Source organism: Mesorhizobium sp. CA12 (assembly GCF_020165255.1).
Taxonomy (GTDB): Bacteria; Pseudomonadota; Alphaproteobacteria; order Rhizobiales; family Rhizobiaceae; genus Mesorhizobium.
On sequence record NZ_JAIUHT010000018.1, the window covers coordinates 56,883 to 114,553 of the forward strand.

At 64.2% G+C, this 57,671-nt stretch carries 49 protein-coding genes (2 of these 49 cut by a window edge); 23 read left to right on the forward strand and 26 right to left on the reverse strand.

Annotation, left to right across the window (positions count from 1 at the left end; genetic code table 11):
- Window positions 1-2,663: the 5' portion of a PAS-domain containing protein gene (locus LB520_RS24535; RefSeq protein ID WP_176476946.1), read on the reverse strand. 823 nt of this gene lie to the left of the window's left edge; only the first 2,663 of its 3,486 coding nucleotides appear in the window; its start codon is at window positions 2,661-2,663; its stop codon lies beyond the left edge, outside the window.
- A gap of 237 nt (window positions 2,664-2,900) precedes the next feature.
- Between LB520_RS24535 and mscL the strand changes: the two genes are divergently transcribed.
- Window positions 2,901-3,323: a large conductance mechanosensitive channel protein MscL gene (gene mscL, locus LB520_RS24540; RefSeq protein WP_224627333.1), complete on the forward strand. Its 423-nt coding sequence runs from the start codon at window positions 2,901-2,903 to the stop codon at window positions 3,321-3,323.
- 111 nt (window positions 3,324-3,434) lie between these two features.
- Window positions 3,435-4,601, forward strand: coding sequence for a pyridoxal phosphate-dependent aminotransferase (locus LB520_RS24545; protein ID WP_224639678.1), 1,167 nt, complete (start codon window positions 3,435-3,437; stop codon window positions 4,599-4,601).
- A gap of 11 nt (window positions 4,602-4,612) precedes the next feature.
- On the opposite strand, the gene hemA is transcribed toward LB520_RS24545, so the two are convergent.
- Window positions 4,613-5,890, reverse strand: a complete 1,278-nt coding sequence (gene hemA / locus LB520_RS24550; protein WP_140844007.1) for a 5-aminolevulinate synthase — start codon at window positions 5,888-5,890, stop codon at window positions 4,613-4,615.
- Between the two features lie 278 nt (window positions 5,891-6,168).
- On the opposite strand from hemA, the gene galE reads away from it, so the two are divergent.
- The gene (galE, locus tag LB520_RS24555) at window positions 6,169-7,164 is read left to right on the forward strand and encodes a UDP-glucose 4-epimerase GalE (protein WP_095766183.1); all 996 of its coding nucleotides are present in this window, start codon (window positions 6,169-6,171) and stop codon (window positions 7,162-7,164) included.
- A gap of 103 nt (window positions 7,165-7,267) precedes the next feature.
- Window positions 7,268-8,524, forward strand: coding sequence for a D-amino acid dehydrogenase (locus LB520_RS24560; RefSeq protein ID WP_224627335.1), 1,257 nt, complete (start codon window positions 7,268-7,270; stop codon window positions 8,522-8,524).
- 197 nt (window positions 8,525-8,721) lie between these two features.
- Here LB520_RS24560 and LB520_RS24565 read toward each other — a convergent pair whose 3' ends face one another.
- The 7 genes from LB520_RS24565 to LB520_RS24595 form a co-directional block, all read right to left on the reverse strand.
- Window positions 8,722-10,074, reverse strand: a complete 1,353-nt coding sequence (locus LB520_RS24565) for an FGGY-family carbohydrate kinase (RefSeq protein ID WP_224627336.1) — start codon at window positions 10,072-10,074, stop codon at window positions 8,722-8,724.
- Window positions 10,071-10,385: an L-rhamnose mutarotase gene (gene rhaM / locus LB520_RS24570; protein WP_224627338.1), complete on the reverse strand. Its 315-nt coding sequence runs from the start codon at window positions 10,383-10,385 to the stop codon at window positions 10,071-10,073. Before rhaM ends, LB520_RS24565 begins: the two co-directional genes overlap by 4 nt.
- A complete protein-coding gene (locus LB520_RS24575) occupies window positions 10,385-11,386 on the reverse strand; it encodes an ABC transporter permease (protein WP_224627340.1) in 1,002 nt (333 codons plus the stop codon). Before LB520_RS24575 ends, rhaM begins: the two co-directional genes overlap by 1 nt.
- Window positions 11,383-12,360 carry an ABC transporter permease gene (locus LB520_RS24580; RefSeq protein WP_224627342.1) on the reverse strand — a complete coding sequence of 326 codons (978 nt, stop codon included), beginning with the start codon at window positions 12,358-12,360 and terminating at the stop codon, window positions 11,383-11,385. Before LB520_RS24580 ends, LB520_RS24575 begins: the two co-directional genes overlap by 4 nt.
- On the reverse strand, window positions 12,357-13,898 hold the full coding sequence (locus tag LB520_RS24585; protein WP_224639679.1) for a sugar ABC transporter ATP-binding protein: 1,542 nt from the start codon (window positions 13,896-13,898) through the stop codon (window positions 12,357-12,359). Before LB520_RS24585 ends, LB520_RS24580 begins: the two co-directional genes overlap by 4 nt.
- A gap of 181 nt (window positions 13,899-14,079) precedes the next feature.
- Window positions 14,080-15,075, reverse strand: coding sequence for a rhamnose ABC transporter substrate-binding protein (rhaS, locus tag LB520_RS24590; protein WP_042637283.1), 996 nt, complete (start codon window positions 15,073-15,075; stop codon window positions 14,080-14,082).
- Window positions 15,076-15,129: 54 nt separating this feature from the next.
- The gene (locus tag LB520_RS24595) at window positions 15,130-15,939 is read right to left on the reverse strand and encodes a DeoR/GlpR family DNA-binding transcription regulator (RefSeq protein WP_224627345.1); all 810 of its coding nucleotides are present in this window, start codon (window positions 15,937-15,939) and stop codon (window positions 15,130-15,132) included.
- A gap of 188 nt (window positions 15,940-16,127) precedes the next feature.
- On the opposite strand from LB520_RS24595, the gene LB520_RS24600 reads away from it, so the two are divergent.
- From LB520_RS24600 to ggt, 3 genes are all read left to right on the forward strand, one after another.
- The gene (locus tag LB520_RS24600) at window positions 16,128-18,230 is read left to right on the forward strand and encodes a bifunctional rhamnulose-1-phosphate aldolase/short-chain dehydrogenase (protein ID WP_224639680.1); all 2,103 of its coding nucleotides are present in this window, start codon (window positions 16,128-16,130) and stop codon (window positions 18,228-18,230) included.
- A gap of 52 nt (window positions 18,231-18,282) precedes the next feature.
- Window positions 18,283-19,617, forward strand: a complete 1,335-nt coding sequence (gene rhaI / locus LB520_RS24605; protein WP_224639681.1) for an L-rhamnose catabolism isomerase — start codon at window positions 18,283-18,285, stop codon at window positions 19,615-19,617.
- Window positions 19,618-19,944: 327 nt separating this feature from the next.
- Window positions 19,945-21,681 (forward strand): gamma-glutamyltransferase, encoded by a 1,737-nt coding sequence (gene ggt / locus LB520_RS24610; protein WP_224639682.1) that lies wholly within the window; start codon window positions 19,945-19,947, stop codon window positions 21,679-21,681.
- A 4-nt stretch (window positions 21,682-21,685) separates the two neighbouring features.
- Here ggt and LB520_RS24615 read toward each other — a convergent pair whose 3' ends face one another.
- From LB520_RS24615 to LB520_RS24625, 3 genes are all read right to left on the reverse strand, one after another.
- A complete protein-coding gene (locus tag LB520_RS24615) occupies window positions 21,686-22,033 on the reverse strand; it encodes a hypothetical protein (RefSeq protein ID WP_224512899.1) in 348 nt (115 codons plus the stop codon).
- A 213-nt stretch (window positions 22,034-22,246) separates the two neighbouring features.
- Window positions 22,247-23,602, reverse strand: coding sequence for a sigma-54-dependent transcriptional regulator (locus tag LB520_RS24620; RefSeq protein WP_224639683.1), 1,356 nt, complete (start codon window positions 23,600-23,602; stop codon window positions 22,247-22,249).
- Complete coding sequence (locus LB520_RS24625) at window positions 23,599-25,464, reverse strand: ATP-binding protein (RefSeq protein ID WP_224639684.1); 1,866 nt, start codon at window positions 25,462-25,464, stop codon at window positions 23,599-23,601. The genes LB520_RS24620 and LB520_RS24625 overlap by 4 nt, the downstream gene beginning before the upstream one ends.
- Before the next feature lie 238 nt (window positions 25,465-25,702).
- Between LB520_RS24625 and LB520_RS24630 the strand changes: the two genes are divergently transcribed.
- Window positions 25,703-27,037, forward strand: coding sequence for a dicarboxylate/amino acid:cation symporter (locus tag LB520_RS24630; RefSeq protein ID WP_140844031.1), 1,335 nt, complete (start codon window positions 25,703-25,705; stop codon window positions 27,035-27,037).
- A 132-nt stretch (window positions 27,038-27,169) separates the two neighbouring features.
- Window positions 27,170-27,751: a histidine phosphatase family protein gene (locus LB520_RS24635; protein ID WP_224639685.1), complete on the forward strand. Its 582-nt coding sequence runs from the start codon at window positions 27,170-27,172 to the stop codon at window positions 27,749-27,751.
- Window positions 27,752-28,012: 261 nt separating this feature from the next.
- Here the strand turns inward: LB520_RS24635 and LB520_RS24640 are convergent, their stop codons facing one another.
- The 3 genes from LB520_RS24640 to LB520_RS24650 form a co-directional block, all read right to left on the reverse strand.
- Window positions 28,013-28,759 (reverse strand): pseudouridine synthase, encoded by a 747-nt coding sequence (locus LB520_RS24640; RefSeq protein ID WP_411969943.1) that lies wholly within the window; start codon window positions 28,757-28,759, stop codon window positions 28,013-28,015.
- A gap of 93 nt (window positions 28,760-28,852) precedes the next feature.
- Window positions 28,853-29,422: a hypothetical protein gene (locus LB520_RS24645; protein WP_224627355.1), complete on the reverse strand. Its 570-nt coding sequence runs from the start codon at window positions 29,420-29,422 to the stop codon at window positions 28,853-28,855.
- 43 nt (window positions 29,423-29,465) lie between these two features.
- Complete coding sequence (locus LB520_RS24650; RefSeq protein WP_140844035.1) at window positions 29,466-29,906, reverse strand: hypothetical protein; 441 nt, start codon at window positions 29,904-29,906, stop codon at window positions 29,466-29,468.
- 353 nt (window positions 29,907-30,259) lie between these two features.
- On the opposite strand from LB520_RS24650, the gene LB520_RS24655 reads away from it, so the two are divergent.
- Window positions 30,260-31,279, forward strand: a complete 1,020-nt coding sequence (locus LB520_RS24655; RefSeq protein WP_224639687.1) for an NAD-dependent epimerase — start codon at window positions 30,260-30,262, stop codon at window positions 31,277-31,279.
- Between the two features lie 127 nt (window positions 31,280-31,406).
- Here LB520_RS24655 and LB520_RS24660 read toward each other — a convergent pair whose 3' ends face one another.
- Complete coding sequence (locus LB520_RS24660) at window positions 31,407-32,717, reverse strand: MFS transporter (protein WP_095765857.1); 1,311 nt, start codon at window positions 32,715-32,717, stop codon at window positions 31,407-31,409.
- A 223-nt stretch (window positions 32,718-32,940) separates the two neighbouring features.
- Here LB520_RS24660 and cyoA point away from each other — a divergent pair, with 223 nt between their 5' ends.
- Genes cyoA through LB520_RS24695 form a run of 7 tightly spaced genes read left to right on the forward strand, consistent with a single transcriptional unit; the run spans window position 32,941 to window position 39,809 of the window.
- Window positions 32,941-34,122 carry a ubiquinol oxidase subunit II gene (cyoA, locus tag LB520_RS24665; protein WP_224639688.1) on the forward strand — a complete coding sequence of 394 codons (1,182 nt, stop codon included), beginning with the start codon at window positions 32,941-32,943 and terminating at the stop codon, window positions 34,120-34,122.
- Window positions 34,123-34,132: 10 nt separating this feature from the next.
- Window positions 34,133-36,130, forward strand: a complete 1,998-nt coding sequence (gene cyoB / locus LB520_RS24670) for a cytochrome o ubiquinol oxidase subunit I (protein ID WP_224639689.1) — start codon at window positions 34,133-34,135, stop codon at window positions 36,128-36,130.
- Between the two features lie 9 nt (window positions 36,131-36,139).
- The gene (cyoC, locus tag LB520_RS24675) at window positions 36,140-36,766 is read left to right on the forward strand and encodes a cytochrome o ubiquinol oxidase subunit III (protein ID WP_095765854.1); all 627 of its coding nucleotides are present in this window, start codon (window positions 36,140-36,142) and stop codon (window positions 36,764-36,766) included.
- Window positions 36,763-37,137 carry a cytochrome o ubiquinol oxidase subunit IV gene (gene cyoD / locus LB520_RS24680; RefSeq protein ID WP_095765853.1) on the forward strand — a complete coding sequence of 125 codons (375 nt, stop codon included), beginning with the start codon at window positions 36,763-36,765 and terminating at the stop codon, window positions 37,135-37,137. Before cyoC ends, cyoD begins: the two co-directional genes overlap by 4 nt.
- The gene (locus LB520_RS24685) at window positions 37,134-37,940 is read left to right on the forward strand and encodes an SURF1 family protein (protein WP_411969941.1); all 807 of its coding nucleotides are present in this window, start codon (window positions 37,134-37,136) and stop codon (window positions 37,938-37,940) included. The genes cyoD and LB520_RS24685 overlap by 4 nt, the downstream gene beginning before the upstream one ends.
- Window positions 37,940-39,286 (forward strand): ATP-binding protein, encoded by a 1,347-nt coding sequence (locus LB520_RS24690; RefSeq protein WP_224639690.1) that lies wholly within the window; start codon window positions 37,940-37,942, stop codon window positions 39,284-39,286. The genes LB520_RS24685 and LB520_RS24690 overlap by 1 nt, the downstream gene beginning before the upstream one ends.
- Window positions 39,276-39,809, forward strand: a complete 534-nt coding sequence (locus tag LB520_RS24695; protein WP_210199992.1) for a response regulator transcription factor — start codon at window positions 39,276-39,278, stop codon at window positions 39,807-39,809. Before LB520_RS24690 ends, LB520_RS24695 begins: the two co-directional genes overlap by 11 nt.
- A gap of 15 nt (window positions 39,810-39,824) precedes the next feature.
- Here LB520_RS24695 and doeB read toward each other — a convergent pair whose 3' ends face one another.
- From doeB to LB520_RS24745, 10 genes are all read right to left on the reverse strand, one after another.
- Entirely contained in the window at window positions 39,825-40,829 is a 1,005-nt protein-coding gene (gene doeB, locus LB520_RS24700) for a N(2)-acetyl-L-2,4-diaminobutanoate deacetylase DoeB (protein WP_224639691.1), read from the reverse strand.
- Window positions 40,830-40,833: 4 nt separating this feature from the next.
- Window positions 40,834-42,012 (reverse strand): ectoine hydrolase DoeA, encoded by a 1,179-nt coding sequence (doeA, locus tag LB520_RS24705; RefSeq protein WP_224639692.1) that lies wholly within the window; start codon window positions 42,010-42,012, stop codon window positions 40,834-40,836.
- 36 nt (window positions 42,013-42,048) lie between these two features.
- The gene (locus LB520_RS24710) at window positions 42,049-43,041 is read right to left on the reverse strand and encodes a cyclodeaminase (RefSeq protein ID WP_224639693.1); all 993 of its coding nucleotides are present in this window, start codon (window positions 43,039-43,041) and stop codon (window positions 42,049-42,051) included.
- Window positions 43,038-44,036 (reverse strand): hydroxyectoine utilization dehydratase EutB, encoded by a 999-nt coding sequence (gene eutB / locus LB520_RS24715; protein WP_411969942.1) that lies wholly within the window; start codon window positions 44,034-44,036, stop codon window positions 43,038-43,040. Before eutB ends, LB520_RS24710 begins: the two co-directional genes overlap by 4 nt.
- A 5-nt stretch (window positions 44,037-44,041) precedes the next feature.
- Window positions 44,042-44,818 (reverse strand): ectoine utilization protein EutA, encoded by a 777-nt coding sequence (eutA, locus tag LB520_RS24720; protein WP_224639703.1) that lies wholly within the window; start codon window positions 44,816-44,818, stop codon window positions 44,042-44,044.
- A 5-nt stretch (window positions 44,819-44,823) separates the two neighbouring features.
- A complete protein-coding gene (gene ehuD / locus LB520_RS24725) occupies window positions 44,824-45,483 on the reverse strand; it encodes an ectoine/hydroxyectoine ABC transporter permease subunit EhuD (protein WP_095765847.1) in 660 nt (219 codons plus the stop codon).
- On the reverse strand, window positions 45,483-46,142 hold the full coding sequence (ehuC, locus tag LB520_RS24730; RefSeq protein ID WP_224639694.1) for an ectoine/hydroxyectoine ABC transporter permease subunit EhuC: 660 nt from the start codon (window positions 46,140-46,142) through the stop codon (window positions 45,483-45,485). Before ehuC ends, ehuD begins: the two co-directional genes overlap by 1 nt.
- Window positions 46,143-46,348: 206 nt before the next feature.
- Window positions 46,349-47,200 carry an ectoine/hydroxyectoine ABC transporter substrate-binding protein EhuB gene (gene ehuB / locus LB520_RS24735; protein WP_224639695.1) on the reverse strand — a complete coding sequence of 284 codons (852 nt, stop codon included), beginning with the start codon at window positions 47,198-47,200 and terminating at the stop codon, window positions 46,349-46,351.
- Between the two features lie 94 nt (window positions 47,201-47,294).
- Window positions 47,295-48,080 (reverse strand): ectoine/hydroxyectoine ABC transporter ATP-binding protein EhuA, encoded by a 786-nt coding sequence (ehuA, locus tag LB520_RS24740; RefSeq protein ID WP_140844064.1) that lies wholly within the window; start codon window positions 48,078-48,080, stop codon window positions 47,295-47,297.
- A gap of 136 nt (window positions 48,081-48,216) precedes the next feature.
- The gene (locus tag LB520_RS24745) at window positions 48,217-49,602 is read right to left on the reverse strand and encodes a PLP-dependent aminotransferase family protein (protein WP_224639696.1); all 1,386 of its coding nucleotides are present in this window, start codon (window positions 49,600-49,602) and stop codon (window positions 48,217-48,219) included.
- Window positions 49,603-49,684: 82 nt separating this feature from the next.
- Between LB520_RS24745 and LB520_RS24750 the strand changes: the two genes are divergently transcribed.
- The 6 genes from LB520_RS24750 to LB520_RS24775 all read left to right on the forward strand — a co-directional run.
- Window positions 49,685-50,170, forward strand: coding sequence for an Lrp/AsnC family transcriptional regulator (locus tag LB520_RS24750; protein WP_224639697.1), 486 nt, complete (start codon window positions 49,685-49,687; stop codon window positions 50,168-50,170).
- Between the two features lie 406 nt (window positions 50,171-50,576).
- Complete coding sequence (locus tag LB520_RS24755) at window positions 50,577-52,070, forward strand: NAD-dependent succinate-semialdehyde dehydrogenase (RefSeq protein WP_224639698.1); 1,494 nt, start codon at window positions 50,577-50,579, stop codon at window positions 52,068-52,070.
- 34 nt (window positions 52,071-52,104) lie between these two features.
- On the forward strand, window positions 52,105-53,484 hold the full coding sequence (locus tag LB520_RS24760) for an aspartate aminotransferase family protein (protein ID WP_224523520.1): 1,380 nt from the start codon (window positions 52,105-52,107) through the stop codon (window positions 53,482-53,484).
- A 22-nt stretch (window positions 53,485-53,506) separates the two neighbouring features.
- A complete protein-coding gene (locus LB520_RS24765; RefSeq protein ID WP_224639699.1) occupies window positions 53,507-54,607 on the forward strand; it encodes an alcohol dehydrogenase family protein in 1,101 nt (366 codons plus the stop codon).
- Window positions 54,608-54,969: 362 nt separating this feature from the next.
- The gene (locus LB520_RS24770; RefSeq protein WP_224639700.1) at window positions 54,970-57,519 is read left to right on the forward strand and encodes a caspase family protein; all 2,550 of its coding nucleotides are present in this window, start codon (window positions 54,970-54,972) and stop codon (window positions 57,517-57,519) included.
- A 19-nt stretch (window positions 57,520-57,538) separates the two neighbouring features.
- Window positions 57,539-57,671 carry part of the coding region annotated (locus LB520_RS24775) for a hypothetical protein (protein ID WP_224639701.1) on the forward strand (this coding region is incomplete at its 3' end). 137 nt of the annotated region lie beyond the right edge of the window, so 133 of the 270 annotated nt are shown.

Sequence of the window (57,671 nt, forward strand, 5' to 3'; positions counted from 1 at the left end):
GGGCGAAAATCGTTGCCGATCTGACCGAGCAGTCCGCCCAGGTTAAAAGCGGTATTGTCCGGCTTCATCGCACCGGCATCGAGCCGCGAGATGTCGAGCACCGCGCCGAGGATGGTCTCGACCGATTCCAGCGAGGATTCGATGTTCATCGCGGCCTTGCCGGCCGGTCCCTTGCCCGCCTTCTCGATCAGCGACGAGCAATAGAGGCGGGCGGCGTTGAGCGGCTGCAGGATGTCATGGCCGGCGGCGGCGAGGAAGCGCGTCTTGCCGAGGTTTGCCTCCTCGGCCAGCATCTGCGCCTGCGCCAGTTCCTCGTTGACGCGGGTGAGCTCGACGGTGCGGGTCTTGACCCGTTGCTCCAGCGATTCATTGGCCCGCTTCAGCGCCAGGTCCTGCTCGACGCGGCCGGAGATGTCGGCATAGGTGGCGACGATGCCGCCGTCGGGCATCGGGTTGGAGCGCAGCTCCAGGATGCGGCCGCTGGTCTTGAGCTCCATCTGCCACGGGCCAGCGAAACTGGTCAGCCGGTTGAGCATCGTCACGCGCTGGTCGGCGGGAATATCGCCGCGCTCGGCGAGATGATGGAGGATCCGGTCGAGCGAGACGCCGACCTGGCCCATCTCGTCCGGCAGGTCGAACAGCAGCCGGTATTGCCGGTTCCAGCAGATCAGTCGGAAATCGCGATCGAAGACAGTGATGCCTTGCTCCATCTGGTCGAGCGCGATCTGCAAAAGGTCGCGATTGTGCTGCAGCGCCTCGGTGGCGTCGTCGAGCAGCTTGAAGGCATCCTTTGAGTCGCGATCGTTGCGGCGAAAGAGCAGCGACAGGATCAGCCGCGCCGAGGACGAGCCGACGGCGCTCGCCAGCAATTGCTCAGAGAAGCGGATAACATCCATGCTGGCTTGTTCGGTGCCGTGCAGAGAGACTTTCGCGTCCCTCTCGAAGGATTGGAACGAGCGCTCCGTGCGCTCGACACCGAGATAACGTGAAATCGTATCCTTCAGGTCGTTGACGGTGACGGCGGTGCGGAAGCGGCGCAGGCTGGGCATCGGGCCTGCCTCGCGCGGCACGAAGATCGCCGCCTGGATGCGCTCCAGCGGCACGGACGCGCGGGAGAGGGAGCCGAGGACGAAAAACAGCGCATTGACCGAGAGGCTCCACAGCACGCCATGATTCAGCGGCTCGCCGACGGTGCCGAACAGCGCCTGCGGCCTCAGCGCCTCGAAGCCGAACAGCCCGTGGACGACGATATCGGTAGAGGGGGCGACGAGTGAAGGCAGGAGCAGCGTGTAACCCCAGACGGCGATGCCGGCGACCATGCCGAGGGCTGCGCCCCGGCCGTTGGCGCGGCGCCAGATCAGCCCGCCGACCAGCGCCGGCGCGAATTGGGCAATCGCGGCAAACGACATCAGCCCGATCGAGGACAGCCGCGCGCTATTGGTGCTCTCGCGATAATAGAGGAAGGCGATGAACAGCATTATGAAGATCGAGGCGCGGCGCACATTGAGGATCAGCGTCGACCAGTCCTCGTTCTCCGAAGAACTCGTCTTGAGCACGCGGCGCACGAACAGCGGGATGACGAGATCGTTGGAGATCATGATCGATAGCGCGACGCTCTCGACGATCACCATCGCGGTCGCCGCCGACAGTCCGCCGACGAAGGCGGCCATGGCCAGCACGTCATGGCCGCTGAACAGCGGCAGCGACAAGACATAGAGGTCGCTGCTGGTCTTGCCGCCGACCAGCGACAGGCCGGCAAAGGCGATCGGCAGCACGAAAAGGTTGATCGCCACGAGGTAGAGCGGGAACACCCAGGTCGCCGTGCGCAGTTCCGCCTCGCTGCGGTTCTCGACGATGGTGACGTAGAACTGCCGCGGCAGCATCAGCACGGCAAAGCCGCTCAGGCCGGTCAGCACCAGCCAGGTGGCGAGCGAGGTGCTGTAGCTCATCGCCTGGCGAACCTGGCTGTTTCCGGCAAGCCTGGCGAACATGTCGCCGGGCCCGCCGAAGATCAGGAACATCACCATCAGGCCGATGGCGAGAAAGGCGGCGAGCTTGACCACGGTCTCGACCGCCACCGCCAGAACCAGTCCGTCCTGATGTTCCGTGGCATCGGCATGGCGGGTGCCGAACAGCACCGCGAACAGCGCCAAAAGCATCGCCACCACCAGCGAGATATCGCTGACGAACGGATCGAAAGAGGGGGGCGAGCCCGTATAGTGCTCGACCATCAGGCTGACGGAACCCGAGATCGCCTTGAGCTGCAGCGCAATGTAGGGCACCGCGCCGATGGTCGCGATCAGCGTCGCGATCGCCGCGACGGTGAAGCTCTTGCCGTAGCGGGCTCCGAGGAAGTCCGCGATCGAGGTGATCTTCTCGCTTTTTGCCAGCCGGATCATGCGGTTGAGCAGCGGGAAGCCGAATACGAAGACCAGCACTGGACCGGTATAGATGCCGAGGAATTCGAGGCCGCGCTCGGAGGAAAGGCCGACCGAGCCGAAGAAAGTCCAGGAAGTGCAGTAGATGGCGAGGCTGAGCGCGTAGATGAAAGGCCGCGCCCGGCCGAGCCCGGCTGCCACCGAGCGCCGGTCGCCGACGCTGGCGATGGCGAAAAGCAGCGTCACATAGGCGATCGCGATGATGACGACGAACCAGCCTTGCACGGTCCGCACTTCCTCCCTGGCCGGTTTCCTCATCCGGTCGTTAAGACGCAACCACAGCTTGGAGCCCAAGTCCATCGCGGCTTTTGGCGCATATGCGGCTGACGAGGCAGGTAAGCACAAACCGGTGTCTTCGCCCTTTTTTCCGGTTTTTCAACCGGGGGTTTTTGTTATTGTGGCTTCGGATCGGTGCCGGAGAGCCGGGGCGGCTGCACGGCCGGTCATGGCAAGGAGGGCCGAATGCTGAAAGAATTCCAGGAATTCATTTCCAAGGGCAATGTGATGGACTTAGCCGTCGGCGTCATCATCGGCGCCGCCTTCGGCAAGATCGTCGACTCGCTCGTCAACGACATCATCATGCCGATCATCGGCGCGATTTTCGGCGGGCTGGACTTCAACAACTACTTCTTCGGGTTGTCATCGAACGTCCATTCGGCCACGCTGGCCGATGCCAAGAAAGAAGGCGCCGTCTTCGCCTATGGCAGCTTCATCACGGTCGTGCTGAATTTCCTGATTCTTGCCTTCATCATCTTCCTGATGGTCAAGGCGGTGAACAATCTGCGCAGGCGGCTGGAGCGCGAGAAGCCGGCTGCTGCCGCGGCACCGCCGCCCGCCGACGTACAGCTTCTGACTGAGATCCGCGACCTGCTGGCGAGAAGGTAACTCCTCAACGGGCGCCCTGGACCAAAACCCCGGCCGCTTGCGGCCGGGGTTTTCTGTTTGCGGCTGTCGTAAAAGAGGCTAGCAGTCGCGAAAAAACGGACGGATTCTTGCATGACCCTGATCGAGACCTTGCGCGCCGAAGCCCGCGCGGCGCCCGAAAGCGGCATCGTCGCTGTCGTCAATCATGGCCGCCTGCGCGAAGGCCTGATCCCGCTCTGGGCTGGCGAGGGCGATCTGCCCACGCCGGCCTTCATCAGCGATGCCGCCGCCAAGGGACTGGCCGATGGCGAGACGTTCTACACCTGGCAGAAGGGCATTCCCGAGCTCAGGCAGGCGCTCGCCCGCTACTACGCCAGGCATTTTGGCAAGACCTTCGCCGAGGAGGAGTTCATCGTCACCGGATCCGGCATGCACGCCATCCAACTGGCCATCGACGCGATCGCCGGCAGCGGCGACGAGGTGATCTACCTCTCGCCGGCTTGGCCGAATTTCGCCGCGGCCGCCGGCGTGGCGGGCGCCGTTCCGGTGCCGGTCACCCTCGACCAGTCCGGCAATGGCTGGTCCTGCGATGTCGAAAAGATCGCCTCCGCGATCACGCCGCTCACGAAGCTGTTGTTCATCAACACGCCGTCCAACCCGACCGGCTGGACCGCCGACAGGCAGACGCTGCAGGCAATCCTCGATCTCGCCCGCCAAAAGGGCCTGTGGATCATTGCCGACGAGATCTATTCGCTGTTCCACTACGGCCATGGCCGCGCGCCGTCCTTCCTCGACGTCGCCACGGCCGACGACCATATCCTGTTCGTTAACAGTTTCTCCAAGAACTGGGCGATGACGGGTTGGCGTGTCGGCTGGATCAAGACCCATCCAGCCTTGCAGCAGGTGTTCGAAAACCTGATCCAGTACTCGACCTCGGGCGTCGCCCAGTTCATGCAGCGCGGCGCGGTTGCTGCCCTCGACGAGGGCGACGGCTTCATCACCGAACAAGTGGAGCGTGCACGCGCCGCTCGCGATCTCGTCTGCGACATACTCGGCGCGACCGGCAAGGCGCGTTTCACCGTGCCGCAGGGCGCGTTCTATCTGTTCTTCAGGGTCGACGGCATCAGCGATTCCCGAACCGCCGCCTTCGACATCGTCGATAACGCCAATGTCGGCCTGGCGCCTGGCACCGCCTTCGGCCCCGGCGGCGAAGCCTTCCTCAGACTATGCTTCCACCGCCGCCTCGATCAGCTCGAGGAAGCGGCGCATCGCCTGGCGAGGTGGATGAAGACGGTGTGAGAGAGGCGGCTTCAGCCGCCCGACTTCGGCACCAGCAGCGGAATGATCCGGTCGCTCTTGGCGACGGCGGGACGGCCGGAGCTGGCATAGGGAATGCCCAGCGCATCCCAGGTCTCGACCAGCGCGTCCTGCAGCTCGGCGATCAGCGCGTCCGAATGGAATGGCGTCGGCGTGATGCGCAGCCGCTCGGTGCCGCGCGGCACCGTCGGATAGTTGATCGGCTGGATGTAGACGCCGTGCACGCCAAGCAGCCGGTCGCTGGCCATCTTGCAAAGCTCGGGGTCGCCGACCAGCACCGGCACGATATGCGTGGCCGATTCCATCACCGGCAGCCCGGCCGCGGCAAGCACCTGCTTGGTTCTGGCCGCCTGGCGCTGCTGCGCGTCGCGCTCGGTCTGCGAGCGCTTGAGATGCCGGATCGAGGTGGTGGCGGCGGCGGCGATCGCCGGCGGCAGCGCGGTGGTGAAGATGAAGCCCGGCGCATAGGAGCGCACCGCATCGATGACGGCGCTGGTGCCGGCGATGTAGCCGCCAAGCGTGCCGAAGGCCTTGGCCAAAGTGCCCTCGATGATGTCGATGCGGTCGGCCAAGCCTTCGCGTTCGGTGATGCCACCGCCGCGCGGTCCGTACATGCCTACGGCATGGACCTCGTCGATATAGGTCATGGCGTTGTAGCGTTCGGCGAGCTCGACGATCTCTCTGATCGGCGCGATGTCGCCGTCCATCGAATAGACGCTTTCGAAGACGATCAGCTTGGCGCGCTCGCGCCCCGCGGCCTGCAAGAGGCTCTCCAGATGCGCGACGTCATTGTGGCGGAAGATCTTCTTCTCCGCGCCCGAGCGCCGCACGCCTTCGATCATCGAGGCATGGTTGAGCTCGTCCGAGATGATCAGGCAGTTGGGCAGGAGCCTGGCGATGGTCGAGATCGAGGCCTCGTTGGAGACGAAGCCGGAGGTGAAGACCAGCGCTGCCTCCTTGTCATGCAGATCGGCGAGCTCCTGCTCGAGCTCGACCAGGGGGTTGGAGGTGCCGGAAATGTTGCGGGTGCCGCCGGCGCCCGAGCCCATCTTGGCGGCCGCGTTCTGGAAGGCGGCAATCACGTCCTCGTTCTGGCCCATGCCGAGATAGTCGTTGGAGCACCATACAGTGATTTCCTGGGCGCGGCCGTTGGAACGCCAGATGGCGCGCGGGAACTTGCCCACGATGCGCTCCAGGTCGGCGAAAACGCGATAGCGACGCTCGGCGTGGAGCTGGTCGATCGCATCCTCGAAGAACCGCTGATAGTTCATGTCGACTTCCCAATTTTGGGCCGGATCATAATCACTGCCCCATGCCGCGTCCACCGCGCCCAACCGGTCAAAATGCCACGCCCGTGCCCTGTTCCTAACGATGCCGGATCGTGGCCTATTCCCTGCTGTTTGAAGCAACTTGGTTTCAGTACGATGCCTCGGGCGCGACGAACTGTTACGGACTTAACACATAGGGAGGCTAGTGGGCTTGCGGCGGGTTTTCCAGCGCGGTGGCTGTTGAGACAGTTTCCGATAAATCTTGATCAGCGAGGTAGATGATGACGGTTTTGGTGACAGGGGGTGCCGGTTATATCGGCAGCCACATGGTCTGGGAACTGCTGGACGCCGGCGAGAGCGTCGTGGTGCTCGACCGGCTTTCCACCGGTTTCGAATGGGCGGTCGCCCCGGAAGCAAGGCTCACCGTCGGCGATGTCGCCGATCGTGATCTGGTCGGCCGGATCATCCGCGACAACAAGGTCGACGCCATCATCCACTTCGCCGGCTCGATCGTGGTGCCGGAATCGGTCGCCGACCCACTTGGCTATTACGAAAACAACACCTGCAAGACCCGCACGCTGATCGAAACGGCCGTGCGCGAGGGCGTGCCGCATTTCATCTTCTCCTCCACCGCCGCCGTCTATGGCGGCGCCGGGCTGGAGCCGGTGCGCGAGGATGCCCGCCTTGCGCCGGAATCGCCTTACGGCCTTTCCAAGCTGATGAGCGAATGGATGCTGCGCGATGCAGCGTTGGCGCACGACATCCGCTATACGGCGCTACGCTATTTCAATGTCGCCGGCGCCGATCCGAAGGGCCGGACCGGACAATCGACGCCCGGCGCCACGCATCTCATCAAGGTCGCCTGCGAGACCGCGCTCGGCAAGCGGCCCTTCATGCAGGTCTTCGGCACCGATTATGCGACGCCGGACGGCACCTGCATGCGCGACTACATCCATGTCAGCGATCTCGCTGCCGCGCACCGGTTGGCGCTGCAGCGGCTGCGTGATGGCGGCGGCAGTCTCGTCGCCAATTGCGGCTACAGCCACGGCTATTCGGTGCTGGAGGTGATCGACAGCGTGCGCCGCGCCTTCGGCCATGACTTCGACGTGCGCATGGGGGACCGCCGGCCGGGCGACGCCGCAGCCGTGGTCGCCAATTCCGAGCTTGCCCGCAAGGAATTCGGCTGGACGCCGCAGCGCGACGATCTCGACCTGATCGTCAACGACGCGCTGGCCTGGGAACGGATCCTGACGACCAAGAACTCCGTTCGAAACTGATCTGTTGGGCCAAGGGCTCGCGGGGCGCCTATAGACGCGGTATTGAGCCTCATGCAGCGGCGGCGCGCGGGCCCGCCGCTGCGATGATGCTTGAGGGAACGGCATGAAGGTCTTGGTTCTCGGCGCCGGCGTGGTTGGCACGGCGGCCGCCTATTATCTGGCAAGGGACGGTCACGAGGTGACGGTGATCGAGCGCCATGAAGCGGTGGCGCGCGGCACTAGCCAGTCGAATGCCGGCCTGGTCTCGCCGGGCGACGCCACCGCCTGGGCTTCGCCCGCGGCGCTGAAGACCTTCCTGCGCGCGCTCTGGAACCACGATCTCGGCATCAAGGTCAGGCTGCGCCTCGATCCCTATTTCTATGCCTGGAGCCTGCGCTTCCTGCGCGAATGCACGGTGACCCGGCTGCGCGCCAACACCGACGTCAAGTTGAGGCTCGCGCTCCATTCTCGCGAGTGCATCAATCAATTGTCGGAGGAAACCGGCATCCATTATGACGAGCGCAAGAAGGGCATTCTCTACTTCTTTCGCTCGCAAAAGAGCCTGGACACCGGCACCGACCATTACCGCTATCTGGGCGAGCACGGCCTGCCGATCGAGATCGTCGACCGCGAGCGTCTGGTCGAGCTGGAGCCTGGTCTTGCCGGCGTGAAGGAAAAGATCGCCGGCGGCATCTATTCGCCGATCGACCAGACCGGCGATTCCAAGCAGTTCACCGACCGGCTCGCCGCCTATGCCGCCGAGAAGCTCGGCGTGAAATTCCTGTTCGGCACGACGGTTGAGGACCTCGACATCGAGGGAGATCGGGTGCGCGCGGTGATGACCTCGGCAGGACCGGTCACCGGCGATGCCGTCGTCATCTCTATGGGACCGGAAAGCGGCCTGCTCGGCCGCCGCTACGGTATCGACCTGCCGGTCTACCCGGTGAAGGGTTACACCGCGACCATCCCGCTCGAGGACGAGAGCAAGGGGCCGACCATGGGCGGCGCCGACGAGGACCGCCTGATCGGCTATTCCAGGCTCGGCAATCGCCTGCGCATGTCCTCTACGGCCGAGTTCACCGGCTTCGACCGTAGCTTCAAGCCGGGCGATTTCCGGACCATCCTCGAAACCGGCAAGGATCTTTTTCCCGGCGCCTTCGACGAGAAGAAGGCCGTGCTCTGGGCCGGCCTGCGGCCGATGATGCCGAATTCGGTGCCGGTCATCGGCCGGGCGAAATACCGCAATCTCTACCTCGACACCGGCCATGGCCATGTCGGCTGGACCATGGCCTGCGGCTCGGGGCAGTTCGTGGCCGATGTCGTCGCCGGCAGAAAGCCGCAGATCGATCCGCGGGGACTGCTTTACGGGATGGCGCGCTGAAGGCTTTAATTGCCGAGATCGGCGCTGCCCCTCATCCGCCTGCCGGCATCTTCTCCCCGTTGAACGGGGAGAAGAGAGCTGTGGCCATGCCGACACGCATTTCCGCGGCGTTGAAAATTGGCGAAATCGCCGGTGACGGCCCCGTCACTTACGGGGAGAAATGCCCGGCTGGGCAATGAGGGGGCGGCGCCAACCTGTCAAGTAGAGCGGCGCCAAGCCCGAGCATATCCGCCCCAGGACTGATCGGTCGGTGGTTCTGTGCGCTCACCCTTGCTCATCGCGATGACGCGATCTGAGGCTAACAAGGCGGCGCCGATGCTGGTCCCGGTCGAGGTCTCTGACGCAATGACCGGTCGCTTGGTAGCTGCCGCCAGCATTCTGATGAAAAGCAGGTTCCGGGCGAAGGGCCCTTCGACAATCGTCGGCCCGTCGCCACCGATGAGACCAAGGCAGGTCGCGGTCGTCAGCGCCAGATAGAACCAGATGGCGGCGAAGCGCTGGCCGGCGCTCAAGTCCTCGGCATTGACCCACTGTGCGCCGCGATGCGGAAACGGTCCCGAACCCTGCTGAGTGGCAGGCAGGAGCAGCACCCGTCGCGCCAGAACGGCGGCAACATCGTCTTCGCTCCATTCCTGGCTTTGGCCGTCGGTCAGAAGCGAGAACTCGCGCCCACCCATGAAGCGCGCCGAAGGCACCGGATCGCCGAGCGCGTTGACATTGACCAGGGTGTCGCGCGCCGGGTCGAGCTCGACCCTCCTGCCGCCCACCGCCATCGACACCACCCATGTGCCGGTCGAGACGACGGAGAAGGGCGGTGTGTCGGATAAAAGGTGCGGCAGCAGCGAGGCGTTGGAATCGTGCAGCCCGCAGAACACGAGCGTCTGCGGGTCGAGCCCTGTCCGCCGCGCCAGCTCCGGCAGGATCGGGCCAAGCCGATCCTTTGCCGGTCGCACCGGCGCCATCAGCCGGCGCCAGTCCATCCGGTCGACCAGCGACGAGTAATCGGACGTCCAGGGGTTCCAGAGATCGGTGTGACAGCCGAGCGAGCTCACCTCATTGGCGGCGACGCCGGTCAGCCGCAGCGCCCAGTATTGCGGATACATCAGCATCGCGGTGGCCTTGGTGAATTCCGCCGGGAAACGCTTCTGCTGCCAGAAGAACTGCGCGCCGAGATTGAGGCCGATGGGCAACCGCGGCGTGCCGGTTTCGCCGAAAGGCGGGCGCACGGCGTCATAGTCGGCCGCAAGCTGACCGGGACCGTCGAATTCGTAATCGAGCACAGGCAGCACCAGTTCGCCTGAGCGGTCGACCAGCGCGCCGGTGGCGCCATGCGTGGTGATCGAGATCGCATCGATCTGCCGTTCGCGGTTGAGATCGGCGAGGCTGTTCAGGATGAACGTCCACAGCGCCTCGACATCGTGATGCGGATAGGGCGCCTGCCGCACCGGCGCGTTGGCGAAGCGGCGCAGCGCAATCTCGCTCAGTGTCGCGAGATCGACCAGCGCCACCTTGGCGTTGGTCTTGCCAATATCGATGACGGCGACGATCATGCCATATGGAACACGGTTTCCAGCGGCGCCGCCACCGGCTCGTTGTCGGGTTTGGTCTCCATGACATCGGCCATATACGCCCACCAGCGCTGCATCACAGGGTGCTTCGGAAGATCGGCCATGCCGTGGTCATCGCGGCGCCACAGCACCCCGAACAGGATGTTGGTCTCCTCGTCGAGATAGATCGAATAATCGGAGACGCCGGCCTCTCTCAGCAGCGCGACCAGCTCGGGCCAGATCTCGTCATGGCGGCGCTTGTACTCGGCCTTCATGCCGGGATTGAGCTTCATCTTGAAGGCGTACTTCTCCATCAGGCGAAGCGCCCCTCGCGCAGCCGCCGCCAGACGATCGGCAGCGCGATGACGATGATCAGCAACAGGCCGATGAAGATCGACATGACGATGCCGGGCACGTTGAGCAGTCCGAGGCCGAACGTCACCAGCCCCATGATGAAGGCGGCGAGCACGACGCCCAGGATGCTGCCGGCGCCGCCGAGGATCGAGACGCCGCCGAGCACCACCATGGTGATCGCCTCAAGCTCATAGCCCTGCGCGATCGACGGCCGCGTCGAGCCAAGCCGCGAGGTGATCAACACCGAGGCTATGCCCGACATCAGCCCGGTCAGGCAAAACAGGATGAATTTGATGCGGTCGACGCGCACGCCGGAAAACTGGCAGGCGACCGGGTTGTTGCCGATGGCGAAGACGCGGCGGCCGAAGCTCGTGCGGTGCAGCACGAACCAGTAGATCAGCGCCGCGACGAGGAACAGCGCCAGCTCGAACGAGAAGACCCCCCAGACATAGCCCTGGCCGAAGAAGGCGAAGCTCTCCGGATAGCCCTTGTAGGCCTGGTCGCCGAGGATGATGAAGGCGATGCCGCGGAACAGGCTCATCGTGCCGATGGTGACGACGATGGAAGGCAGGCCGAGCCGGGTGACAAGCAGCCCGTTGCAGGCGCCGCAGCCGAGTCCCACGACGACGCCGATTGCCATCAGCACCGGCGTGCCGGCGCCGGCCTGCAGGGCCATGCCCATCATCGTCGAGGCTAAAGCCACGATCGCCGCGACCGACAGGTCGATCTCGCCCGAGATGATCAGCAGCGCCATGGCTAAAGCGATCAGGCCCTTTTCGGTGAAGTTGAAGGTCAGGTCCGACAGCGACCATGGATCGAGGAAGTAGGGCGAAGCAAAACTGTTCACCGCGAAGATCAAGACCGCGATGACGACGAGCAGCGCCTCCCAGGAGAAGATCGCCGAGGACAGCGGCTTGTCGAGCCGGTCGGGGATATGGCGCGGGGCAGGGGTGTCGGTCATGCCGCTTCCGCCTTTCTCAGGATGATGCGGCCCTGCCGGCGCTCGCCGCGCGCGTTGAGCACCACGGCCAGGATGATGGCGCTGCCCGAGATCGCCATCTGCCAGAAGGGCGAGATGTTTATGACCGGCAGCGCGTTGGAAATGATGCCGAGGAACAGCGCGCCCAGCACCGCGCCGCCGACCGAGCCGATGCCGCCGGCGATCGAGATGCCGCCGATCACGCAGGCGGCGATGATGTTGAGCTCATAGCCGTTGGCGACCTCGACTGAGGCGATGACGTAGCGCGAGATCCACAGATAGCCTGCAAGCCCGCCGATCATGCCGGAAATGCAAAAGACGATGAATTTTGTGCGGCCGACATCGATGCCGGCATAGACCGAGGCGGTCGGATTGACGCCGATGGCGTAGATCGAGCGGCCGATCTGCGTGCGCGTCATCACCAGGAAGAACAGCGCGATGACCAAAAGCGCGATCCAGGACAGAACCGGCAGGCCGAGGAAGGCGGCGCGCTGGAAATTGATGAAGTCCGAGCTCATCTGGTCGGCATTGACCCAGGCGCCGCCCGAGACGACGAAGGTGGCGCCTCGATAGATGGTGAGCGTGCCAAGCGTCACCACGATCGAAGGGATGTTCAGCCGCCAGACCAGGAAGCCGTTGATGGCGCCAAGCACCAGGCCGACGGCAAGAGCGATCACGATCAGCACCGGGATCGGGATCGCCGGATGCGCGGCGTTGAGCATCGCCACCACCATGCCGGTGAAGCAGAGGTTGGACGCCATCGAGAGATCGATCGAGCGCGTCAGGATCACCACCATCTGACCCAGCGCCAGGATCATCAGGATCGAGGTGTCGTTGAAGACCTGACGCAGATTGGCGGGGTTGGCGAAGCCGGGGAAGCGCGTCGAGATCAGCCCGATCAGCACGACGATTCCGGCGAGCAGCCAGATCTCGCGATATTTGAGGAAGCTCTTCATGCCGCGATCCCCGCCGCCGTTCGAACCAGCATCTCGGCGTCCAGCCCTTTGTTGTCATAGGTGGCCGCGATACGACCCTCGCGCATGACCACGACGCGGTCGGACATGCCGAGGATTTCGGGCAGTTCCGACGAGACCATGATCACTGACAGGCCTTCCGCGACCAGCTCGGCCATGAAGCCGTGCACGGCGGCCTTGGAGCCGATGTCGATGCCCTTGGTCGGCTCGTCGAGGATGATCACCTTCGGCGTCGTCGCCAGCCATTTGGCGATGACCACCTTCTGCTGGTTGCCGCCGGAAAGCGTGCCGACATCCTGGCTGAGCGATGAGGCGCGCAGATCAAGCCGCTCGGTGTAGGAGCGGGCGAGCGAAAATTCTTCCACGAGCCTCAGCACGCCGGATTTCGAGGTGTGCTTCAGCGACGGCAGCGACACGTTCTGGAAGATCGGCAGGCCGATCACCACGCCCTGCTTGCCGCGTTCTTCCGGCACGTAGACGATGCCGGCCTCGATCGAATCCGCCGCCGATTTCGGGGCGATCGTCTTGCCGTCGAGTGAGATGGTACCTCGGCTGGTGCGGGTGATGCCGGCGATCGCCTGCATCACCTCGCTGCGCCCGGCGCCGACCAGCCCGTAGAAGCCGAGGATCTCGCCCTTGCGCAATTCGAAGCCGATGTCGTCGAACTCGGTCGGATGCGACAGGCCGGAGATGGAAAGCACCGGCGCGCCGATCTTCGGCTCGCGCTGCGGAAAGATATGGTCGACGTTGCGGCCGACCATCATGCGCACGATCTCGTTCTGGCCGGTATCCTTGAGCAGGCCTTCGCCGATCATCTCGCCGTCGCGGAAGACGGTGTAGCGGTCGGCGATGCGATAGATCTCGTCGAACTTGTGGCTGATGAAGAGCACCGCCTTGCCTTCGCTCTTCAGGAATTCGATCAGCAGGAAAAGTTCCTCGATCTCCTTCATCGAAAGGGCAGCGGTCGGTTCGTCCATGATGACGATGCGCGCGTCGATCGACATGGCGCGGGCAACCGCAACCAGATGCTTGTTGGCGATGCCGAGATCCTTCAGCCGCGTGTCGGCATCGATGTGGCCGGCGCGCATCGTCTCCAGCACCTCGCGGGCGTTCTTGCGCATGGTGCGCCAATCGATGGTGCCGAAGCGGGTGCGCGGCGCGTGGCCGAGGAAGATGTTTTCGGCGACCGACAGATCGTCGAACAGCACCGTCTCCTGATGGATGGCGGTGATGCCGTGGCCGAAAGCGGCATGCGCGCTGGGCAGCGTCGCGGCCTGGCCGTCGATGCTGATCTCACCTGAATCGGGCTGGTAGATGCCGGTCATGATCTTGACCAGCGTCGACTTGCCGGCGCCGTTCTCGCCGATCAGCGCCGTCACCTGTCCGGGATAGAGCGACAGGCTGACATTGTGCAGCGCGCGCACGCCCGGAAAACTTTTCGAGATGCCGGAGAGCGTCAGGCGAGGAGCCGAGGCTGGGGGCCGTTCGTCTACTTTGCCGTGATGGGCCGTCGTATCCATAGTCGTATCAAGCCCGTCTATATTCCGTGTTGACTCCCCCTCACCCGACCTCCGCTTCGCTCGGTCGACCTCTCCCCGAGGGGAGAGGAGTTTTGCGAGTCTGGCTCCAGGCTCTTCTCCCCATGGGGAGAAGGCGGCCGCGAAGCGGCCGGATGAGGGGGCAGCTCCGTTGGTTCCAGGATCAATAGATCTTCGAGAACTTCTCGATGTTGGTCTTGTCGAACTGGAAAGGCGGAGCCATGGCGGCCGAGTTGGTGTCATCGAGCGTCACCTTGCCGACGCGGCCGATCGACAGCGTGGCGCCGGGCTTGGCTTCTTCCTTCTTCACCGCCAGGTCATGGGCGAGATAGATCGCCGAATAGCCGAGGTCGATCGGGTTCCAGAGAGCGACAGCCTGCGAAGCGCCGTTGTCGATGAACTTCTTGAACTCCGACGGCAGCGCGAGGCCGGTGACGTTGACCTTGCCGATCAGGTTCTCGTCAGTGACGACCTGCGCGGCGGCGACGACGCCCACCGTGGTCGGCGCGATGATCGCCTTGAGGTTCGGGTAGGACTTCAAGAGGCCCTTGGCTTCATCCGTGCTCTTGGCCGAGTCGTCATCGCCATAGACAGTGGCGACCAGCTTGATCTTCGGGAACTTCTCCGGCAGCACCTTCTTGGCCGCTTCGATCCAGGCGTTCTGGTTGGTCGCGGTCGAGGAGGCCGACAGGATGGCGACGTCGCCGCCTTCAGGCAGGTAGTCGGCGGCGAGCTTGATGATGGTCTCGCCGATCAGGCCGGTGTCGGACGGATTGAGGTGGAGCTGGCGGCCTTCCTTGGCGACGCCGGAGTCCCACGAGATCACGGTGATGCCGCGGTCCATCGCCTTCTTCAGCACCGGCACCAGCGCGTCGGCATCATTGGCTGAAACGGCGATCGCATTGACCTTCTGCGCGATCAGCGAATTGATCACCTCGATCTGGGCTTCGGCGGTAGCCTTGGTCGGACCGGTATAGATGACATCGACATCGCCCAGTTCCTTGGCCGCTTCCTCGGCGCCCTTGTTGGCGGCGTCGAAGAAGCCGTTGCCGAGCGACTTCACCACCAGCGCGATCTTGACGTTCTCGGCATAGGCGGCATTCACGAACATGGCGGCGGAAAAGGCCGCCGTAACCAGTAGTTTCTTCAAAAAGCTCATCGAATATCCTCCCTTGAGCGTTGCATTCCATCGCCGCTGCGGGCGCGAGTTTCCTCAGGCCTGCAGTGAAGATTCCTCCTTGTCGCTTGACTGTCTGCGGGCGACGATCAGCGCCACGCCCGCCGTTTCCAGCATCTTGGCCTCGCGGTCCTCGATGCCGTCGTCGGTGATCACGGTCGCGATGCGCGACAGCCCGCACAGGATCAGGCTGGAGCGCATGCGGAATTTCGAGGAATCGACCAGCACCACCAATTCATCGGCCTGGTCGATCAATTTCTGCTCGGCCTGGATCAGCAGCGGATCGCCTTCCATCAGCCCGAGCGGCCCCAGCCCCTGCGCGCCCATGAACATGCGCCGCGCATAGAAGTTGCGCGTCACGTCATTGTCGAAGGGCGACAAGACGATGTTCTGCTCGCGGTAGATCGTGCCGCCCGACAGCATCACCGTATTCTTCGAGTGCTTGAGCAGATGCTCGGCGATCGGGAAGGAATTGGTGAAGATCGGCATGCGGCGTCCGGTCAGGAAATGCACCATCTGGAAAGTGGTGGTGCCGCCATTGATGATGATCGGCTCGCCGTCCGCGCAAAGGTTCACGGCTTCCCGCGCGATCGCCCGTTTCTGCGCGGCGTTCAGCGTCTCGTTGACGGAAAAGGGGCGGCCGGCAAGGCCGATGAACTGCGGCGGCGAGATCGCCTCGGCGCCGCCGCGCACCCGGCGCAGGCGCTTTTGTACATGCAGCGCCGCGATGTCGCGCCGGATCGTCGCCTCGGAGGAGTCCGTCAGTTCGACCATCTCCTGCACCGTCACCACAGGCTTTTCCTGGACGGCGGACAGAATGATCCTGTGGCGCTCTTTCTCGTGCATGGTTCCTCCCTGCCCAAGCATCAGGCCTTAGAAAACGCGCAGTGTCAATCATTTCCGATCATATATTTTCATTGTGCAGTGCAATATGATCGATATTGATCGTTTGTGATTGACAAGCGCGGCGCTTGCGTAGACATTCCCGGACGAGAAATGAGGGGCGCGGCATCGCGCTCCAAGGGAGGATACCTATGCTCGACAAGCGCTCCGGCTCGCGCCTCGCCAATCTTTGGGACGATGCAAAGGCCGAAGGGATGAGCGGTCCTGAGCTCTTGGTCTATCGCTCGAACACGCTGGGATCCGACAAGCGCGTCACCAACTATGGCGGCGGCAACACCTCGTCCAAGGTCTGGCAGAAGGACCCGCTCACCGGTGAGGAGGTCGAGGTGCTGTGGGTCAAGGGCTCGGGCGGCGACAGCGCCTCGATCAAGCTTGACGGTTTTGCCACCCTCTACATGCAAAAGCTGCGGGCGCTGAAGGGCCTGTATCGCGGGGTCGAGCATGAGGACGAGATGGTGGCCTATCTGCCCCACTGCACCTTCAACCTCAATCCGCGCGCGGCTTCGATCGACACGCCGCTGCATGCCTTCGTGCCGAAGGCTTGCGTCGACCACATGCATCCCGACGCCATCATCGCGGTCGCCGCCGCTAAGGATTCCAAGGCGATCACCAAGGAGATATTCGGCGGCGCCATCGGCTGGCTGCCGTGGAAACGGCCGGGCTTCGAGCTCGGCCTGTGGCTGGAGAAATTCTGCCTCGAGAACCCTGATGCCAAGGGCGTCGTGCTGGAAAGCCATGGCCTGTTCACCTGGGGCGACACGCCCAAGGAGTGCTACGAGACGACGATCTCGGTGATCAACCAGGCGATCGACTGGTTCGAGCGCAAATCCGAGGGAAAGGCGATCTTCGGCGGCGAGGCGGTCCAGCCGCTCGACGCTTCCGCGCGCCGCGCCATCGCGGCCAAGCTGATGCCGCGGATCCGCGGCCTCATCTCCGAAAAGAGCCATAAGCTCGGCCATTTCGATGACCAGCCCGCCGTGCTCGAATTCGTCAATTCGAAGGACTTGCGGCCGCTGGCGGCGCTCGGCACCTCCTGCCCCGATCACTTCCTGCGCACCAAGATTCGGCCGCTGGTGATCGAGTTCGATCCCGCAAAGCCGGATGTCGATGCCGTCATCGCGCGCCTGGCCGACGACATCGCCGAATACCGCGTCGGCTATCAGGCCTACTATGACAGCTGCAAGCATCCGGACTCGCCCGCCATCCGCGATCCCAATGCCGTGGTCTATCTGATGCCGGGCGTCGGCATGTTCACCTTTGCCGGCGACAAGGCGACGGCGCGCATTTCCGGCGAGTTCTATGTCAACGCCATCAATGTCATGCGCGGCGCCTCGACGGTCTCGTCCTATGTCGGCCTGCCTGCCCAGGAAGCCTTCGACATCGAATACTGGCAGCTTGAGGAAGCCAAGCTCCAGCGCCTGCCGAAGCCGAAGGCGCTGGTCGGCCAGATCGCGCTGGTCACCGGCGGCGCCGGCGGCATCGGCCGCGCCACCGCCAACCGGCTGCTTCGCGAAGGCGCCTGCGTGGTGCTCGCCGATATCGACGATGCCGCTTTGGCCAGCGCCAATGAGGAACTGTCGAAGGCCTACGGCAAAGATTTCGTCCGTCCGGTGCGGATCGACGTGACTTCGGAAGATCAGGTAGCCTCAGGCTTTGCCGAAGCGTCGGTTGAATTCGGCGGCATCGACATCCTGGTTTCCAATGCCGGGCTAGCCTCCTCGGCGCCGATTGAGGAGACAACGCTGACCTTGTGGAACAAGAACATGGACATCCTGTCCACCGGCTACTTCCTCGTTTCGCGCGAGGCTTTCCGGCTGTTCCGCGCCCAGAAGATCGGCGGCAATGTGGTTTTCGTCGCCTCCAAGAACGGGCTCGCCGCCTCGCCGAACGCGTCCGCCTATTGCACGGCCAAGGCTGCCGAGATCCATCTGGCCCGCTGCCTCGCTCTGGAAGGGGCGGAGGCGCAGATCAGGGTCAATGTCGTCAATCCGGACGCCGTGCTGCGCGGCTCCAAGATCTGGACCGGCGAATGGAAGGAACAGCGTGCCGCCGCCTACAAGATGTCGACCGACGACCTCGAGGAGCATTACCGCTCGCGCTCGATGCTGAAGCGGTCGGTCTTCCCGGAGGACATCGCCGAAGCGATCTATTTCTTCGCCTCCGGCATGTCGGCCAAGTCCACGGGGAACATCGTCAACGTCGACGCCGGCAACGCGCAGAGCTTTACGCGTTAGGCACGCGCTTCCCTTCTCCCCGTTCTAGGGGGAGAAGGTGCCCGAAGGGCGGATGAGGGGCAGCGCCAGCCGACGAATACTGGGAGGAAGTGCAGTGTCCGAAACGATCATCTCGACTGACGTCGTCGAAAAAAGCAACGCCGCGCGCCGGGCCGATCTCGAGCGCGACTACGCCGCGCTAGGCGAGCGCCTTGACCGGCGCGGCATCGCCATCGACGCCATCCGCGACAAGGTCGAGAAATTCGGCGTCGCGATCCCGTCCTGGGGCGTCGGCACCGGCGGCACGCGCTTTGCCCGCTTTCCCGGTGCCGGCGAGCCGCGCGACATCTTCGACAAGATCGAGGACTGCGCCGTCACCAGCCAGCTGACGCAGGCAACGCCCACCGTCTCGCTTCACATCCCATGGGACAAGGCCGATCCGAACCGGTTGAAGCAGGCGGCGTCCCGCTTCGGCCTCGGCTTCGATGCCATGAATTCCAACACCTTCTCCGATGCCAAGGACCAGAAGCTCTCCTACAAGTTCGGCTCGCTGTCGCATGCCGATGCCGGCACGCGCCGCCAAGCGGTCGAGCACAATCTTGAATGCATCGAGATCGGCAAGACGCTTGGATCGAAAGCGCTGACGGTGTGGATCGGCGACGGCTCCAACTTCCCCGGCCAGGTCAATTTCGCAAAGGCTTTCGAGCGCTATCTCGACGCCATGCGCGAGATCTATGCCGGTCTGCCGGATGACTGGCGGCTGTTCACCGAGCACAAGATGTATGAGCCGGCCTTCTATTCGACGGTCGTGCAGGACTGGGGCACCAACTACATCATCGCCAAGGAGCTCGGCGACAAGGCCTTCTGCCTGGTCGATCTCGGCCACCACGCGCCCAACGTCAACATCGAGATGATCGTGTCGCGGCTGATCCAGTTCGGGAAGCTCGGCGGCTTCCACTTCAACGATTCCAAATATGGCGACGACGATCTCGACGCCGGCTCGATCGACCCCTACCGCCTGTTCCTTGTCTTCAACGAACTGGTCGATGCGGAGCTCGCCGGTGCCAAGGGCTTCGATCCCGCGCATATGCTCGACCAGAGCCACAACGTCACCGATCCGATCGAGAGTCTGATGCTGTCGGCGGTCGAGGTGCAGCGCGCCTATGCGCAGGCGCTGCTGGTCGATCGCAAGGCGCTGGAAGGTTTTCAGGATGCCAATGATGCTTTGATGGCGACGCAGACGCTCAAAGTCGCCTATCGCATAGATGTCGAGCCGATCCTCGCCATGGCGCGGCTGAAGAAGGGCGGCGCCATCGATCCGGTCGCTGCCTATCGCGAGGCGGGCTACCGGGCGAAGGTCGCGGCGGAGCGGCCGGCAGTCGCGGGTGGCGGCGGCGGCATCGTTTGAGAGTGGCTGATCTCCCCCCTTGTGGGGGAGATGTCCGGCAGGACAGAGGGGGGCGCTGTCCCGCCAACATCTCAAATCTTCCGTTTGCACATTAAACCGTTGGAGATAGTCGAGCATCCTAAGGTTGGCGATCCTTCGCGCCCCCCTCTGCCCTGCCGGGCATCTCCCCCACAAGGGGGGAGATTGGCTGGCATCGGCCTCGGCTCTCTCTTCCTGCAACCTGGAACTTGCCAGCGAGCGAAAACCAATATGTGTTCGGTCGTATTGATGGATGGACTCGGCCGCTCCAAGTAGCTCTTCTACGGACGCAGCATTTGGAGCACCGCCATGCCCTTGACCCGCCGGACGCTGATCGCCGTCAGCCTTTCGCTCACCTTTGCCTTCACGCCGACCACCGTCTTCGCCGCTTCGCCAACTCCTGCCAAAGGCGAGTACGGCATGGTGGTGACTGCCCAGCATCTTGCAACCGAAGTCGGTGTCGACGTGCTGAAGAAGGGCGGCAACGCGGTCGATGCCGCGGTCGCCGTCGGCTATGCGCTCGCCGTGGTCTATCCCAATGCCGGCAATATCGGCGGCGGCGGTTTCATGACCGTGCGCATGAAGGACGGCCGCACGACCTTTCTCGATTTCCGCGAGCGCGCGCCGCTCGCGGCGACCAAAACCATGTATCTCGACAAGGACGGCAAGCCGATCAAAGGCGCCAGCCTCGACGGCTATCTCGCGGTCGGGGTGCCCGGCTCGGTCGCCGGCTTCGAGATGGCGCGCGAGAAATACGGCACGCTGCCGCGGCAGGAATTGATGGCGCCGGCGATTGCCTACGCCAAGGACGGCTTCGTGCTCAACCAGGGCGACGCCGCGTCATTCGCCGGCGGCGCCGAGCGGCTGGCGAAAGACCCGGCTGCCGCCGCCATCTTCCTCAAAAAAGACGGCAAGCCTTACGGTGTCGGCGAGAAGCTCGTTCAGCCGGACCTTGCCGCCTCCCTTTCGGCGATCTCGGAAAAAGGCCCGGACGCCTTCTACAAAGGCGCCATCGCCGATGAAATCGTCGAGGCGAGCGGCGCGAAAGGCGGCATCCTCGCCAAGCCCGATTTCGAGCAATATGCCGTGCGTGAGCTGAAGCCGGTGACCTGTTCCTATCGCGGCTACGAGATCATCTCCTCGCCGCCGCCGAGCTCGGGCGGCGTCATCATCTGCGAGATTCTCAACGTGCTGGAGGGCTACCCGCTCTCTTATCTCGGCGCCGGCTCGGCCGAGACGGTTCACGTCATGGTGGAAGCCATGCGCCACGCCTATGTCGACCGCAACTCGGCGCTCGGCGACCCTGATTTCATCGACAATCCGGTCTCGAAGCTGGTCGACAAGGCCTATGCGAAAGACATCCGCGACAAGATCGACCCGTTCCGCGCCGGCGTCTCGAAGGAGCTGATGCCGAAGGGCTTCGGCGAGTCGAAGGAAACCACGCATTACTCGATCATCGACAAGGACGGCAACGCGGTGGCCGTCACCTACACGCTGAACGGCTCCTTCGGCGCCGGCGTCGTCGCCGACGGCACCGGCATCCTGCTCAACAACGAGATGGACGATTTCACCCAGAAGCCGGGCGTGCCGAACCTCTACGGCCTAGTGCAGGGCGAAGCGAACGCCATTCAGCCGAAGAAGACGCCCTTATCCTCCATGAGCCCGACGATCGTCACGAAGGACGGCAAGCCGTTCATGGTCATCGGCAGCCCGGGCGGCTCGCGCATCATCACCATCACGCTGGAGGCGATCATCAACGTCATCGACCACGGCATGGACATCCAGCAGGCGATCGACGCTCCGCGTATCCACCATCAATGGCTGCCGGACACGGTCTATGTCGAGCCATTCGGGCTGTCGCCGGACACAGAGAAGCTGCTTGCCAGCATGGGCTACCACCTCGATCTCAGCGACCAAACCTGGGGGCAGGCGGCTGGCATCCTGGTCGGTGGCAAGAGCCTGGCACAGATCGAGAAAGGCGGCGGCGCGCGCTACAACGGCGCCATCGACAGCCGCGCTGCCGCCGGTGAGGCGCTGGGATATTAATTGATCAGATGACCAGCGTGATGGTCGAAGCGATCAGCATCACGGCGGCGATGGCGACGAACAGCGCATAGATGCGCGGCCGGTCGAGTAGCAGCGCATTGCCGGAAATCCAGGCCGCCGTGGCGCCGCCGAGCGCGAAGAGGAAGCCGTTGCGATGGCCGAAGGACATGGAGGCAGCCATCAGGCCGCCGATGATCAGCGCGCCGAAGACGATGATGACGGCGACCGCGTATTTCTCGAAATCATTGCCGCCACCCATAGCCGGCCCCATCGCATTGAGATTGGGCAGGTCGTCAGGGTCGAAGGGACTGGTCGAGCCATATTCGTCTTGGCCGAGGGATTCGCGCATCATTCGTTCTCCGCTGGGCGGCAACAAACCATCAACGCCTGCCGAGCGCAACCCGGCAAAACCGCCACGGCGATGCATTCGCTGCCCGGCTGATGCCGACGTGCCACGGTTTCCCGGTCGGTTTCAACGGCGCAACGGCGTTGCGGTTCCCACAGCATGATGCCGAAAGGTGCGAAGGGGTTTTCCGACGATATCAGCTCCATCTCTGGCCCTGATCTACTTGGAAAAATCACTGCGCACGATGCCGTGCCGTTGCAGCTTGTCGTAGAAGGTCTTGCGCGGGATGCCGAGCGCCTCGATGGTGCGCCGGACGTCGCCATCATTGCGGCCAAGTGTCTCGCGGATGATCTCGGCCTCGTAGCGATCAAGCCGTTCCGGCAAGGGCACGGAGGTGTCGCGTTCCGTTGCCGCGGGGGGAGGCGATCCGGCAACGTCCTCGAGCCCGAGCACGAAACGTTCGGCGAAATGAGCGAGCTCGCGCACATTGCCCGGCCAGTCATGGTCGCTGAGATGGCGCTGGACCGAGGCGGAGATTGCCGGCACGCCGCGCCTGAAACGGGCCGCCGCCCGCTCGGCGAAGTATCCGAACAACAATGGCACGTCGTCCCTTCGCTCGCGCAGCGGCGGGATCGACAGCGTCACCACATTGAGCCGGTAATAGAGATCCTCGCGGAAAGCGCCGCGCTGGCTGGCATCGCCGAGATCGACCTTGGCTGCCGCGACCACCCTCAGGTCGACCGGCCGCACCTCATTGGTACCGAGCGGCGTCACCTCGCGCATTTCCAAGACGCGCAGCATCTGCACCTGTGTCGAGGCCGGCATGCTTTCGATCTCGTCGAGAAACAGCGTGCCGCCGCTCGAATGCTCGATACGGCCGACGCGCCTTTTCTGCGCGCCGGTGAAGGCGCCGGCCTCATGGCCGAACAATTCGCTCTCGATCACCGTCTCCGGCAGCGTGCCGCAGTTGAGCGCCACGAAATTGCCCTTGGCGCGGCGGCTCCAGCGGTGCAGCAAGCTCGCCACCACCTCCTTGCCGGAGCCGGTCTCGCCGGTCACCAGAACGTCGACATCGGTATCCGCGATCTGCCGCAATGTCCGGCGCAGCCGCTCGATCGCCGGCGTCTGGCCGATCAGCGGCAATCCCTCCTGGGCCTGCTCGGCCGCTTCTCGTAAAGCGCGGTTCTCGATCACCAGCCGGCGTTTTTCCGCCGCGCGCGCAACGCTCTGCGCCAGCCGGTCGGCGGCAAAAGGCTTGGTGATGAAGTCGTAGGCGCCGTCCTTGATCGCCTTGACGGCCATGGCGATGTCGCCGTGACCGGTGACCAGGATGACAGGGATATCGGGGTCGAGCCGCAGCACGCGGTCGAAAAGCTGCAGCCCGTCGATCTCCGGCATGCGGATATCCGACACCACCACGCCGGCGAAATTCCTGTCGAGCGCTGCCAGCGCTTTCTTCGCCACGGAGTAGGCCGACACCGCAAAGCCGGCAAGCTCCAGCGTCTGTCTTGTCGCCTTGAGCAGATCGCTGTCGTCGTCGATCAGGATCACCGGTGCTGGGTCGTGCCTGGTCATGCCGCGCCGGCTTTCGACAAATGGATGGTGAAGCGTGTGCCTTGGCCGCTGCTCGAAACCTCGATGCGTCCGCCATAGTCGGCGACGATGTCCTTGGAGATAACGAGGCCGAGCCCGAGGCCCCTTTCCTTCGAGGTGTTGAAGGGCGTGAACAGGGATTTCAGGATCGCGGGCGGGATGCCCGGCCCGTTGTCGGACACGACCAGCGCCACGTCTTCGGCGGTTTCGGTGGCGGAGACTTCGACCCGCGCGCCATCACGGCCATCGAGCGCCTCCAGCGCGTTCTGGAACAGGTTGATCAGCACCTGCTCCAGCCGCAACCGGTTGCCCATCACCTTCAGCGCCGGCGGCGGCAGCGTGATCGCCAGCGCGTCCAGCCGGCCGGCGAAGCGGCTCCTGAGCAGCACCACGGCGCCTTCGATCACGCTGCGCAGCTCAACCGGTTCGGCGGCGGTGCGGCCCTTGCGGGCAAAGGCTTTCAGCTCTTCTGTGATCGAGCCGATGCGCTCGGTCAGCGCCGCGATGGCGCCAAGGTTCTCTTCGGCCGACGCGCTCTGCTTGCGCTCCAGAAAGACGCGCGCATTGTCGGCATAGGCGCGGATCGTCGCCACCGGCTGGTTGATCTCATGCGCGACGCCAGCCGCGACCTGGCCGAGGGTGGCAAGCCGGTTGGCCTGCACCAGCTCCTGCTGCATCACCTGCAGCTTCGCCTCCGTGCTGCGATGGTCGGCGATCTCGGCCTGCAGCCGGTCGCGCGCCAGGCTGAGGTCCTGCGTGCGCTCGACGACGCGGCGCTCGAGCTCGGCCCGCGCGGCCTGCTCGGCGGCGATCCGCATCTGCGCGGACTGCCTGCGCCACAACAGATAGGCGGCTAATGCGAGGAGCGGGACAAGGACGCCCAGTGTCAGCAGCCGCATCTCGCGCTGCGCCGCCGCGATCGGCGCTTCGGCCGGAACCAGATAGTCGAGCCGCCACGGCGTCGACGGCACCGCGGTCGACAGCCGAAGATACTCGGCGTCGCTGCCCCCGGGCGTGATGGCATGGACCAGGGCGATGTCGGAGCTGAGCGGTTGTGGTTTCGTGACCGGCAACGGCACCAGCGGCGCATCGCCGAATTGCTGGCTGGCGCGGATACCGGCGAGCATCGGCCGGCTGAGCGGCTCTGTCGTCAGGAAGCGCCAGGAGGGCACACTGGTGATCAGCACCACGCCATGCTCGTCGCTGACATAGGCCGGGCGGTTGGCCTCGTGCCAGTCGGCCTCGAGTTGGTCGAACTCCATCTTGACCACGACGACGCCGAGCGGCGTCGCCGCGCTCCCCACGCGGCGCGAGATGTAAAGGCCTGGGCGCTTGCTGACATTGCCGAGCGCGAAATATTCGGCCGTGCCGGACTGCATCGCGCCTGAGAAGTAGGCGCGAAAGCCGTAGTCGTTGCCGACGAAGCTCACCGGCTCGCGCCAGTTGCTGGAAGCGATCGCCAGACCGTCCGTGCCGGTGACGTAGAGCACCGAGGCCTTGGTGCCGGACACCAGCCCTTCGAGCTTGCGGTTGAGCATATCGATCGCGGCAGGGCTGCGTTGCGTCAGCGCGTCATGCACCTGCTGGTCCTCCGACAGAAGCAGCGGCAGCGCGCGCGGATTTTCCAATACAGCGCGCAACAGCGCGACCTTGAGGTTGGCGTCGGTGCGCCCTTGCGTGGCTAAAGCCTCGATCTCGGTCGAACGGCCGTAGAGGCCGGCGCCGTAAAGCGCCGCGAGCACGATCAGCAGCGCCACCGCCGTGAACAGAAGCCAGGCGCGACGCGCCCGCCCGGCAAGCAGTTCGGGCGTGGCAGCAAGAACAGCGGCAGGGCGTTGCAGCATGCCGCATCTGTGCATGATTTCGCACAAAGCGCAAATCGATCTATGCGGATAACCGCACTAGCCTTCTCCAAAGGCGCTGTCACAGAATCGAAAAATCAAACAAAACCAACAAAGAGAGACACCCGGCACCATCTGGCACGCGCGTTGCAGATGCTTCCGCAGCAGCCGCGAGGCTGTGGAGGTCAACAGGCCCCTTGGGAGGTCGAACGTTTCGATCGGGGGCCGAACGGAGGATATCATGCAGACAGCAATCGCTGCCGCCGAGCCGCGCGGCAAGGTTCCCTTTTACAGGCATCTCTATGTCCAGGTCCTGGTGGCGATCGCCGCCGGCATCCTGCTTGGCCATTTCTATCCCGACCTGGGCGCCTCGCTGAAGCCGCTTGGCGACGCCTTCATCAAGCTGGTCAAGATGGTCATCGCGCCGGTGATCTTCCTCACCGTGGCGACCGGCATCGCGGGCGTTTCCGACCTGCACAAAGTCGGCCGCGTCGCCGGCAAGGCGATGATCTATTTCCTCGTCTTCTCGACGCTGGCGCTCGTCGTCGGCCTTGTCGTCTCCAACGTCGTCCAACCTGGCGCCGGCATGCACATCAATCCGGCCACACTCGACGCCTCGAAGGTCTCGACCTTCACCGAGAAGGCGCATGACACGACCATCGTCGGCTTCCTGATGAACATCATCCCCGACACCATCACAGGCGCCTTCGCCCAGGGCGACATCCTGCAGGTGCTGTTCTTCTCGGTGCTATTCGGCATCGCCCTGGCGCTGGTCGGCGAACGCGGCCGCCCGGTCGTCGATTTCCTCCAGGCGCTGACCGCGCCGGTCTTCCGCCTCGTCGCCATTTTGATGAAGGCCGCCCCCATCGGCGCTTTCGGCGCCATGGCCTTCACCGTCGGCAAGTACGGCATAGGCGCGATCGCCAACCTCGCCTTCCTGATCGGCACCTTCTATCTGACGTCGCTGCTCTTCGTGCTCGTCGTTCTGGGCGCTGTCGCATGGTACAACGGCTTTTCCATCTTGGCGCTGATCCGTTACATCAAGGAGGAATTGCTCCTGGTGCTCGGCACCTCGTCCTCCGAGGCGGCGCTGCCCGGCCTGATGGCCAAGATGGAGCGCGCCGGCTGCAACCGCTCGGTGGTCGGCCTGGTCATCCCGACCGGCTATTCCTTCAACCTCGACGGCACCAACATCTACATGACGCTGGCAGCGCTGTTCATCGCCCAGGCGACCGACACGCCGCTCACCTTCGGCGACCAGATACTGCTTCTGCTGGTCGCCATGCTGAGCTCTAAGGGAGCCGCCGGCATCACCGGCGCCGGCTTCATCACCTTGGCCGCGACGCTCTCGGTCGTGCCCTCGGTGCCGGTCGCCGGCATGGCGCTGATCCTCGGCGTCGACCGCTTCATGTCGGAATGCCGCGCGCTCACCAACTTTGTCGGCAACGCGGTCGCGACCATCGTCGTGGCCCGCTGGGAAGGCGAGCTCGACCAGAAGCAATTCGCCGCCGCCATGGCCGGCCAGTTGCCGGAAGAGGCAGACCTTGCGCTGTCGGGCGGCCTGCAGCCTGCCTAGCCAACCAGCATCCTCCCGATGCCGAACAGGCCGCGGCAAGCGCTGCGGCCTGTTCTTTTTGTCGGCTGCCGCATAGGGTGGCGCGGCGCGGCACTCCTGCCGATGCATTCCCGTTGCATTCAGGGGCGGTCGATGAGCAGTGCGTTTCCCGAGATCTATGTCGTTCGCCATGGCGAGACGGAGTGGAGCGCATCGGGCAGGCACACCGGGCGCACCGATATCCCGCTGACGGCGAAAGGCGAAGAGGCTGCGCGCGGCATCGCCTATCGGCTCGAGGGGCTGACGTTCCAGGCGGTCTGGTCAAGCCCCTCGCAGCGCGCTTTCGACACCTGCCGGCTCGCCGGCTTTGGCGAGCGCGCGGTCAAGAGATCCGACCTGCAGGAATGGGACTACGGCGCTTATGAAGGCGTGACGACCAAGGAGATCCTGTCCAAGCGACCCGGCTGGCAATTGTTTAGCGATGGCTGTCCGCAGGGCGAGACGGCTGTCGATGTCGGCGCCCGCGCCGATGCCATCATCGCCGAGCTTCGCGCGGTTGCCGGCAATGTGCTCATCTTCTCCAGCTCGCATTTCCTGCGTGTGTTCGCGGCGCGCTGGGTCGGCCTGCCGCCGGAAGGCGGCGAGCACTTCGTGCTCGACACCGCCAGCCTCAGCATCCTGGGCTACGAGCACGATCTGACCGAGCCGGTCATCCGGCGATGGAACCAGAAGTAGCCGCAGCTCGATAGCAGCTCAGGCGTCTCTGGAGATCAGGCGATGGCCTTCAGCCTCGTCATTCTAGGGCGGAGCAAGGAGCGAAGCGACGCGGCGCAGACCCTAGAATCATTCCGTTACCAATGAGCGTTGCCGCGGTGCAGAGCGACCCCTGTCTTGCGCCGCCGTTACCCTTTGCGCCAGGTCACGGAATGGATCCTCGGGTCTGCGCGTCCGCTTCGCTCCCGCTCCGCCCGTTGATGACGAAGCTGAGGCGTTTCGCTAGACTCTGACCATCGCCAGCTCCTCGGCCGTCAAATGCCGAGCCTTGCCCTTGGCCAGTTCGCCAAGCTGCAGCCGCCCGATCGCCACCCTGACCAGCCTCAGCACCTCAATGTCGAAAGCGGCGAGTAGCCTGCGGATGTGCCGGTTGCGTCCCTCGTCAAGCACGATCTCCAGCCAGGCTGTCCGCCCGCCGCTGCGCAACAGCGCGATCGAGCTTGCGGTGAGCAACTCGCCGTCGACGACGGCGCCCTGACGAAAACGCTCCAGCATTTCTTTGTCGGGCGCGGCCGCGATCTGCACGTGATAGGTCTTGGCGATATGCGAGACGGGGTCGAGCAGGCCGTTCGCCCAGCGCGTGTCGTTGCTCAGCAAAAGCAGCCCTTCGCTCGCCTTGTCGAGGCGGCCCACGGGCGACACGAACGGCAGGTCAAGCCCTCCCAGGCAGTCATAGACGGTTCCGCGGCCCTCCGGGTCGTCGCGGGTGGTGACCACCCCGCGCGGTTTGTTGAGCATCAGATAGACCTTGCGCTCGGCAATGACGCGCTCGCCGTCGACGGTGATGCGGTCGCGGTCGGGATCGATGCGCAGCAAGGCATCGCGCACTGTCTTTCCGTTGACCTGCACGCGGCCCTCGACGACGAGACGCTCGGCCTGCGTGCGCGAGCAGAAGCCAAGCTTGGAGAGCGCTCGGGCGAGACTGACTTTGGCGACGATGGATCGTCTGTCGGGTTGGCGTGCCACTATCTCTGTCTTCGAACGTCTCAAAAACGCGCAACTGATGCCACGCCTGGCGAGATGGGCGCAAGCGGCTGTGTTACCCGGTTCAGATCGCCAATTTCACTCCTGCGGCGCGCTCAGCCGCCGATAGGAGACGCCGTCGAATGTTGCCGTCACGAAGTTGCTGACCGACATCTTGCGCTTGCGCCCGTCGCTGCAGGCATAGAGCGGCCAGCCGGCGTCGCTGCATTCGATGGCCATGCAGATGCGGGCCACGCAGTTGCCTGTGGTCAGCCGGAAACCGCCCTTGCCGGCAAAGCCCTGCAGCAGGCTGCCATCCGAGGAACGCCATGTCCGCTGCTGGAATTCGGGCCGCAGCAGCCGAGGCTCGAGCGGCGCGGCTAAACCGGTTTGGGCCGCGGGGCCCGAATATTGAAGCCGGTAACGCGCCATGCCGGTCGTGTATGCGGTGATAAGATCGGATTGGCCCGAATAGGCCGCCGCGAGGCCGGGTCGGTCGAAAAGATGGGACGCGCGCGGCTCCGCCCCTGACGGTCTCGTCAGGGCAGCGATGGCGACAAAGGCCAGGCAGACGCGCAACATCCCGATTTCCAGCAGCCATACCCCATCCGGCGTGCCGGGTTGCCCGGTGCCTGAGCGTACAATCTTTCCAATCGGATTTTCGCGCAAGCGCCCGTTTTCGGGGCGCCGTAACGGATCGCCCTCGCTTCCGTCAGCTATTGGCGGCCGACGGCAGCTCGAACAAGGTGGCGCCGTTCTCGCGCCCTCGGTCGACATAACCGATCACGCGGAACCATTTCGCGACGTCGGGCCTGTGCAGCCAGCTGCGCGAATGGACGGGAAGGTTGCCGGCCAGCGCCTGGACATGGCGGATGTGGCGCTTGCAGAAGCGGACCGTCGTGGCGTTGAAGAAATCCTCCCGCGCGGCAAAGAGCGTGTCGGCGGCGTCCGCGTGCTCATGCCAGGCGATGATCGCCACCGTCCTGTCGTCCTGCACGAGCGCATGCGCCCGGCCTTCCTTCAGGTTCATCATCAAATTGTCATAGGCGCTTTTGCTGTCCTTGCCGGCCGCCACATATTCGTCCGACATTCGCTTGGACAGGCCGCGGAAAACATCTTCCAGGTCTCCGACCGTCGCCGCGCGTGCTCTCATTTCTCCTCCTGACAGCCCGCCAGCAGTTTGCCCCAAGCAACAGGGATCACCAAGAAAACCAAATTCCCGATCCGGGGTGTACGCGCAATCGTATTCCGCACGGAAGTGCCCGACCGCTGATCACGCTCGCATATCAGCGTTGGCTTGAGATCGCTTTTCCGCTGTCGGACCCCGGCGGCGGCTGCGTGCGCTCTGGCAACGCGGACATCCGGCTGGCGGCCGATCTTGCCGCTGGCCTCACGCCGGCGACGACGGCGAGAGAAAGCGTATCGTTGAATTCATTGCGGCCCTGCCATAAAAGGCGCAAGTTCTCGATGGCCTGCAAGGTCTGACTGCAGCGTTAGGGGTATGCATTGACGTCAAGCAGGCCGATCCTGATCACCGGCGCAGCCGGCTTCATAGGTTTTCACCTTTGCCAGAGGCTGCTTGCCGAAGGCCGGCATGTTGTCGGCCTCGATTCCATGAACGAATATTACGACGTCACCTTGAAGCAGGCGCGGCTCGAGCGGCTGAAGGCGTTTCCAGACTTTCATTTCGAGCATGTCGATCTCGCCGACCGCGATGGCATCTCGGGGGTCTTTGCGTCGGTCGCGCCGCAGATCGTCGTCAACCTCGCCGCGCAGGCGGGCGTCCGCTACTCGCTGGTCAATCCGCATGTCTATGCGCAAAGCAATCTAAACGGCTTCCTCAACATCCTGGAAGGGTGCCGGCAGGCCTCGGTCGGCCATCTCGTCTATGCATCGTCAAGCTCGATCTATGGCGGCAGCACGCGCATGCCGTTCTCCGTGCATGATTCCGCCGACCATCCCCTCAGCCTCTATGCCGCCAGCAAGAAGGCAAACGAGCTGATGGCCCACACCTACAGCCATCTGTTCGGGCTGCCGACGACGGGCCTGCGCTTCTTCACCGTCTACGGTCCGTGGGGACGGCCCGACATGGCCTTGTTCATCTTCACCAAGGCCATCCTCGCCGGTCAGCCGATCGATGTCTTCAACCATGGCAACATGCAGCGGGACTTCACCTACATCGACGATATCGTCGAGGGGGTGGCCCGCGTCATGCAGCATCCAGCGACGCCCAATCCCGATTGGACAAGCGCTGCACCGGACCCCGCGACGAGCACCGCGCCGTTCAGGATCCATAACATCGGCGACAGCTCGCCTGTCGAGCTCAGCCGGCTGATCGACGTTCTGGAAGACGCTCTCGGGCGCAAGGCAATCCGCAACCTGATGCCGCTGCAGCCGGGCGATGTGCCTGCGACTTATGCCGACGTCGCATCGCTCGAGGCGGTGATCGGCTTCAAGCCCAGGATCCCGATCGAGATCGGCGTCCCGCGCTTCGTGCAATGGTATCGGGATTTCTACCAGGTCTGATTGCAGGTCAGAGCAATTCCAGGAAAAGTGTGAGCGGTTGAGTTCGGCGCCTTCGCCGTAACCTTCCGTCTGGAACTGCCTCAAAAACAAAGGGATAGAGCGGCGACTATCCGAGCTCGCCGCTCGTTCAGTCGGCCCGGCGTGCCTGCCTGTCGATCCAAAGCGCGATCAGCGTGCAGGCGGCGCCCGAAAGCAGATAGGCGCCGGCGGCGATGAGGCCGAAATTGCCGGCCAGGAGCAGCGCCGCGAGCGGCGCGAAGCCGGCGCCGAACATCCAGGCCAGGTCCGATGTCACCGCCGAGCCGGTATAGCGGTGCTGGCGCGAGAAGCTCGATGCGACGACGCCTGAGGATTGCCCGAAGCTCAAGCCCAGCAGGATGAAGCCGAGCACCATGAACACCGTCTCGCCGACGGTGCCGCCGTTGAGAAGTTGTGGGGCAAAGCCGCTGAAGGCTGCGATGGCGACGGCGCCGCCGCCGAGCAGGGCGCGGCGTCCGACACGGTCGGCCAGCGGACCCGATGCAACGATCGCCGCGATGCCAAACAGCGCGCTCACCACTTCGATGACCAGGAAACGTTCCGGACCCTCATTGGTGAACAGGAACACCCAGGACAGCGGGAACACCGTCACCATATGGAACAGGGCGAAGCTCGCCAGCGGCGCGAAGGCGCCGACGACGACGTTGCGTCCTTCCGTCCGGACCATCTCCCTGATGCGCGTCGGCTGCAGGTCGCCGCTCTCGTAGAGTTTTGAGAATTCGGGCGTGACCACGATGCGCAGCCTGGCAAACAGCGCCACGACGTTGATGGCGAAGGCGACGAAGAAGGGATAGCGCCAGCCCCAGGCGAAGAAGTCGTCGGCCGAGAGGTTGGCGACGAAGAAGGCAAACAGCGAGCTTGCCACGATGAGCCCGATCGGCGCGCCGAGTTGCGGGATCATTGCATAGATGCCGCGCCGGTTCTGCGGCGCATTCAGCGCCAGGAGGGAGGGCAATCCGTCCCATGTCCCACCGAGCGCAAGGCCCTGCAGGAAGCGGGTGAGCGACAGCAGCCAGGCGGCGACCGTGCCGACGTCCTCATAGGAGGGCAGGAACGCCATGGCGACCGTCGAGGTGCCGAGCAGGAACAGCGCGATCGTCAGCTTGGCGCCGCGGCCATAGGCGCGGTCGATCGCCATGAACAGCACGGTGCCGAACGGGCGCGCGATGAAGGCCAGCGCGAAGATGGCGAAGGAGTAGAGCGTTCCGACCAGCGGGTCGTGGGTTGGGAACACAAGCTTGGGGAACACGATCACGGAAGCGATCGCATAGACGAAGAAATCGAAGAATTCCGACGTCCTGCCGATGATCACGCCGACCGCGATATCGCCAGCGCTGACTTGGCCGTGATGCGAGCCGATCAGCCTGCTGTCCGTTTCGGAAGTCGAAGTTTCAGCCATCGTTTCCGTTGTCACCAAACTCAACTTCGGAACGCGATTGTCGTCGTCCCGACGCTATGTTGTCGTCATCCAATTATGCGTGCACACTTTCGCGAAAGCCATACCGGCTGGGCATTGGACAAATTGTCCAATGTCGTCGCTGTGCCTGCGGCAGTAGCCGTTGGTCCATATCGCATCGCAACCTGCAGAGATCCTGCTGCAGGGCCATCGAGGGCAGCGTTTGATGAGACGATCCGGAGCCTTGCTTCTTTTTCCGCTCGCCGTGCTGCTGAGCGGCTGCGACCTGGTCGTGCTGGCGCCCGCGGGCGACGTGGCAGTGCAGCAGCGCGACCTGCTCGTCGTCTCGACCCTACTGATGCTGCTCATCATCCTGCCGGTCATGGCGCTGACCGTGCTGTTCGCCTGGCGCTACCGGCAATCCAGCACCACGGCGATCTACACGCCGGACTGGGACCATTCGACCAAGCTGGAGCTGGTGATCTGGGCGGCACCCCTGCTCGTCATCATCTGCCTCGGCGCGCTCACCTGGCTCGGCTCCCATCTGCTCGATCCCTACCGGCGCATCGACCGGATCGAACCAGGACAGCCGGTCACCCAAAACCACAAGCCGCTTAGAGTCGACGTCGTCGCGCTGGATTGGAAATGGCTCTTCATCTATCCGGATTACGGCATTGCCTCCGTCAACGAGCTGGCGGCGCCGGTCAACCAGCCGATCGATTTCCGCATCACCTCCTCGACGGTGATGAACTCCTTCTACATTCCGGCCCTTGCCGGACAGATCTACGCCATGCCCGCCATGGAGACGAAGCTGCACGCGGTCATCAACCGTCCGGGCACCTATTCCGGCTTCTCGGCCAACTACAGCGGCGCCGGCTTCTCCGGCATGCGCTTTGCGTTCCACGGGCTCTCCGATCAGGCGTTCGGTGAGTGGGTGACGCAGACCAAAGGCGCGCAGGCTACGCTCAGCCGCGAGACCTATCTCGAGCTCGAGCGTCCGAGCGAGAACGAGCCGGTCCGCCACTATGCCTCCGTCGATCCCGACCTCTATGGCGCGATCCTCAATCTGTGCGTCGAGCGCGGCAAGATGTGCATGAACGAGATGATGTCGATCGACGCCAAGGGCGGCCTTGGGCTGGCCGGCGTGCGCAACAGCTTGCCGCTGCAATATGACAAGCTTGCCCGGCGCGGCGCGGTGTTCGGCAACGATCCGTCCTATGTCGCCAGCATCTGCACGGCGGAGGAAGCAGCCGCCGCCTCGCGCTCGGCCCGCGATGCCGGCGCGAAATACTGGCCAATGCGCGATCTTTCCCCGCTGCGCGGGGCAGGGCTGCTCAGTCCAGGGGCCGGCAGCCGCCGCGCCGATGCCGGGACCCCGTCGCTCGGCCTGCTGCGCTTCGAATTGTGAGGGATGGCGGATGCCTGAGTCGCTGACCAAATTCATCTTCGGCCGCCTCACTCTGGAGTCGCTGCCGCTGCACGAGCCGATCGTCGTCGTCACCTTCATCGTCGTGGCGTTGGGCGGCCTCGCGGTGCTCGGCGCGGTCACCTATTTCAAGCTTTGGGGTTATCTGTGGTGCGAGTGGTTCACCAGCGTCGACCACAAGAAGATCGGCATCATGTACATGGCGCTCGGCCTCGTCATGCTGCTGCGCGGCTTCTCCGACGCCATCATGATGCGCCTGCAGCAGGCCATCGCCTTCAACGGTTCCGAGGGTTACCTCAACGCTCATCACTACGACCAGATCTTCACCGCCCATGGCGTGATCATGATCTTCTTCGTGGCGATGCCTTTCGTCACCGGGCTGATGAACTTCGTCGTGCCGCTGCAGATCGGCGCGCGCGACGTCTCGTTCCCTTTCCTCAACAATTTCAGCTTCTGGATGACGGTCGGCGGCGCGATCCTGGTCATGGCCTCGCTGTTCGTCGGCGAGTTCGCCCGCACCGGCTGGCTGGCCTATCCGCCGCTCTCCGGCATCAATTACAGTCCCGACGTCGGCGTCGATTACTACATCTGGGCGCTGCAAGTCGCCGGCGTCGGTACGACATTGTCCGGCATCAACCTGATCTGCACCATCATCAAGATGCGCGCCCCAGGCATGACCATGATGCGCATGCCCGTCTTCACCTGGACCTCGCTCTGCACCAACGTGCTGATCGTCGCGTCCTTCCCGGTGCTGACGGCGGTGCTGACGCTGCTTGCGCTCGACCGCTATGTCGGCACCAACTTCTTCACCAACGATTTCGGCGGCAATCCGATGATGTATGTGAACCTCATCTGGATATGGGGTCACCCGGAGGTCTACATCCTTATCCTGCCGCTGTTCGGCGTCTTCTCCGAGGTCACCTCGACCTTCTCCGGCAAGCGCCTGTTCGGCTACACCTCGATGGTCTACGCCACGATAGTCATCACCATCCTGTCCTATCTCGTCTGGCTGCACCACTTCTTCACCATGGGCTCCGGCGCCAGCGTCAATTCCTTCTTCGGCATCACCACGATGATCATCTCGATCCCGACCGGGGCGAAGATATTCAACTGGCTGTTCACCATGTATCGCGGCCGCATCCGCTTCGAATTGCCGATGATGTGGACGGTGGCCTTCATGCTCACCTTCGTCGTTGGCGGCATGACCGGCGTGCTGCTTGCCGTGCCGCCCGCCGACTTCGTGCTGCACAACAGCCTGTTCCTGATCGCGCATTTCCATAACGTCATCATCGGCGGCGTGCTCTTCGGCCTGTTCGCCAGCATCGCCTATTGGTGGCCCAAGGCCTTCGGCTTCAGGCTCGATCCGTTCTGGGGCAAGGTTTCGTTCTGGTGCTGGGTGCTCGGCTTCTGGCTCGCCTTCATGCCGCTCTATATCCTCGGCCTGATGGGCGTGACCCGCCGCATGCGCGTCTTCGACGATCCCTCGCTGCAGATATGGTTCGTGATAGCCGCTTTCGGCGCGGTGCTGATCGCCTGCGGCATCGCCGCCTTCCTGGTCCAGATCTTCGTCTCCATCCGCAAGCGCAAAGCGCTGGCCGATCACACCGGCGATCCCTGGGATGGCCGCACCCTCGAATGGTCGACCTCCTCGCCGCCGCCGGCCTACAATTTCGCCTTCACGCCAGTCATTCGCGACAACGACGCCTGGTTCGACATGAAGAAGGCCGGCTACCGGCGCCCGCTGTCCGGATTCAAACCGATCCACATGCCGAGCAACACCGGCACCGGCGTCGTCCTGGCGGTGTTCAGCGTCGCGCTCGGCTTCGGCCTGATCTGGTACATCTGGTGGCTGGCGGCGCTGAGCTTCGTCTGCCTCATCGCAACCGCGATCGGCCACACGTTCAACTACCACCGCGACTTCGACATCTCGGCTGCCGAGGTCACGCAAACCGAAGAGGCGAGGACGACGCTCCTCGCCGCCCAGGGCTAGGAATTGAGCATGGCATCGAGCGCGATCACGGCCGTCGCGGAACCGGTCTTCCACCTGGAAGAAGAGCACGCGCACGCCGAAGGCGGCAGCACCATGCTCGGCTTCTGGCTCTACCTGATGAGCGACTGCCTGATCTTCGCCATGCTGTTCGCGGCCTATGGCGTGCTCGGCGGCAATTACGCGGCGGGTCCGGCGCCGAAGGATCTGTTCGATCTCGGTCTGGTGGCGGTCAACACCACCATGCTGCTCTTGTCCTCGATCACCTATGGCTTTGCCATGCTGACCATGGACAAGGGCCGTGTCGGCGCGACGCAGGCCTGGCTCGCGGTGACCATGCTGTTCGGCCTGGCGTTCCTCTCCATCGAGCTATCCGAATTCGCGCACATGATCCAGGAAGGCGCGACCCCGCAGCGCAGCGCCTTCCTGTCGTCCTTCTTCACCCTGGTCGGCACGCACGGCCTGCATGTCACCTTCGGCATCGTCTGGATGGTGACGCTGATGGTGCAGGTCGCGCGACACGGCCTCATCGAGGCCAACCGCCGCCGGCTGATGTGCCTCTCGATGTTCTGGCACTTCCTCGACGTCGTCTGGATCGGCGTCTTCACCTTTGTCTATCTGATGGGGATGCTCAGATGAGCGCTCATGATCATGCCGATCGCGACCGTACCCATGGCGGCGCCGCGCACGGCTCGCTGAGGGGCTACCTGATCGGCTTCGTCCTGTCAGTGATCCTCACCGCCATCCCGTTCTGGATGGTCATGACCGGCGCCATGGACAACAAGCAGGCCGCGGCCATCATCATCATGGCCTTCGCGGTGGTACAAATCGTGGTGCACATGGTCTTCTTCCTGCATATGAACCCCGCCTCGGAAGGCGGATGGTCGATGCTGGCGCTCATCTTCACGGTGGTTCTCGTCGTCATCGTGCTGAGCGGCTCGCTCTGGGTGATGTACCACCTCAACGCCAACATGATGCCCGGGCTCCACGAGATGCGGGAGATGCCATGAGCCCCATTTCGGGCGTGGGCGTGTGGCGCGCGGGGAGGACCAGAGCCGAGGCAAAGGACATGACCGGCTCTCATGCGGCCTCGAAGGGTTCTACGTCGCGATTCCTGGCTGTGGTGCTTGGGATTCTCGGCGTTCTGATGTTTCTCGGACTCGGCGTCTGGCAGTTGGAAAGACGGGTCTGGAAGCTCGACCTGATCGCCCGCGTCGACCAGCGCATCCATGCTTCCGTCGTCGATGCGCCCGGTCCGCAAGACTGGAGCGGGTTCAGCGCGCCGGACTACGAATATCGCCATGTGCGCCTGGCCGGGCATTTCCTCGGGGGCACCAACACGCTGGTGCAGGCGGTGACCGAGCTTGGCGGCGGCTATTGGGTGCTGACGCCGATGCGCGACGACCGCGGGTTCACGGTCCTCGTCAACCGCGGCTTCATCCCGCAGGAACGCAAGGTGGAATTCGAGCGGGAGAATGCCGCGCTCGCCTCGCCGGCGACGGTTGACGGGCTGCTGCGCATCAGCGAGCCCGGCGGCGGTTTCCTGCGCAGAAACGATCCGGCTGCCGATCGCTGGTATTCGCGCGACGTCGCGGCAATCGCCAAGGCGCGCGGCCTGGCGGATGTTGCGCCCTATTTCATCGATGCCGAGGCATCCGGCGCTGCTGGCTGGCCGCGCGGCGGGCTCACCGTCGTCACCTTCCGCAACAGCCATCTCATCTATGCTTTGACCTGGTTTGCCCTTGCAGGGATGCTGGCGATGGCGCTTGCCAGACAGGTTTTCTCCGGCCGCCGGAACTGGGATGCAGCGTGATGAATATCGCGTGGCCCCATCGCGACAAGCCGTTCCTGACGCTTCTTCCAACGCGGCAGGGAGGCGCCGCGTCGGACGCCGACGTCACGAACAGGAAGAACCTGCTCCTGCTCATCCAGCTGCGCTGGCTGGCAGTGGCGGGGCAGGTGCTGACAATCCTGGTCACGCAATACTGGTTCGCCATCCCGCTGCCGCTCACCGAGATGGCGGGCGTGGTGCTTTTCCTGGTCGGCCTCAACATCTTCAGCCTGCTCGCCCTGCGCGGCAACCGCCGGATCTCCAACGCGCAGCTCTTCGTCGCGCTGATTTTCGACATGGCGGCGCTGACGACGCAGCTCTACCTGAGCGGCGGCGCCTCGAATCCATTCGTGTCGCTTTACCTGCTGCAGATCACGCTCGGCGCTGCGCTGCTGGCGCCATGGTCGACCTGGCTCCTGGTGGTGGCGGCCTCGGCCTGCTTCGTCTTCCTCATCTTCGTCTTCCAGCCGATTGCACTTCCGCATCACGGCGGCAGCGACCTCCTGGCGCTGCATCTGCGAGGCATGTTCATCTGCTTCGTGCTCGCGGCCGGCCTGATCGTGATCTTCATGACGCGCATCAACCGCAACCTGCGCGAACGCGATGCCTATCTCGCCGACCTGCGCCAGCGTTCGGCCGAGGAAGATCACATCGTGCGCATGGGCCTGCTGGCCTCGGGTGCCGCGCATGAACTGGGCACACCGCTGTCGACAATATCGGTCATCCTGTCCGACTGGCGCCAGATGCGCGGCGTCAAGCGCAACCGCGAGCTTTCCGAGGACGTGGCCGAGATGCAGGCGCAGATCGAGCGCTGCAAAGGCATCGTCACGGGCATTCTCATGTCCTCCGGCCAGGCGCGGGGCGAGGGCACCATCCGCACTACGATCCGCCGGTTCCTCGACGATCTCGTCGAGGAATGGCGCGTCAGCCGCCAGCCTATCAAGCTGGACTACGGCAATGGTTTCGAGCCGGACGAGCCGATCGTGTCCGACACGGCGCTGAAACAAGTGATCTTCAATGTGCTCGACAATGCGCAGGAAGCATCGCACGATTGGGTCGGCATCACTGCCGAGCGGCAGGATGAGAAGCTGGTGCTCTCCGTCGAGGATCGCGGCCCGGGTTTCGACAAGGATATTCTGGCAACGCTCGGCCAGCCCTATATGTCGAGCAAGGGGCGTCCGGGCGGCGGCCTGGGCCTCTTCCTGGTGTTCAACGTGGTGCGCAAGCTCGGCGGCGACGTTTCGGCGCGCAACATTGCCGAGGGCGCCCGTGTTACCCTTTCGCTGCCGCTGGCGGCGCTGACCTATGGAGACGATCGTGAAATCTGATCGATCCTTGTTCGTCGTCGAGGACGATGCGACCTTTGCGCGCACGCTTAAACGCTCGTTTGAAAAGCGCGACTACGACGTCGTGGTCTGCCACGACCGCGAGGCGCTGCTGGTCGCGCTGGAAACGGCCGTCCCGGCCTACGCCGTCGTCGATCTCAAGCTCGGATCGGGATCGGGTCTCGAATGCGTCAAGCTTCTCAGCGCCCGCAATCCGTCGATGCGCATCGTCGTGCTGACGGGATTTGCCAGCATCGCCACGGCGGTCGAGGCGATCAAGCTCGGCGCGGGCCATTATCTGGCCAAGCCCGCCAACACCGATGACATCGAAGCCGCCTTCGGCCGCGCCGAGGGCGACGTTTCGGTGCCGCTCACCAGCCGCCCCACCTCGATCAAGAACCTCGAATGGGAGCGCATCCACGAAACGCTGGTCGAGACCGGCTTCAACATCTCCGAAACCGCGCGCCGGCTCGGCCTGCATCGGCGCACGCTTGCCCGCAAGCTCGAGAAGCGCGTGGTGCAGTAAGGCGCCGCACCAAGATTATTCGCGAACGGCCACGGCCAGCACCGAGACGCAGTCGCCCGCCTTGACCAGGCCCGGGAAATGACGCGCGGCGAGCAGTCCCGACATCCTGGCCCTGATCTCCTGCGGCGCCTGCCCGGTGCGCCCGACCGGATGGATGCGCGCGACCACCTGGCCGTCCTTCACAGGCTCGCCGAGGTCGACCACCGTCTCGATCATGCCGTCATCCTCCGCGAAGGCGAAGCAATCGCCGGAAGGCATGTCCAGCCACTGAGTTCTGCCCTTCTCGACCGCACCATCGACGATGCCGGCGTGGCGGAGCACGTTGAGGATGCCGCGCCGGGCGATCCGCACGGTCTCGGCGCGCGAGGTTCCGCCGCCGCCGAGCTCGGTAGTGACAAAGACCTTGCCCATCTCCTCTGCCGCCGTGTCATACATACCGACCGCGTCGATCTCGGTCATGCGCATCGAGAACGGCGCCGAGAAAGCCTCGACGGCGGCGAAGGCCTTCTTCTCCTGCGCCTTGTCCGGCAGCGCATGCGCGGCGCAGAACGGCACGAAGTCCAGCGTCTTGCCGCCGGAATGGAAGTCGAAGACGATGTCCGCGCGCGGCAGCAGCTCGCGCTGGAAATAGTCGGCGATCTTCTCCGTCACCGTGCCGTCCGGGCGCCCGGGGAAAGAGCGGTTCATGTTGCCCTTGTCGATCGGCGAGGTGCGCGTGCCGGCCCGGAAGGCCGGATAGTTCATCGCCGGCACGATGATAACCGTGCCGGCGACATTTTTCGGATCGAGCGTGCGGGCGAGTTCGTAGAGCGCCAATGGCCCCTCATATTCGTCGCCGTGATTGCCGCCGGTGAGCAGCGCCGTCGAGCCCTTGCCGTTGCGCATCACACAGACCGGGATCATCACCGATCCCCAGGCGGAATCGTCGCGGCTGTAGGGCAGGCGCAGAAAGCCATGCTGGACGCCGTCGCGCTCGAAGTCGACGGTCGGCGTGATCGGCGAGGGACGCAAAGCGGACATCGGCTCAGTCCTTCACGAACAGCTTGCGCGGCACGTTGGCCAGGCACTCGACGCCGGTGTCGGTGATCAGGATCGACTCGGTGATCTCCAGCCCCATCGTCTCCAGCCACAGGCCGGTCATGAAATGGAAGGTCATGCCGGGCTTGAGCTCGGTGCGGTCGCCGGGGCGCAGGCTCATGGTGCGCTCACCCCAGTCCGGCGGATAGGAGATGCCGATCGGGTAGCCGGTGCGGTTGTCCTTGACGATGCCGTATTTCTTCAACACGGCGAAGAAGGCATTGGCGATATCCTCGCAGGTGTTGCCGGGCTTGGCGGCCGCGAGGCCGGCTTCCATGCCTTCCAGCGTCGCCTTCTCGGCGTCCAGGAAGGCCTGGGTCGGCTTGCCGAGAAACACGGTACGCGACAGCGGACAATGATAGCGATTGTAGCAGCCGGCGATCTCGAAGAACGTGCCTTCATTCACCTTCATCGGCTTGTCGTCCCAGGTGAGATGCGGCGCCGAGGCGTCCGCTCCCGACGGCAAGAGCGGCACGATCGCCGGATAGTCGCCGCCGATGCCGGCGACGCCGCGCGTGCCGGCATCGTAGATCTCGGCGACCAGATCGCATTTGCGCATGCCGACCTCTATTTTGTCGACGATCCGCTGGTGCATCGCCTCGACGATACGGGCGGCGTTGCGCATATACTCGATCTCGGTCGGGCTTTTCACGGCGCGCTGCCAGTTCACCAGCGCTGTGGCGTCGGCGAAGCGGGCATTGGGCAGGTGCTTCTGCAACGCCGCGAAGGCAGCGGCCGAAAACCAGTAATTGTCCATCTCGACGCCGATGCTGAGCTTGTCCCAGCCGCGCTCGGCCAGCACGCCGGCGAGGTAATCCATCGGATGCCGCTCGGTCGACTGCACATAATGGTCGGCGTAGCCGATGATGTTGTCATGCGCGAGATAGGCGGTGCGCTTGGCGCCGTTGGCGTCCTGGCCGCGGCCGTACCAGACCGGCTCGCCGGAAGGCGGCACGATGACGGCCTGATGCACATAGAATGACCAGCCATCATAGCCCGTCAGCCAGGCCATGTTGGAAGGATCGCTGACGATCAGCAGATCGACGCCTTTAGCCTCCATGGCTTTTCGTGTCTTGGCGAGGCGCTCCGCATATTCGCCGCGCGAGAATTTCAAATTTGGCTGCATTTTGTTGTCCTCGTTTGTTGGGCCTGGCGGCCAGCATCAACTTTCGAAATTGAGCCCGGCATTGGCGGCGCGCGCACGGTCGCGGGCCAGAGTGGCGATTGCGGTGTCCTGCACGCCGGTACCGGTGAGGTCGGCGATGGTGATGTCGCTGGCCGAGCGCCGTCCGGGCTTGCTGCCGGCGATGATCTGGCCGAGCTCTGTCACCTCGGCGTCGGCGGCGAAGACCGCCGCCTCGATGGCGTGATGGAGCTCGCCCAGGCGCCGCGTCTGCTTGGCGCTGTCGGCGACATAGAGATCGGCCATGCGCAGGATCGCCGGCGCGATCTCGTTCTTGTGCTCGGCGTCTGAGCCCATGGCGGTGATGTGCTGGCCCGCGGAGACGAAACCGGCCTTGATCAGAGGTTCGGTCGACGGCGTGGTGGTGACGATGATGTCGGCGCCCGCTGCCGCGTTCGCCGCATCCGGCTCGGCCCGCACGAGAATACCGAGCTTCTCGCGCAGGCGCGCGGCGGTGGCTTCACCCTTGGCGGCGTCGCGCGCCCAGATGCGCGCTTCCTCGATCGGCCTGACAAGGCGCAAGGCTTCCAATTGAAGGCCGGCCTGCAGGCCGGCGCCGAAGATCGCGGCTACGCTTGAGTCTTGGCGCGACAAATGCTTGGCCGCGACCGCGCCGGCCGCAGCGGTTCGGATGTCGGTGAGATAGCCTTTGTCGAGCAGCAACGCCTCGACCACACCGGTCTTGGCTGAAAGCAGCACCATCATGCCACCGCCGCTCGGCAGGCCGAGCGTCGGATTGTCGAAGAAGCCGGAGCTTATCTTGACGGCGAAACCGTCTATGCCGGGCACATAGGCAGACTTCACGTCGACCTCGCCGCGATGCTCGGGAATGTCGAGCCGCAGGATCGGTGGCATCGCCACCGGCAGCGTGGCCAAGGCGCGAAAAGCGTTCTCGACGCAGGCAACGGCGTCCAGGTCAAGCGTCACGATCTTGCGCAGATCACTTTCGGTGAGAATGGTTATGCGGCTCATGCTGCGCGCTCCGCGATTGTCTCGCCGCAGACGATGCGGCGGTGCAGGTCCATGTCGATGTTCTTGCCGGAGAGGATGAGAACAGTGGGGCCGCTCACTTTGACCTTGCCGGCAAGCAGCGCGCCGATGCCGACGGCGCCGGCGCCTTCGACGATCTCGCGCTCCTCTTCATACGCATGGCGGATGCCGGCGGCGATCTCGTCCTCGGCAAGCAGGACGACGTCGTCGAGCAAGCCACGACACATGGCAAAGGTCAGCCGGTTGTCGAGCCCGATGCCGCCGCCGAGCGAATCCGCCAGCGTCGGCAGTTCCTCGACCTGCACCGGCCGGCCGGCGTCGAGGCTGGCCTTCATCGCAGCGCCGCGTGTCATCGAGATACCGATGACTTTGGTGCGCGGGCTCACGCCTTTGACCGCCGCCGCCACACCGGCTGCCAGCCCGCCGCCGGAGAGCGGCACCAGCACGGCCGCGGCATCCGGCACCTGCTCCATGATCTCCAATCCGAGCGTGCCTTGCCCGGCGACGATATCGGGATGGTCGAAGGGCGGCAGCATGACCAGCCCGTCATCCGCCACGAGCCTGTCGACTTCCTGCTGGGCGTCGTCCTGGCTGTTGCCGACGATGCGGATATCCGCGCCGAGGCGACGGATGGCGTCGAGCTTGTTTTCCGGCACCAGCCTCGACATGCAGATCACCGCGGGGATGCCTTCGAGCTTCGCCGCATGCGCCAGCGCGCGACCGTGATTGCCGGTCGAGGCGGCGACGACGCCGTGCGATTTTTCTTCCGCGCTCAATGCTGCTATCGCGTTGGAAGCGCCGCGCAGCTTGAACGCGCCGGTGGTCTGGTGATGCTCCAGCTTGAGATGAACAGGACGGCCCGTGCGGTCCGAGAGGCTTTGCGACAGCACGATGGGTGTCCGCTCGACCTTGCCTGCAATGCGCTCGCGCGCCGCGCGAATATGCTGAAGCTCGACAATCATTTCGATCACGGGCATTTCGTTCACTGCGCCAGCGGCTTCGTCCACAGTCGGCCGAATTCGGGCCGGGGCGTTTCGTCGCCGCACAGCCGCAGGCAATTCCAGGCGCTGGCCTGGTTGCTGGTGACGACCGGACGTCCGATCGCCTCTTCCATAACTGGAACCGCGAGTGCGGCGCGCAGCGCGGTGCATGAGACGAACAGCGCATCGGCCTGCGGATGCGTGACCTTGCGCGCCAGCTCGACCAGCGACGCCGGCGCGATGCGCGCCATCTCGCGGTCGTCCTCGAAACCGAGGCAGGTGAAGCTCTGGATGTCGAAGCCGTGCGCGGCGAAATAGGCGGCCATCGGCCGGCTGGTCTCGACGGTGTAAGGAGTCAAGATGCTGATGCGCTTCACCCCGAAAGCGTTCAGGCCGCGCACGCCGGCCATCGGCGGGGTGACGACGGGCGCGCCTGGCTTGGCTGAATGGATCGCCTGTTCGATCTCGGCATCGCCGATCACCACCGACGCAGAGGTGCACGAATAGCATATCGCATCGAGCGCCTCGTCCGGCAGGATCAGCGCCGCGCCCGCCGAAAGCGACGGCTGCATCTTGCGCAAGTTTTCGGGCGTCGTCGGATTGGCGTAGGGGATGCGCGCGACATAGACACCGATCCGCTCGCTCGCCACCATGCGGCGGAAATCCACTTCGCTGGTGTGGTCGGTCGCAAGCGCAATCAGGCCGACGCGCTTTTCCAGCGGACGCGAGTCCAGCGCAGGACGCGCCGTTTCGAGGCGGATGTCGGGCAATGCTTTCATGATTTTCATCTTTCGATCCTGCCGTAGCGATGCTCCAGCCAGCGCAACAGCACGACGGAGCAGAGGCTGATGACGAGAAAGAAGGCGCCGACCAGCGTCATCGGCTCGATGTAGCGGTAATAGGTATTGGCGACGCTCTTGGCCTGGTTCATCAGTTCCAGCACGGTGATCGCCGACAGCAGTGGCGTCTCCTTGAACATGGCGATGAAATAGTTGGCCAGGGCCGGGATCATCGGCGGGATCGCCTGCGGCAGGATGATATGCGTCCAGGTGTGGCGGCCGCCCAGATTGCAGGCCTTGGCAGCTTCCCACTGGCCGCGCGGCACATTGTCGATGCCGGCGCGGTAAACCTCGGCCGTGTAGGTGCCGTAATGCAGGCCGAGCCCGATGACGCCCGCCACCAGCGGCGGCAGCAGGATGCCGATGTCGGGCAGCACGTAGAAGATGAAATAGAGCTGCACCAGGAGCGGTGTGCCGCGGATGAACTCGGCGAACCAGCCGACGCTGCGCGCGACGATGCGGTTCTCCGAGCGCCGCGCCAGCGCGATCCCAAGCCCCACGATCGCCGCCAGGACCGAGCCGAGCACCGTCGCCAGGATGGTGATCTTCACCCCCTGGATAAGGGTCGGCATGATCTCCCAGACGAAGTTCCAATCCCATTCCATCAGACGCGCACTCCGTCGAGACCGCGCGCCATGCGGCGCTCCAGCGTGCGAATGCCCCAGGAGATAATCAGCGCCAGCGCGAAATAGATGACGAGAACGGAGAGGAAGGGCATCAGCGTGCTGCCGGTCTGCGAGCGCACCACCTGCGCCTGGAAAGTCAGGTCGGCGAGCGAGATAAGCGAGACGACCGAGGTTGCCTTGAGCAGCTCGATCGCGTTGTTGCCGAAGGTCGGCAGCATGACCAGCAGCGCCTGCGGCAGGATCACATGGCGCATGCCTTGCCAGCGGCCGAGATTGAGCGCCGTGCAGGCCTCGTATTGCTCGCGGCCGACCGACAGGATGGCGCCGCGCACGACTTCCGCCGCATAGGCGCCGACATTCAAGCCCAGCGCCAGCACGCCTGCCTGCAGCGGCGTCAGCGACAGGCCGGCGAAAGGCAGCACGAAATAGGCCCAGAACAACTGCACGAAGATCGAGGTGCCGCGGAAGAATTCGATGTACGTCGTCGCCAACGCGCGGATGATGAAGAAGCGCGACACGCGCCCCAAGCCGGCCAGGAAGGCCATGATCAGCGCAAGCACCGACCCCATCAGCGTCAGCTCGATGGTGACAAGAGCTCCCTGCAATATCAGGCCGAGATAGCCGGACCACTGGGTCATAAAACTAGCAGTTTCCCAACATTGATGTGCTTGGCGCCTCCCATCGACAGAGAGATGCCGGTTACCCTCCGTAGCTGCAGCGCAGCTGCTGCGTAGGATGGGCAGGCAGATGAGGGGCGGAACCAGCCTTACAGAACTTGGCGCTGCCCCTCATCCGGCTCTTCGAGCCACCTTCTCCCCGCAAGCGGGGAGAAGGCAAAGGGGCACTACTTCGCCGCGCAGAGCTTCTCGCGCGTCGTCGACATCGCCGCCTTGGCCGAGAAGCCGTAGGGCTCGATGATCTTGGCGAACTCGCCGGACTTCTTCATCTTGGCGAGCTCGACGTCATAGGCGTCGCGCAGTGCCTCGTCGCCTTTCTTGAAGGCCGCGCCATCGCAATAGACCGGCGCGCCCTGCACCGGCGCGATCACTTCGAGGTTCGGGTCGTTGGCCTTCTTCATCAGATCGTTGATCGAGAGCACAGGCAACGAATAGGCGTCGATACGGCCGTCCTGCACCATCTTCAGGCCGCTCTGGCCGTCCGGCACGACGATGACGCGATCGCGCGGCACGCCGGCAGTGAGCGCCAGCTTCTCCTCGGTGCCGCCGCCCGGCGCGCCGACCGTGGCGGAGCTGTCCTTGGCGATGTCCTCGTAGCTCTTGAAGCCCTTCGGATTGCCCTTCTTCACCAGCATCGCTTCGGCATCGCAAAGCACCGGCTCGGAATAGGCGACCGCCGCGCAACGCTCCGGCTTCATGAACAGGCCGGCGGTGACGACGTCGAAGCGGCCGGCCTGCAGGCCGGGGATCATGGCGCCGTATTCGGAGATGGAAGCGACGATGTCGTTGACGCCGAGACGCTTGAAGATCTCGCGCGCCACGTCGGGTGCCGCGCCCGATACCTTGCCGTCGGCCGCGACCGCCGTATAGGGCGGCTCGTTGGCGATGGCGACGCGGGCGAAGCCTTGCTGCTTAAGCTGCTCCAGCTTGGCGTCATCCGCCGACCACGCGCCGGGGGCGAGCAGCATCGCGGTGATCGCGAGGCCGGCGACGCCAGCCAGAATGCCAAGTTTCTTCATTGTTCCCAACTCCTTGTTTGTCTTCTTGGTTTGCCTGGTTCGGGACGGCCTTTGGCCACCCGTGGACGGCTTGCGCCGCCCGCTCGCATTGCGGTCAGACGCGATGTCCGGCCGCGATGATCTTCTTCAGGAAGCTCTGCGTTCTTTCCTGTTTGGGATGGCGGAAAATCTCATCGGGCTTGCCTTCCTCGACAATCCTGCCGCGGTCGAAGAACAGCACGCGGTCGGCGAAGTCGTGGGCGAAGCCCATCTCATGGGTGACCAGAAGCATCGTCATGTCGGTCTCGGCGGCGAGCTTGCGCATGACGTTGAGCACTTCCTCGACGAGCTCGGGGTCAAGCGCCGAGGTGACCTCGTCGAACAGCATGATCTTGGGCGACAGCGCCAGCGCCCGGGCGATCGCCACGCGTTGCTTCTGGCCGCCGGAGAGCTGCGCCGGCATCGCCTTCGCCTTGTCCGCAAGTCCGACCATGTCGAGCAGTTCCATCGCCCGCTTCTCGGCGGCGGCGCGCGCGACGCCCTTGGTCAGCATCGGCGCCAGGGTCACATTGTCCATGACGCATTTGTGCGGGAAGAGATTGAACAGCTGAAAGACCATTCCGATCTTCTGGCGCATCCTGGCCAGGTGCCGCTCGTCGGCCGGCAGCAGCTGGCCGTTGCGCTCCATGTGGTAGAGCTGCTCGCCGTCGACCTGAATATGGCCGCCGTCGATCTTCTCCAGCGTCATCAGGATGCGCAGGATCGTCGTCTTGCCGGAACCGGACGGGCCGATCAGCGCCAGCTTCTCGCCAGGCATGACCTGCATCGACAGGCCGTCCAGCACCTTGAAGGCGCCGAAGCTCTTCGAAATCGCATCAACCTTGATGATGGGCGCGGGCAATCCATTCCCCCGTTCTGGAGAAGCCTATGCCCTTAACGATGCGAAACGTGCCAAATCATGTCAATTGGGAAAATAATATCATGACAATATTTCCGGCGCGGCACAATTTCAGGGCAATCTGAGCTTCCTTTGTGCATCAGATGGCGAGCAGGAGATGCTCCGGATCGCCGAGCAGCAGTTTGGCGACAACGCTCAGGCCCGCCCGCAGTTCCCCCTCGGTGGTCGATCCGAGCGAGATGCGCACGGCCGGATGCCAGGGCGTGTCGGCGATGCGAAACGAGGTGCCTGGCGCGATCGCCACTCCGCGCAGGCGCGCCTGCGCGACAAAGCTCTCCTCGGCGCGGTCGCCCGGCAGCTCGAGCCACAGATGCAGCCCGTCGCGATGACAGCGATAGTCGACACCCGTGAGCACTTCCGCGGCGATCTCCTGGCGGCGCCTCAGCGCGCCACGCTGCCAGTTGACCAGTTCCATCGCTGTGCCGTCGGTCACCCAGCGCGTGGCGATCTCCGCCACCATCGGCGTCGCCATCCAGTTCGAGACGAGATGGCGGTTGGCGACAGCCGCGACATAGCGGTCCGGTACCGCGAGATAGCCGATGCGCAGGCCTGGTACGACGATTTTGGTGAAGGAGGTGACGTAGAGCGTCCGCTCCGGCGCGAAGGCGGCGACCGCCGGCGGCCGGTCTTCGACCAGCGGCCCGAGCACGTCGTTCTCGATGATGGCAATGTCGTGCTTGCGTGCGACCGCCGCGATCTGCTCGCGCCTTGTGGCGTCCATCAACGTCGCCGTCGGGTTGATCACCGAGGGCTGGACGAAGACGGCGCGGATGTCCGAGAGACGGCAGGCCTCGTCGAGCGCTTCGGGGATCAGACCGTTGCCATCGATCGGCAGGCCCTCGAGATTGAAGCCGAGATAGCGGGCAAGCGGGATCAGCGTGTGGTGGCCGATCGCCTCGGTAGCGACCGTCGAGCCCGGCGGCGCGACGCTCATCAGCGCCACCTTCATGCCGGCGGTGGCTCCGTTGGTCAGGCTGATATTCTGCGGCGACGCTTCGAGGCCGCAAAGTTTCAGCCACTCGACCGCGACCGCGCGATGGCGCGGGAAAACCATGTTCGGCCGGAACGATAGCGCCGAGCTCGACGGCAGGTTCTCGGCCAGCCACCCCAGCGCCTGCTTCAGTTTCTCCAGATGCATCGGCTCGCAGACCGGCTTCAGGATCGAGAGGTCGATGACCTCGCCCAGCCGTTCCGGGATGTAGGGCGGCTCGGGCTCGCGACGCTGCGTCTGCACGAAACTGCCGCGGCCGACCTCGCCGGAAATCAAACCCCGGCGGATCAACTCCTCATAGGCGCGGCTGACGGTTTGCACCGAAAGCTTCAGATCGTCCGCCAGCCGGCGATGCGTCGGGAGCCGCGTGCCGTTGGCCAGCCGCCCGTCATGGATGGCGCGCGCGAACTGGTCGGCCAGCGAGAGATAGGCCGGCCGGCGGATGAGAGCAGGATCTGGCTGCCAAAATGTCATGACTTATTAGAGATCGAAATCAGTGCAATTGACAATCGAAATAATGCATCGTCATGGTGTCCGCAACGAAAGGCGGACCCGCATGGCGGCAGCGAAACTCGACCCGATCGACCTCAGGATTCTCGATGCCATCCAGCGCGACGGGCGTATCACCAAGCTGGCGCTGGCCGAGAAGGTCGGCCTGTCGCCAACGCCGTGCTGGATGCGGCTGCGCAAGCTGGAGAAGGCCGGCATCGTCTCCGGCTATCACGCCGCGATCGCCATGCGTGTCATCGCGCCGGTGGCGACGGTGCTGATGGAGGTTACCTTGGCCAACCACCGCCAGGCTGACTTCGACCGTTTCGAGCGGGTGGTGCGGGACGTCCCGGAGATCGTTGCCTGCTGGTCGGTGGGCGGCGGCGTCGACTACATGCTGAAAGTGATGGCGCGCGACATCGACGCCTATCAGCGGCTGGTCGACGGCTTGCTTGAGCGCGAGATCGGCATCGACCGCTACTTCACCTACATCGTCACCAAGACGGTCAAGGATGAGACCGTGCTGCCGGTGGCCGATCTGCTGCCGGAATAAGGGTGAGTCGGTCTCACGATCAGCGTGGAGATTAGCCGAAACGTCCGTCACTTCGTCATCCACGGGCGGAGCAAGGAGCGAAGCGACGCGGCGCAGACCCGAGGATCCATTCCGTAAGGCCAAGGCGTTGCAACGGTGCAGAATTCTGCTCCGCTGCGCCCTTCGATCAAGGTCACGGAATGGATCCTCGGGTCTACGCGTCCGCTTCGCCCATGGATGACGAAGTTGTGGGAGGCGGCCAATTTCACCGGTTGGTGGCATCCGGCGGCTGGTAAGCTAGAGAGATTGACCTGCTCTCCCGGACAAATAGAGACAATCTCTCTACATCGGACCGCCGAAACAGCCTCTTTGTCCCGATTGCACGACTAGTCTCTCCATATCGCCTCGGCACCGGGAGACCCGACTGATGTCCGCACATTTTGCCCGTACCAACCACCATGAAGCGCTCGACGGCCTCGCCGATCGCCGGCTGCTGCGCGCGCTCGCCTATGTCGACGGTCACTGGACGGCGAGCGAAGCGGCGGCAAGTTTTGAGGTTACCGATCCGGCCACCGGCGCTACCGTCGCCTTTGTCGCCGCGCTCGATGCTGCCCAGACGACAAAGGCGATCAATGCCGCGTCACGCGCGTTTCTTGGCTGGCGCTTGGCGCTGCCGCAGGAGCGCTCGAAAATCCTGCGAAAATGGTTTGATCTCATCATCGCCGCCAAAGATGATCTGGCGCTGCTTATGACGCTGGAACAAGGCAAGCCGCTGAAGGAATCGCTGGGCGAGATCGACTACGCTGCGTCCTTTATCGAGTGGTATGCCGAGGAAGCGAAACGCCTCAACGCCGAAAGCGTCACCAGCCATCTGCCGAATGCGGAGATGTCGGTGCGCCGCGAGCCGCTCGGAGTCGTCGGGGTCGTCACGCCCTGGAATTTTCCGTCGGCCATGCTCACCCGCAAGGCGGCGGCAGCTTTGGCTGCGGGCTGCACGGTGGTGGCGCATCCGTCCTCGGAGACGCCGCTGTCGGCCCTGGCTTTGGCCGAGCTCGGCGAGCGTGCCGGACTCCCGGCAGGCGTCTTCAACGTCGTCACCGGCGATGCGCGCACGATTGTCGGCGCGATGTGCGCCGATGCGCGGGTCCGCGCCATGAGCTTCACCGGCTCGACCGAGGTCGGTCGGCTGATCGCCGCGCAGAGCGCTGCGACGATGAAACGACTGGTGATGGAGCTCGGCGGCCACGCGCCGCTGATCGTCTTCGACGACGCCGACATCAATAAGGCCGTGGCGATCGCGCTCGATGCCAAATTCGCCACCTCCGGCCAGGATTGCCTCGCCGCCAACCGCATCTATGTGCAGCGGCCGATCTATGATCGCTTCTGCGCCGCTTTCGCCCGCCGCATCGAGCAGCTCCGCACCGGCAATGGCTTATCGGCAGACGCCGATATCGGACCGCTGATGCATGAGCGCGCGGTCAAGAAGGTCGAGGAGCAGGTGGCCGACGCGCTCACCCATGGTGCGCGCTGCCTGACCGGGGGCAAGCGTCACGCGGCCGGGCCGCTGTTCTACCAGCCGACGCTGCTCGCCGATGTGCCGGACGAAGCGCTGATCATGCGCGAAGAAACCTTCGGCCCTGTCGCGGCTGTGACGCCATTCGACGACGAGGCGGAAGTCGTCGCCCGCGCCAACGCCACGGAATATGGCCTGGTCGCCTATGTCGTCACCGAAAACGGCGCGCGCCAGGCGCGCATGGGCCGCGCCTTGGAGTACGGCATGGTGGCGATAAACCGGGTCAAGATCACCGGCGCGCCGATCCCTTTCGGCGGCGTCAAGCAATCAGGCATCGGCCGCGAAGGCTCCCGCCACGGCCTCGAAGCTTTTACAGACCTCAAATACCTTTGCCTCGACGTAGCCTAAGCTACGCAGGCCTCATTCTCGTCAGGAGTCAAAAATGCTCGAACAGTCCAACGAACTCTCCGCTTGGGATCGCGACCACTTCTTCCATCCCTCGACGCATATGGGCACGCACGCGCGCGGTGAATCGCCGGCCCGCATCATGGCCGGCGGCGAAGGCGTCACCGTCTGGGACAACACCGGCAAGAAGAGCATCGATGCCTTCGCCGGCCTCTATTGCGTCAATGTCGGTTACGGCCGGCAGAAGATCGCCGACGCCATCGCCGAACAGGCGAAGAACCTCGCCTACTATCACGCCTATGTCGGGCATGGCACCGAGGCCTCGATCCGGCTCTCCAAGATGATCATCGACCGCGCGCCGAAGGGCATGAGCCGCGTCTATTTCGGTCTCTCCGGCTCCGATGCCAACGAGACCAACATCAAGCTGATCTGGTATTACAACAACGTTCTCGGCCGGCCGGAGAAGAAGAAGATCATCTCGCGCTGGCGTGGCTATCACGGCTCGGGTGTCATGACCGGTTCGCTGACCGGGCTCGAGTTGTTCCACAACGCCTTCGACCTGCCGCGCGCTCCGATCCTGCACACCGAAGCACCGTATTATTTCCGCCGCGCCGACCGCTCGATGAGCGAGGAGCAGTTCTCGCAATATTGCGCCGACAAGCTGGAAGAGATGATCCTGGCCGAAGGCCCTGACACGGTCGCAGCCTTCATCGGCGAGCCGATCCTCGGCACCGGCGGCATCGTTCCGCCGCCGGCCGGATATTGGGCAAAGATCCAGGCCGTGCTCAACAAATACGACGTGCTGCTCGTCGCTGACGAGGTGGTGACCGGCTTCGGTCGTCTCGGCACCATGTTCGGCTCCGACCATTACGGGATCAAGCCGGACCTGATCACCATCGCCAAGGGCCTGACCTCGGCCTATGCGCCGCTGTCCGGCGTCATCGTCGCCGACAAGGTCTGGCAGGTGCTGGTCAAGGGCTCCGACAAGCTGGGCTCGCTCGGCCATGGCTGGACCTATTCGGCGCACCCGATCTGCGTTGCCGCCGGTGTCGCCAATCTCGAGCTGATCGACGAGATGGACCTTGTGCGGAACGCCGGCGAGACCGGCGCTTACTTCCGCGCCGAGTTGGCCAAAGCCGTCGGCGGCCACCGGAATGTCGGCGAGGTGCGTGGCGATGGCATGCTGGCCGCAATCGAGTTCGTCAAGGACCGCGACGACCGCGTCTTCTTCGATCCGGCGCTGAAGGTCGGGCCGCAGATCGCCACCGCGCTCGCGGCCAGCGGCGTCATTGGCCGCGCCATGCCGCAGGGCGATATCCTCGGTTTCGCGCCGCCGCTCTGCCTGACGCGCGAGGAAGCCGACATCGTCGTCGCAAAGACCGCCGACGCGGTGAACAGCGTATTGGCCAGCATCTGAGAAGTGACATCCGAGAAGCGACATGAATGCCATGACCAGAACTCTTCCCGCCACCATGGCCGCCGTGCAGCTTACGGGTCATGGCGGCCTTGAGAAGCTCGTCTACCGCACGGATGTGAAGGTGCCGGCAGCTGCCGCCGGCGAGGTGCTGGTCAAGGTCAGCGCCTGCGGCATGAACAACACCGATGTCTGGGTGCGCCAGGGCGCCTATGGCACGGAGGAAGATGCCGAGGCGGTGTCGACGTGGCGCCGGCAAGGCAACACTCTGACCTTCCCGCGCATCCAAGGCACCGACACTGTTGGCACGATCGTCGCCGTCGGCGACGGCGTGTCCGCGGAGCGCATCGGCGAGCGCGTCATGGTCGATTTCTCGATCTATAATCGCGACGACGATTCGCTGGCCGACATCGACTATATGGGCCACGGCCGTGACGGCGGTTATGCCGAATACCAGGCGCTGCCGGCCGAGAACGCGCATGTCGTCGACACCGATCTGAGCGACGTCGAGCTAGCCACCTTCTGCTGCGCCTATCTCACCGGCGAGCAGATGCTGGAACGGGCGGCGCTGAAAGCTGGCGAGCGTGTGTTGGTCACCGGCGCCTCCGGCGGTGTCGGCTCCGGCATCGTGCAATTGGCGAGGGCGCGGGGCGCGATCCCCTATGCCGTCGTCGGCAAGGGCAAGGAACAGGCCGTGCTGGACATCGGCGCCGAGAAGGTGATCACGCGCGGCGTGGCCGACCTGCTCACCGCCGTCAACGAAGCGACGAATGGCCAGCCCATCGATGTGGTGGCCGACCTCGTCGGCGGCGCCATCTTCAACGATCTCCTACGCATCCTGCGGCCCGAAGGCCGCTACACCACGGCCGGCGCCATTGCCGGCCCGGTCGTGCAGTTGGACCTCCGCACCATGTATCTGAAGCAGCTCCAACTCCACGGCTCGAGCCAAGGCACGCGCGCGGACTTCCGCCGCATCGTGCGCTACATCGAGGAAAAGAAGATCAAGCCGCTGGTCGGCGGCGTCTACAAACTGTCGGATTTCCACCGCGCCCAGACCGACTTCATGGGCAAGGACTTTGTCGGCAAGCTGGTGGTGGTGCCGGACGCGATGTGGAGCGGCGCCTGACCCAGGAAAGAGGCCGGCTCGGGGTCGGCGGTTCGCCGTAGCCGTCCGGAATTGCGTAAAGCAAAGAGATAGGACGCTTTCGCCGTTCCCATGAAACGCTGCGGCGTCACAGACACGCAGCGCTGCGCGGAGGCGTGGCTCGCCGATGGCGATCCTGCATCGACAGACGCCGATGCGCTTACCCAGGTCATTGCGGCGCCGAGGTCTCTGGGTTATTTTAGCAGCTGGTTGAATGCGCGATCTGCCTTGCCATCGCAGGCGCGTTCCTTGCCGTCTTGGCAGATTGTGAAGTCTTTAACAGACCGCGATGCCGCAAGCTGCATTCTTGTGGCCGACAGGTGATAGCAGTTAGGGATTTTACCATGCTGCGATGCTGCGCGCTGATAGCAGCCTTGATCCTCGTGGGCCTCGCGACGGTGCAGGCGCACGCCGATCGAAGGGTTGCGCTTGTCATCGGCAATTCCGAATATCGCGAAATCCCTGCGCTGAAAAATCCGGACAAGGATGCCGACGACGTGTCAAGCACGTTCCGGCTGGCCGGCTTCGATGTGTTCGTCGCCAAGGATCTCACCAAGCTTCAGTTCGAGAAGGAATTTCGCAATTATCTCGCGGCGGCGGACGGCGCCGATTTGGCGGTCGTCTACTATTCGGGTCACGGCTTTCAGATCGGCGGCGAGAATTTCCTGATCCCGGTCGATGCGTCGCTCAAGGATGCGGCGGACATCGAGGTCCAGGCGGTCAAGCTCGACGACGTCCTGCAACAGTTGCGCGCCAAATCGAAGATCCAGGTGATCATCCTCGATGCCTGCCGCAACAACCCGTTCCCGCGCAAGGATTACTGGCTGCGCGACCAGTTGATCGCGGCCGGCGGCACCGGCCTCGCGCAGGTGAAAAGCTCGCTGAACACGCTGATCGCCTTCGCCACGGAACCCGGCGCCGTCGCCTATGACGGGTCCGGCGATCTCAGCCCGTTTTCATCCGCCTTCTCGCGCCGCGCGCTGGCGCCGAACCAGGAGATACGCTCGGTCATGGCGGCCGTCCGCCGCGATGTGGTCGAAGCCACCAAGGGCGCGCAGGTTCCCTGGGAAAATTCCTCGCTGATCGACGAGGTGGTGCTGATGCGCCGCGCCAGCCGGCCGGCTTTGCCGCCGGTGCTGGAAAAGACCGTACCGTCGGGCGTCGGTCCGGTCGCGCTCGACCTGCCGGTGCCAGTCGATGTCGATGGCGGCGCGGTCACCATCAGCATCGAAAGGCCGCCGGCGCTGGGGCGTCTGATCCTGGACGGCAAGCCGGTCGCGACGGGCGAGCCGATAGAGGGCAAGGATCTGCCGCGGCTCGCGATGGATGTGCCGAAGGGCGCCGACGCCGAGGACCAGGTCGATATGCTGGCCTATGCCGCGCATGACGAATGGGGCGGCGGATCGCAGGGCATACTGGTGTTCCGGGTCAAGAATGGCGAGGGTGCCGCGGGCAAGCAGCTTGTCGCCTCGCTCGAGTCGAAACAGAAGCAGCAGGTGGTGGAGCGCGGCATCCACATCGCCGGCGCCGCCGAGGCGATCGAGAACCGCGACGTCAAGATTCCGGTCGGTGTCGGCCCGGTGCCGCTGAAGCTGGATTTCCCGACCAACGATCCGGCCGTAAGCGTGAAGCTTGCGAGCTATCCGGCAACCGGGACGCTGTCCCTGCCGGACCGGACCCTATCGCCGCAATCGAGCCTGATGGCCGACGAGGTCGATAAACTGCGCTACGAACCGCAGATAGGCGCGGTCAAGCCATTGATAGTCGGCGTCGAAATCAGAGCTGACAACACATCGTCGAAGCCGGCGACGATGAAGCTGTCGCCGAGTGTCGACCCGTGCGACACGCAGGCAGGCGAACCCTTGGACCTGCAGGGCGTCGTTCCCGGCCTGTTGCCGAACGAGATCGGCGCCGGGGCGGTGGAGGCCTGCCGGGCGGCGGTGAAGGCGTATCCCGATATCGCGCGGTTCCACTACGAACTCGGGCGCGCGCTGCTCGCCGCCGGCAAGGTCGAGGAGGCCACGAAGGCGATCAAGGAAGCCGCCGACAAGGGGCATGTCCGTGCCGTGTTCGAGCTCGGCTACCTCAACGCGACCGGCACGGGTATGCCCGCCAACCGCAAGCAGGCCAACACTTTCTATGCCGCGGCGTCCGAAAAAGGCGATCCCTATGGAATGACTTCATGGGGCCGCGCCTTGTTCAACGGCTACGGCGTCGACCGCGATACCGGCAAGGGGCTGGACCTGCTGCTCAAGGCGGCGGCGATGGGCCATACCTATGCGATGAACGACCTTGCGGCGATCTTTACCGAAGGCCGCAACGGCGTGCCGGCCGATCCGGCTCGCGCCGCGGCCTTCCTCAAGGCCGGCGTCGAGCGGCAGGACATGTATTCGATGAACCTGCTTGGCCGCAATTATCTCTCCGGCACGGGGGTCGAGAAGGATCCCAAAACCGCGCTCACGCTGTTCCAGAAGTCGATGGATCTCGGCCAGCCGTATGCCCCCGGCAGCCTTGCACGCATGTACAGGGACGGTGTCGGCGTGCAGCAGGATCTGGCAGAGGCGCAAAGGCTGTTCGAGCTGGCGACCGATCGCGGCGATCAGTCGGCCGCATATGATCGCGCGGCGCTGGAGATGCAAAGAGGCGACAAGGCCGACCAGGCGGTGGCCGCGCGCTATCTTGCTTTCGCGGCCGCGCTCGATCTTCGCAACGAGATTCCGGACGCAAAGGCGACGCTCGCGAAATTTGGAGCCAAGGCGAAGACAGCGGCTCTGAAACACATGCGTGCGGAACTCAAATCCAAGATTTCGGCGGACGGCTCGTTGGACGATCAACTGGTCAAGACGGCCAGGGCGGTCTGGGAACAAGCCAATCCGCGACGGGACCTGTTCTGATCAGCAAGGAGGCAATATTGTGGGCTGGGCATCGAAACACGCAATCGTCGCAACAATCCTGTCCGGTGCTCTCGCAGTCGCGGGCTGCACGACCGTGACGCCCAGGGTCGAGCCGGCCCCGACGGAGAAGCACAGGACGAAGGCTGTTCGCA

Excerpts from the sequence above, each read along its gene's own strand:
- mscL (WP_224627333.1), top strand. The coding sequence starts at position 2,901 with ATGCTGAAAGAATTCCAGGAATTCATTTCCAAGGGCAATGTGATGGAC.
- LB520_RS24545 (WP_224639678.1), top strand. The coding sequence starts at position 3,435 with ATGACCCTGATCGAGACCTTGCGCGCCGAAGCCCGCGCGGCGCCCGAA.
- hemA (WP_140844007.1), bottom strand. The coding sequence starts at position 5,890 with ATGAACTATCAGCGGTTCTTCGAGGATGCGATCGACCAGCTCCACGCC.
- galE (WP_095766183.1), top strand. The coding sequence starts at position 6,169 with ATGACGGTTTTGGTGACAGGGGGTGCCGGTTATATCGGCAGCCACATG.
- LB520_RS24560 (WP_224627335.1), top strand. The coding sequence starts at position 7,268 with ATGAAGGTCTTGGTTCTCGGCGCCGGCGTGGTTGGCACGGCGGCCGCC.
- LB520_RS24565 (WP_224627336.1), bottom strand. The coding sequence starts at position 10,074 with ATGATCGTCGCCGTCATCGATATTGGCAAGACCAACGCCAAGGTGGCG.
- rhaM (WP_224627338.1), bottom strand. The coding sequence starts at position 10,385 with ATGGAGAAGTACGCCTTCAAGATGAAGCTCAATCCCGGCATGAAGGCC.
- LB520_RS24575 (WP_224627340.1), bottom strand. The coding sequence starts at position 11,386 with ATGACCGACACCCCTGCCCCGCGCCATATCCCCGACCGGCTCGACAAG.
- LB520_RS24580 (WP_224627342.1), bottom strand. The coding sequence starts at position 12,360 with ATGAAGAGCTTCCTCAAATATCGCGAGATCTGGCTGCTCGCCGGAATC.
- LB520_RS24585 (WP_224639679.1), bottom strand. The coding sequence starts at position 13,898 with ATGGATACGACGGCCCATCACGGCAAAGTAGACGAACGGCCCCCAGCC.
- rhaS (WP_042637283.1), bottom strand. The coding sequence starts at position 15,075 with ATGAGCTTTTTGAAGAAACTACTGGTTACGGCGGCCTTTTCCGCCGCC.
- LB520_RS24595 (WP_224627345.1), bottom strand. The coding sequence starts at position 15,939 with ATGCACGAGAAAGAGCGCCACAGGATCATTCTGTCCGCCGTCCAGGAA.
- LB520_RS24600 (WP_224639680.1), top strand. The coding sequence starts at position 16,128 with ATGCTCGACAAGCGCTCCGGCTCGCGCCTCGCCAATCTTTGGGACGAT.
- rhaI (WP_224639681.1), top strand. The coding sequence starts at position 18,283 with ATGAGGGGCAGCGCCAGCCGACGAATACTGGGAGGAAGTGCAGTGTCC.
- ggt (WP_224639682.1), top strand. The coding sequence starts at position 19,945 with ATGCCCTTGACCCGCCGGACGCTGATCGCCGTCAGCCTTTCGCTCACC.
- LB520_RS24615 (WP_224512899.1), bottom strand. The coding sequence starts at position 22,033 with ATGATGCGCGAATCCCTCGGCCAAGACGAATATGGCTCGACCAGTCCC.
- LB520_RS24620 (WP_224639683.1), bottom strand. The coding sequence starts at position 23,602 with ATGACCAGGCACGACCCAGCACCGGTGATCCTGATCGACGACGACAGC.
- LB520_RS24625 (WP_224639684.1), bottom strand. The coding sequence starts at position 25,464 with ATGCTGCAACGCCCTGCCGCTGTTCTTGCTGCCACGCCCGAACTGCTT.
- LB520_RS24630 (WP_140844031.1), top strand. The coding sequence starts at position 25,703 with ATGCAGACAGCAATCGCTGCCGCCGAGCCGCGCGGCAAGGTTCCCTTT.
- LB520_RS24635 (WP_224639685.1), top strand. The coding sequence starts at position 27,170 with ATGAGCAGTGCGTTTCCCGAGATCTATGTCGTTCGCCATGGCGAGACG.
- LB520_RS24650 (WP_140844035.1), bottom strand. The coding sequence starts at position 29,906 with ATGAGAGCACGCGCGGCGACGGTCGGAGACCTGGAAGATGTTTTCCGC.
- LB520_RS24660 (WP_095765857.1), bottom strand. The coding sequence starts at position 32,717 with ATGGCTGAAACTTCGACTTCCGAAACGGACAGCAGGCTGATCGGCTCG.
- cyoA (WP_224639688.1), top strand. The coding sequence starts at position 32,941 with ATGAGACGATCCGGAGCCTTGCTTCTTTTTCCGCTCGCCGTGCTGCTG.
- cyoB (WP_224639689.1), top strand. The coding sequence starts at position 34,133 with ATGCCTGAGTCGCTGACCAAATTCATCTTCGGCCGCCTCACTCTGGAG.
- cyoC (WP_095765854.1), top strand. The coding sequence starts at position 36,140 with ATGGCATCGAGCGCGATCACGGCCGTCGCGGAACCGGTCTTCCACCTG.
- cyoD (WP_095765853.1), top strand. The coding sequence starts at position 36,763 with ATGAGCGCTCATGATCATGCCGATCGCGACCGTACCCATGGCGGCGCC.
- LB520_RS24685 (WP_411969941.1), top strand. The coding sequence starts at position 37,134 with ATGAGCCCCATTTCGGGCGTGGGCGTGTGGCGCGCGGGGAGGACCAGA.
- LB520_RS24690 (WP_224639690.1), top strand. The coding sequence starts at position 37,940 with ATGAATATCGCGTGGCCCCATCGCGACAAGCCGTTCCTGACGCTTCTT.
- doeB (WP_224639691.1), bottom strand. The coding sequence starts at position 40,829 with ATGTCCGCTTTGCGTCCCTCGCCGATCACGCCGACCGTCGACTTCGAG.
- doeA (WP_224639692.1), bottom strand. The coding sequence starts at position 42,012 with ATGCAGCCAAATTTGAAATTCTCGCGCGGCGAATATGCGGAGCGCCTC.
- LB520_RS24710 (WP_224639693.1), bottom strand. The coding sequence starts at position 43,041 with ATGAGCCGCATAACCATTCTCACCGAAAGTGATCTGCGCAAGATCGTG.
- eutB (WP_411969942.1), bottom strand. The coding sequence starts at position 44,036 with ATGCCCGTGATCGAAATGATTGTCGAGCTTCAGCATATTCGCGCGGCG.
- eutA (WP_224639703.1), bottom strand. The coding sequence starts at position 44,818 with ATGAAAGCATTGCCCGACATCCGCCTCGAAACGGCGCGTCCTGCGCTG.
- ehuD (WP_095765847.1), bottom strand. The coding sequence starts at position 45,483 with ATGGAATGGGATTGGAACTTCGTCTGGGAGATCATGCCGACCCTTATC.
- ehuC (WP_224639694.1), bottom strand. The coding sequence starts at position 46,142 with ATGACCCAGTGGTCCGGCTATCTCGGCCTGATATTGCAGGGAGCTCTT.
- ehuB (WP_224639695.1), bottom strand. The coding sequence starts at position 47,200 with ATGAAGAAACTTGGCATTCTGGCTGGCGTCGCCGGCCTCGCGATCACC.
- LB520_RS24745 (WP_224639696.1), bottom strand. The coding sequence starts at position 49,602 with ATGACATTTTGGCAGCCAGATCCTGCTCTCATCCGCCGGCCGGCCTAT.
- LB520_RS24750 (WP_224639697.1), top strand. The coding sequence starts at position 49,685 with ATGGCGGCAGCGAAACTCGACCCGATCGACCTCAGGATTCTCGATGCC.
- LB520_RS24755 (WP_224639698.1), top strand. The coding sequence starts at position 50,577 with ATGTCCGCACATTTTGCCCGTACCAACCACCATGAAGCGCTCGACGGC.
- LB520_RS24760 (WP_224523520.1), top strand. The coding sequence starts at position 52,105 with ATGCTCGAACAGTCCAACGAACTCTCCGCTTGGGATCGCGACCACTTC.
- LB520_RS24765 (WP_224639699.1), top strand. The coding sequence starts at position 53,507 with ATGAATGCCATGACCAGAACTCTTCCCGCCACCATGGCCGCCGTGCAG.
- LB520_RS24770 (WP_224639700.1), top strand. The coding sequence starts at position 54,970 with ATGCTGCGATGCTGCGCGCTGATAGCAGCCTTGATCCTCGTGGGCCTC.